The following is a 46,768-nucleotide window of genomic DNA, read 5'->3' as shown; positions in this document are numbered from 1 at the left end:
GGGGAGACCGTTTCAGGTGGAGGATTCGCGTGCGTCGAGGAGTTCCTCCCAGTGGTCCTGGGCCCAGGCGCAGGCGGCGTTCATGGGTTCGAGCATGCTGCGGCCGAGGGGGGTCAGGGCGTACTCGACTCTCTGGGCGGGGCCGGGGGTGCGGGTGATGAGGCCGTCGCGGGTGAGGGTGCGGAGGGAACTGGTGAGGACCTTCGGGGTGATGCCGCGTAGGGGGATGCGGAGTTCGGAGAAGCGGCGGGGGCCGGATTCCAGGCAGCGGATGATCATGCCGGCCCATTTGTCGCCGAAGCGGATGGGGGTGAGGCCGGAGGGGCAGACCTCGTCGAACATGTCTGGGCTCAGAGGTTCGGGCACAGGGCAACGGTAGCCGGTATCCAGGTGGTAACCACCTGCTTGGTTACCCTCCCAGGCGAGTGGCCGGTGATCAGGGCCGGCTCTGAGCACGTGAGGGGTCCGGATGGGCGGGATCGTGGTCTTCGGGGCGGGTGGCAGGGCGGGGCGGGCGGCCGTCCGGGAGGCGCGGGGGCGGGGGCATCGGGTGACGGCCGTCGTGCGGGACCCCGGTAAGTACGGTGAGCTGGCGGGGGACGGGGTGCGGGTCGTCGCGGGGGACGTCACCGACGAGAACGACGTCGCGCGGGCCGCCGAGGGACACGACGCGGCGATCAGCGCCGTGTACGACCCGGGGGCGTCTGCCGACGTCTTCTTCGTGGGGGCGGCTCGGGCGCTGCTGGACGGCCTGACGGAGGCGGGGGTGGGGCGGCTGGTGGTGGTCGGGCTGGCCTCGGTGCTGGAGACGGCGGCCGGGGTGCCGCTCATGGACACGCCGGGGTACCCGCAGGAGTACCGGGCGTTCTACCTGGGGCACGCCGCCGGGAACGAGGTGTTGCGGCGGACCGCCACCGAGGTCGACTGGGTGGTGGTCAGCCCGGCGGGGGACTTCGACCACGGCGGCGGGCGCACCGGGCGGTATCGTACGGCTCCGGCCGAGGCGGGCAGCCGCGTCTCGTACGCCGACTTCGCGATCGCGCTGCTGGACGAGATCGACCGCCCCCGGCACCATCGCACGCATCTCGGCGTCGAGGAGGGGTGATGGACGAGGAGATCGTGGACAGTCCGGACGCGTGGGTGGCCGAGCACATCCGCCGGTTCGTCGAAACGGATGGACAGCCCCGGCCCGGCATGAACGATTTGCTGCTGACGACACGGGGCCGCAGGTCCGGCAAGCCGCGCCGTACCGCCCTGCTCTACGCCCGCGACGGCGACCGGTACATCGTCGCGGCGTCCAACTCGGGGGCGGACACGCATCCCGCCTGGTATCTCAACCTGGTCGCCGAACCCGCGGCCGTGGTGCAGGTCGGCACGGAGAAGTTCCCGGTGGTCACGCGGACCGCCACGGCGGCGGAGAAGCCCCGGCTGTGGCGGCTGATGGTCGCGATGACGCCGGAGTACCAGCGGTATCAGGAAGGGACCGGCCGGGACATCCCCGTAGTGATCATCGAACGGGCGGGCTGATCGCCGGGGCCGGCGGACGCAGGGATATCGAAGGCGACGACCACCGGCCGGCCGCATCGACCCGGAGCGGCGGTCTGCCGCGCCGGCTCCAGTGACGACCCCCGGCCGGCCGCACCCCCCTTGCGCTGGCTATCGATTATCGATAAGTTTCGATCGCTGTTCGATCGAAAGGGGAAACGATGGGGAAGCTGCCGGTGCTCGCGCTTCGCGTCGTGCTCGTGATGTTGCTCGCTGGTTCCGTGTTCGTGCAGACGGTGATGGTGCCGCTGCTGGCCTCGGATCTGGAAGGGCTCCGCCCGGAGTACGCGTACCTGCGCGCACCGTTCCTTCTGATCATGGTGCTGGGTGTCGTAACGGCCCAGGTCGTCCTGGTCTGTGTGTGGCGGCTGGTGACCATGGTCAGACGCGGGACGGTCTTCTCCCACGCCGCCTTCCGGTACGTGCACATCGTGGTCGGCGCCTTCGTGGCGGCCGCCCTCCTGGTGTTCGCGCTCGGGTTCGTTTTGGCGCCGGGCGAGGCGGTCGCCCCGGGCGTGGTCCTCCTGGTGGGCGGGGCCGGCGTGGCGATCCTAGGGGTCGCGCTCGTCGTGCTCGTGCTGCGCATGCTCCTCGCCCAGGCCGTCGCACGCGACGTCGAGGCGGCGCGGATGCGAGCCGAGCTGGAAGAGGTCATCTGATGCCGATCGCCGTCGACATCGACGTGATGCTGGCCAAGCGGAAGATGTCCGTGGGCGAGCTCGCCGAGCGCGTCGGCATCACTCCCGCCAACCTGGCCGTCCTCAAGAACGGCCGCGCCAAGGCGGTCCGCTTCACGACACTCGCCGCGCTCTGCGAGGCACTCGAATGCCAGCCGGGCGACCTGCTGCGCTGGGAGACCGAGAAGACCGTCAACGGGTGACGGCGGCAACTGGTGGCCGCTGAATGACACCGTGGTTCGCTCATCAACAGAACGCGGCACTTGTCTGCGCTATAACGTCCGTGTTATGACATGGGGAGAGGTGGAGCTGGAACCCGAGGTCGAGAAGTGGTTCGACTCGCTCGGTCAGGACGATCAGGAGACGACGATCTTCTACATCGATCTGCTGGCTGAGCGTGGCGTACTTCTCGGTGAGCCGTACACCCGGCAACTGTGTGGCAAGCTTCGGGAGCTCCGATTTCACCTCTCGCGTGACGCGGTTCGCATCACTTACTGGATCGCTCCGGGCAGGCGCGTCATCCTGCTGACGGTTTTCCGCAAGCAGCGGATGCGGGAGATCGCTGAGATCGAGCGTGCGGTGCGGGTCATGCGGCGATGTGTCGCCGAGGCGCACACGGTGGACGAGGAGTGATCGGTATGGGGGAGCGGACGTCGTGGGCGGACAAGAGGGCCGAGGTCATGGGCCGGCCCGGTGCCGGGGCCGCGTATGAGGCTGCGCGGCTCAGGTTCGAGCTCGGGGAGGCTGTCCGGCGGCGGCGGGAGGAACTTGGGCTGACGCAGGCGCAGTTGGCGGAGCGGGCGGGGCTTCAGCAGCCCGCTGTCGCCCGCTTCGAGGCCGGAGGGACCATGCCGACGATTCCGCTGTTGGAGCGGTTGGCTGAGGCGCTTGAAGTGCGGCTCAGTGTTGGGTTCCAGCCGCTTCGGGAGGCGGGGTAGTCACGGCAGGGTGAGGATCTCGCTGCCGGTGTCGGTGACGACGATGGTGTGTTCGAACTGGGCGGTGCGTTTGCGGTCGCGGGTGACGGCCGTCCAGCCGTCGGGCCACAGGTCGTACTCGATGGTGCCGAGGGTGAGCATGGGCTCGATGGTGAAGGTCATGCCGGGGACGAGGGTGACCGTGACGGACGGGTCGTCGTAGTGGGGGACGATCAGGCCTGAGTGGAAGCTCGTCGAGATGCCGTGGCCGGTGAAGTCGCGCACGACGCCGTAGCCGAAGCGTTTGGCGTAGGCGGAGATGACGCGGCCGACGATGTTGAGCTGGCGGCCGGGGGCCACGGCCTTGATGGCGCGCATCATGGCTTCGCGGGTGCGTTCGACCAGGAGGCGGGACTCCTCGTCGACCTCGCCGACCAGGTACGTGGCGTCGGTGTCGCCGTGGACGCCGCCGATGTAGGCGGTGATGTCGATGTTGACGATGTCGCCGTCGCGCAGCACGGTGTCGTCGGGGATGCCGTGGCAGATGACCTCGTTGATCGAGCTGCACAGGGACTTGGGGTAGCCGCGGTAGCCGAGGGTCGAGGGGTAGGCGTCGTGGTCGCAGAGGAACTCGTGGCCGATGCGGTCCAGCTCGTCGGTGGTGACGCCGGGGGCGACGTGCTTGCCGACCTCTTCCAGCGCCTGGGCGGCGATGCGGCCGGCCACGCGCATGCGCTCGATGGTCTCGGGCGTCTGGATGTCGGTGCCGCCCTTGCGGGGCTCCTTGCGGCCGACGTACTCCGGGCGCTCGATGTGGGCGGGGACCTTGCGTGGGGGCGAGAGCCGTCCGGGCCGGAGCAGAGTCGTCATGGCGCCAAGTCTAGTTCCGCTCCCACAGGGCAAGATGTGGCAGAGACCGAGCGTGGCGGACGTTCCGGGTGAGCCACCCGGTGAGGAGGGCGACATGTCCGGTGACCAGTGGTGGTTCTGCCTGAAGCACATGGCGGTGGAGCCGGAGAAGGGCTGCCCCAACAAGGACCGCCTCGGTCCGTACCCGACCCGCGAGCAGGCCGCCGCGGCCCTGGAGACGGCCGCCGCCCGCAACAAGTCGTGGCAGGAAGCCGACAAGAAGTGGGACGACGACTAGCACGTGTCCCGTGAGGTGAGCCGGGAACGTCCGGGCCGGGCCGCGCAGGAGCGAACCCGATCACGTCGGCGTTGTCCTGAAGTTCGCCGAACGTTCACGACAGAGGCTGCGGCGCACGCCTGGGCAGGGTAGTCGCCAAGCATGCGCTACCACGTGCTGGCATGCGACTTCGACGGAACGCTCGTCCGCAGAGGGATCCTGGCCGACGACACGCTCACGGCGCTGGAGCGGCTGTCCCGCGCCGGCGTGCGGCTGGTGCTGGTCACCGGGCGTGAGCTCGACGACCTGCTCGGGGTTTTCGAGCATCCGCGCCTGTTCGATCTGATCGTCGCCGAGAACGGCGCCGTGCTCTACGATCCTGGCCGGCGCATCCGGGAGAGCCTGGCCGAGCCGCCACCGCCGGAGCTGCTGGAGCGGCTGCGCGCCGAGGGCGTCTCCCCGCTCACCACCGGTCAGGTGATCGTCGCCACCAGGGAGCCGCAGGACCAGAAGGCGCTGGCCGTGATCCGCGACCTGGGGCTGGAACTCCAGGTGATCTACAACAAGGGCGCCGTGATGGTGCTGCCCGCGGGGGTGAACAAGGCGAGCGGCCTCGCCGTGGCGCTGGACCGGATGAAGGTCTCCCCGCACAACGTCGTCGCGGTCGGGGACGCGGAGAACGACCACGCCTTCCTGGCCGCCGCGGAGTGCGGGGCGGTGGTCGCCAACGGGCTGCCCGCCCTCAAGGACCGCGCCGACCTGCGCCTCACCAAGGAGGACGGCGCGGGCGTGGCGGAACTGGCCGAGATGCTGCTGTCCGGCGAGCTGGACACGCTCGACGTCGCGCGCGGGCACGTCCTGCTGGGTCATCGCGACAACGCCACCGAGGACGAAGGCGCGGACGAAGGCGGCCGTGAGGTGCGGCTGCCGTCGTACGGCACCGGGGTGATGGTGGCGGGCCCCTCAGGAAGCGGCAAGTCGACCACGACGACCGCGCTGCTGGAGCGGCTGATCGAGACGGGCCACCAGTGCGTGGTCATCGACCCCGAGGGCGACTACAGCGAGTTCCCCGGCATCACCGTGCTGGGGGACGCCGACCGGGTCCCCGGTGTGGACGAGGTGCTGCGGCTGCTGGAGGAGCCGCGACACAGCGTCGTGGTCAACCTCATCGGCATGCAGCTCCGGCACCGGCCGGCGTTCTTCACCGAGGTGTTCCCCCGCCTGGCGGGCCTGCGCACCCGCCTCGGGCACCCGCACTGGGTGGTGGTCGACGAGGCGCACCACCTGATGCCGGCCGAACTCCCGGAGATCGCGGTGAAGTCGGCGGCGGACGTGGGCTCGTTGCTCATGGTGACCGTCCATCCCGAGGCCGTGAGCCCGGCCGCGCTGCGCCTCGTGGACACCGTCATCGCCGTCGGCAAGGAGCCCTCCGCCGCACTGGAGGCGTTCGCCCGCGCGAGGAACCTCGACGAGCCGTCCGTCGCGGAGTCCGGGACGGGGGACCTGGTGATGTGGACGGCCGGCCGAGACCAGGCCGAGTCGCTGCGGCTGGTCCCGGCGCGTGCCGAACGCACCAGGCACCGGCGCAAGTACGCCGCGGGCACCATGTCCGAGGACGAGAGCTTCTACTTCACCGGCCCCGAACGGCGGCTGCGGCTGCGGGCCCGCAACCTGCACACCTTCGTCGAGCTGGCCGAGGGCGTCGACGACGACACCTGGTCGCACCACCTCGGGGCGGGGGACTACTCGCGGTGGATCAGGGAGTCCCTCGGCGACGCCGGCCTCGCCGGTGACGTGGCCGAGGTGGAGGAGGCCGGCCCCGACGACAGCAGGCAGCGGATCACCTCGTTGATCGAGGAGCGCTACACCCTGCCGGCCGAGCCCGCCAGCTATGACCCCGGCCACGACGAGGAGGACTGGCCGGAACAGGAACGCCCGGGTACCGGCGGATGACGGGAGCGGCCCTGACGGGCCTGCGGCGCGCCTAGGATGCGGTCATGGTCGCCGTGCTGGAATGTGTGGTTCTGGACTGTCCGAAGCCGCTGGAGCTCGCGGAGTTCTACCGGGCGCTGCTCGGTGGGGACGTCAACCGGACGGACCGGCGGTGGTCGCTGGACGACGACTGGGCGACGCTGCACCTGCCGTCCGGCAACGTCTTCGCGTTCCAGCGGGTGGAGGACTACCGGCCGCCGCGGTGGCCGGACCCGGCGCACCCGCAGCAGTTCCACCTGGACTTCGGTGTGCCTGATCTGGAGCGGGCGCACGAGGTGGCGCTGGCCGGCGGGGCGACGGTGCTGGAGGACTCCGAGGGCACGAGCTGGCGGGTGTACGCGGACCCGGCGGGGCACCCCTTCTGCCTGGTGTACCACCGGTGGTTGTCAGAGGGGCAGCAGACGGTCGGCCAGTGAGCGGGCCGTGGCCTCCAGGGCGGTGAGGTCGATGCCGGTGCGGCCCATGAAGACCAGGCCCTGCCGCACGGTGAGGAGCTCGCGGGCCAGGGCGCCGGGGTCGGCGGTGGCGGGGATGTCACCTTCCCGCTGGGCCCTCGCCACGTAGCCGGCGATCATTTCGGTGGCCTTCTCGTAGGTGCGTGCGGCTTCGGCTCGGACGTCGGGGTCGGCGGCGGCCAGCTCGCAGGTGGTGTTGAGCAACATGCAGCCGCGGCGTGCGGTCTCCGCGTCCGCCACGGGGGCCGTGAGGAGCAGGCGCAGCGCCTCCACGGCCCGGGGGGCGGAGTCCATGATGTCGCACAGGGCGGCGTGGTTCTCGTCGGCGTACGCGCGCAGGGCCGTCAGGAAGAGGCGGTGCTTGTCGCCGAAGGCCGCGTACAGGCTGCCCTTGCCGAGGCCGCTGACCCTCATGAGGTCCTCCAGGGACGTCGCGGCGTAGCCGGCGTCCCAGAAGTGGTCGCGTACGGCGCGCAGCACCTGCTTCTCGTCGAACGACCGCGGACGTGCCATGCGTTCAAGGATACCCGTTGTTGACCGTTCGGTCCATAACCATGCATAGTGGACCGTATGGTCAAGAACTCGGTACTCGACACGACACCGGACGCGGACCTGCGGGGCAAGCGCGTCCTCATCACCGGCGGCAGCAGGGGCATCGGCCTGGGCATCGCCCGGCGCCTGGTCGCGGGCGGCGCCGCGGTGGTCACCGCCGCACGCGCCCCGGGCGAGCCGCTGCCCGGCACCACGTTCGTCAAGGCGGACGTCCGCACCGCCGAGGGCGCGCGGGCCCTGGCCGAGGCGGCCGCGGCCGAGCTCGGCGGCATCGACATCCTCGTGAACAACGCCGGGGCGGCCCGGCCGTACCCCGGCGGTGCCCTGAGCATCGACGACGCGGAATGGCGCGACGCGCTCGACATCAACTACCTGGCCGCGGTACGGCTCGACGCCGCCGTGGCGCCGATCATGGCCGAGGCGGGCTCGGGCGTGATCGTGCACGTCTCCTCGATCGTCGCGCTGGCGCCGTTGCCGGCCGTCCTGCACTACGCGGCGGCCAAGGCCGCCCTCATCGCCTACAGCAAGGGCCTCGCGGCCGAGCTGGCGCCGAAGGGCGTGCGGGTGATCACCGTCAGCCCGGGGCAGGTCGCCAGCCCCGGCGCGGACGAGCTGAGGCGCGAACTGACCCGCGGCACGGACATCGACCCGTCCGCCCTGCAGGCCGGGATCCCGCTCGGCAGGATCGGCGACCCGGTGGACATCGCCGAGCTGGTCGCCTTCCTGGTGTCCGGCCGTGCCTCCTGGATCACCGGCACCAACATCGTGATCGACGGCGGCGAGCACCCGGCGCTGTGATCACTCCGGGACGCGGGGCCCGGTGATGCGCTCGGCCAGCCGGGCCAGGCGGTCGAGGAGCCGGGCCCGGGAACGTGACGTGTCGCCCGCGGCGGCGCTCACCAGGTGCTGGGCGGCGTCGAAGGTGAACACGCCGTCCTTCGGGGGCACGCTGAGGGCGTCGTGGGCGAGGTACTCCAGCTCGGGGTCCCCGCCGTCGAGGGCGATGATCGTGGCGCCGGTGCGGCGGGCGTCGTCCACACGTTCCAGCAGCGGCACCGGGGCCTTCTGCTCGGTGACGACGAAGACGGTCTCACCCCGGCCCGCGGCCTCGACCCGCTCCATGCCGACGGACAGGTGAGGCGGGGCGCCCGGGGGCGGGGACCAGCGGATCAAGGTGGGGGCGAGCTGGACCAAGCCGGACAGGCGGGCCTCGTCGTCGAGGTGGGCGGTGAGGTGCCAGGGCTCCTCGTCCGGGGAGCCGACCACCAGCAGTCCGCCCGGGGTACGGGTGGCGCGCAGGCAGAGGCCGAGCTCACGGGTGCGCTCGACCCAGCCGCTCGTGGAGAGCACATCGCGCAGGAAGGCCACCGACGCAGCGTCCATGGCCTCCATGGTGCATCAGCGTCCCCGCCGCCGTCCCGCGAAGCGCCGCTCGGCCGAAGTGATGTGGCGGAGTGTGGAACGGCGTGGCCGTGTGCGGGTCGGATGCCCCGGGATCCGTCGTGGCTGGCATCATCGGGAAGATCCGCAGGGAATGAGGAGACCATGGGCGACGATGTGGACGGGCTGACGATCGGCATCCTCGGGGGGACCGGCGATCAGGGCAAGGGGCTGGCCCGGCGGTTCGCGCTGGCCGGTCACCCGGTGCTGATCGGGTCGCGGAACGCGGGCCGGGCCGAGGAGGCCGCGGCGAGCCTCGGCGACCTGCCGGTGCGCGGCGCGGACAACGCGGCCGTGGCGTCCGAGGCGGACGTGGTGATCGTGGCGGTGCCGTGGGAGGGGCACCGCGCCACGCTGGAGTCGCTGCGGTCCGAGCTGGCCGGGAAGATCGTGGTGGACTGCGTCAACCCGCTGGGGTTCGACAAGCAGGGCGCCTACCCGCTGGCGGTCGAGGAGGGCAGCGCCGCCCAGCAGGCGGCGGCGGTCCTGCCGGACAGCCGCGTCGTGGCGGCGTTCCACCACGTGTCGGCCGTGCTGCTGCTCGACCCCGCCGTGGAGCGGGTGGACCTGGACGTCCTGGTGCTGGGGGACGACCGCGCGGCCACCGACCTGGTGCAGGCCCTCGCGAACCGCATCCCGGGGGCCCGCGGCGTGTACGGCGGGCGGCTGCGCAACGCGTACCAGATCGAGGCGCTGACCGCGAACCTGATCTCGATCAACCGGCGGTACAAGGCGCACGCGGGGATCCGGATCACCGACGTGTGAGCCCGGCGAGGTATGACAAAACTGACAAATGGTGTGCTGGACGTCATTCTTAGCCGCATGACCTCTTTGCACTTCGACAGCCGTGCCGTCCACCTCCCCGTCCCTCCGCTGGACGGCGCGCGGCCCATGGCGCCGCCGCTCTACCAGACCTCGGGGTTCGCGTTCGACGACCCGGCGGTGCTGGCGGACGGGCTGAGCCGGCCGGACGGGGCCTTCGTGTACGGGCGGCTCAGCAACCCGACGGTGCGGACGCTGGAGGAGGCCGTGGCCGGGCTGGAGGGCGGGGTGGCGGCGGTCGCGGCGTCGTCCGGCATGGGGGCGATCAGCTCGGTGCTGCTCGGGCTGCTCAAGCCCGGGGACCACCTGATCGCGCAACCCGCCCTGTACGGCGGCACGGCCGGGCTGATCGCGGACCTGGCGGAAAGGTTCCAGATCGCGGTCACCTACGTCGCCCAGGACGACCCGGAGGCGCTCCGGGCGGCGATACGGCCGCAGACACGGCTGCTGTACCTGGAGACCATCGCCAACCCGATGACGCAGGTGGCCGACATTCCCGGCATGTGCGCGGTGGCACGGGAGGCCGGGCTGGTCTCCGTGGTGGACAACACCTTCGCCTCGCCGGTGTTGTGCCGGCCGCTCGAGCACGGGGCGGACATCGTGCTGCACTCCACCACCAAGTACCTCGGCGGGCACAGCGACGTGCTCGGCGGCGTCGCGGTGTTCGCCGACGACACGCTGTACCGCACGGTGTGGTCGTACGCCATCGAGCTCGGCGCCACCCCGGACCCGTTCGGCGCGTGGCTGACGCTGCGCGGCATGCGCACCCTGTCGCTGCGCATGGTGCGCCACTGCGAGAACGCCCGCGTGCTCGCCACCCGCCTCGCCGGTCACCCCGCCGTCGCGGCCGTGCACTGGCCAGGACTGCCGAGCCACCCCTCGCACGAGCTGGCCGCCACGATGATGCCCGACTTCGGAGGCATGTTCGCGTTCGACCTGGCGGGCGGCCGGGAGGCCGGGGAGCGGTTCATGAGCGCCGTACGTCTGGCGCTGCTCGCCCCGTCCCTCGGCGGCCTGGAGACCCTCGTGATGCACCCGGCCACCACCTCGCACCGCATGTTGTCCCCCGAGGAGTTGGCCGAAGCGGGAATCGGGCAGGGAAGCGTGCGGGTGTCGACCGGCATTGAGCACGCCGAGGACCTGTGGGCCGACTTCGCGCAGGCGCTCGACAAGAGTTGACATCCGCCACGAAGTGTCAGGAAACTGCCAGGCCGGACGCGGGGAGACGAGGGAGCCGTACATGGTCGTGACACGCAGGGACGTCGAGCTGGCCGCCACCCGGATCGGCGCCCACGTGCGCCGCACCCCCGTCCTCCAGGACACCCCCGAGCTGGCGCTGAAGCTGGAGCTCCTCCAGCACGGCGGCTCGTTCAAGGCCCGCGGCGCCTTCAACCGCATGCTGGCGGCCGGCGACCTCCCCGAAGCCGGGGTGATCGCCGCCAGTGGCGGCAACCACGGCGTCGGCGTCGCCCACGCCGCCCGCGTACTGGGTGCCCGCGCCGAGATCTTCGTCCCGGAGATCTGCTCCCCGGTGAAGGTCGAGGGCCTGCGTGCCCTGGGCGCCCACGTCACCCAGACCGGCGCCATCTACGCCGAGGCCTACGAGGCGTCCGCCAAGCGCGCCGCCGAGACCGGCGCCCTGGAGATCCACGCCTACGAACAGCCCGACGTCATCGCCGGCCAGGGCACCCTGGGTCTGGAACTTCTCGACCAGACCACCGGATTCGACACCGTCCTGATCGCCGTCGGCGGCGGCGGCCTGGTCGCCGGCGTCACCGCCGCCCTGGACGGCGCCGCCAAGGTCGTCGCCGTCGAACCGGCCCTCATCCCCACCCTGCACGACGCCCTCGCCCACGGAGGCCCCGTCCAGGTCCCGGTGAGCGGCGTCGCCGCCGACGCGCTCGGCGCCAGCCGCATCGGCCGCGCCGCCTACGACACGGTCGCCGCCGCCGGCGTCCGCTCCCTCCTGGTGGAGGAGACCGCCATCATCGAGGCACGCGAACACCTGTGGCGCACGTACCGCATCGCCGCCGAGCACTCCGGCGCCACCGCTATGGCCGCACTCCTGTCCGGGGCGTACGTCCCGGACGCGGGCGAGCGGGTCGCGGTGGTCGTCTGCGGGGCCAACACCGATCCGTCGACGCTGGTGTGAGAAGGTCCGTGCCGGGCGGGCCGGCACGGACCTGGACGGGTCAGCGGTAGCTGTGTTCGGGGGTGGGGAAGGCGCCTGAGACCACCTCGTCGGCGAAGGCGCGGACGGCGTGGTCCATTTCGGTCGCCAGGTCGAAGTACTTCTTCACGAACTTCGCCGGGTGGGGGGTGAGGCCCATGAGGTCCTGCCACACCAGGACCTGGGCGTCACAGGCGGGGCCGGCGCCGATGCCGATGGTGGGGACGGACAGGGCGGCGGTCACCCGTTCCGCGAGGTCGGTGGGGACGCATTCCAGGACCACGGCGAAGGCGCCGGCGTGCTCCAGGGCCTTGGCGTCGGCCATCAGCTCGTCGCCGGACTGGCCGCGGCCCTGCACGCGGTAGCCGCCGAAGACGTTCACCGACTGCGGGGTGAGGCCGAGGTGGCCCATCACCGGGATGCCGGCGGAGACCAGCGCCTCGACCTGGGGGAGGACGCGTCGGCCGCCTTCCAGCTTGACGGCGTGGGCGCCGGCCTCCTTCATGAAGCGGGCCGCGGACTCCAGCGCCTGCTGCGGGGACGCCTGGTAGGAGCCGAACGGGAGGTCCGCGACGACCATGGCGCGGGAGGAGCCGCGGACCACGGCCGCGGTGAGCGGGATGAGGTCGTCCACGGACACCGGCAGTGTGGAGTCGTAGCCGTACACGACCATGGCGGCGGAGTCGCCGACCAGCATGACCGGTATGCCGGCCTCGTCGAACACCCGGGCGGTCATCGCGTCGTAGGCGGTGACCATGGGCCATCTCTCGCCTCGCTCCTTGGCGGCGGAGATGTCGCGGACGGTTACTCTTCGGCCTGCCTTACCGCCGTACAACATGGTCGGTGAGCTGGACATACGTGAAACAGAGGACATCGTAGATCCCTCCAGCCTCGTGGCGCCCTTGTGGCGTCCCCGGACGGTCAGCATCATCGCACGCGCGACCTTCCTGACAACACCGGGGAGAGCCCTTCCTCGTCCCCGCAGACCGGCCGGCCGTGCCCGGCCCTTCGATGCGCCTGCCCCCGTTCCACGCGCTCAGGCTTGACTTCCGGTGCGGTTCGCGCCGGGAGGCCGGTGGCCTGGCCGAATCACCAAGATCCCTAAAGGGGCGCTGAAGCCGCGCCGACGTGGGTGAGGGGGCCCGGAACCGGATGTCCCCGGCGACTTGGGACGATATTTCGATACGGGACGGTTGCGTATCGTTGATCCGCGGACTACGGTTGCATTGCGAAACTACCGCGTATCGAAACTTATGTACCAGCTCTAATGGGGGGCAAGCGAGTGGAAACGACGTCAGGGCACCCGCGCCGATGGCAAGTCCTCGGTGTGATGGTGTTCAGCCTGCTGGCGATCGTTCTGGACAACACGATCCTCAACGTGGCCCTCAAGGTCATCTCCGACCCTGTGGCCGGGCTCGGCGCCACGCAGAGCCAGCTCGAATGGGCCATCAACTCCTACACGCTGGTGTTCGCCGGCCTGCTGTTCACCTTCGGGGTGCTGGGTGACAGGTTCGGCCGCAAGCGGATGCTGCAGATCGGCATGATCCTTTTCGGCCTGGCGTCCCTGGCCAGCGCCTACGCGCAGGACCCGGCACAACTGATCGCCGCCCGCGCGGCGATGGGGCTCGGCGGGGCCGCCGTGATGCCCGCCACCCTGGCGATCATCTCCAACGTCTTCGCGCCCCAGGAGCGCGGCAAGGCCATCGGCATCTGGGCGGGCGGCGTCGGCCTGGCCGTGGCCATCGGCCCGATCACCGGCGGCATCCTGCTTGAGCACTTCTGGTGGGGATCGGTCTTCCTGGTCAACGTGCCGGTCGTCGTCATCAGCTCGGTGCTGATCGCGCTGATCGTGCCCGAGTCCCGCAACCCCGACAAGGCGCAGCTCGACCCGCTCGGCGTGCTGCTGTCGATCATCGGTCTCGTCGGCGTCGTGTACGGCATCATCAAGGGCGGCGAACTCGGCCGGGTCACCGACGTCGAGGTGTGGCTGCCGTTCCTCGCGGGCGCCGCGGTGCTCGGGCTGTTCATCCGGCACGAGAAGCGGACGGCGCACCCGGCGTTCGACGTGCGGGCCTTCGCCATCCCGCGGTTCTCGACGGCCGTCGCGAGCGTCGGCATCGTGTTCTTCTCGATGATGGGCGTGATGTTCTTCCTGGCGTTCTACCTGCAGATCGTCAAGGGGTACGGCCCGCTGCAGGCCGGCGCGCTGGTGTTGCCGTTCGCGGCGGCGCAGCTCATCTTCTCCCCGCTCAGCGCCGGCATGGTGCGGCGGTTCGGCGGCAAGCGGGTCGCGACGATCAGCATGATCCTGATCGCGGGGTCGTTGATCGGATACGCCTTCCTGCAGGTGGACACGCCGATCTGGATGTTCGAGGCCCTCGGCTTCGTGCAGGGCGCCGCGATGGCCAACATCGGCGCTCCCGCCACGGAGGCCGTCATGTCGTCGCTGCCCCGCGAGAAGGCCGGGGTGGGGTCGGCCATGACCAACACCGTGCGGCAGGTGTCGGGCGCGCTCGGCGTCGCGATCCTCGGCTCGGTGCTGTCGGCGGTCTACCGCGACAACATCGCCGGCTCGCTCGCCGTGCTGCCCGAGGACGCGCGGCACGTCGCCGGCGAGTCGATCACCGCGACCATGGGGGTCGCGCAGTCGCTCGGCCCGCAGGGCGCGGCTCTCGTGGAGCCCGCGAAGGAGGCGTTCATGAACGGCATGCACGTCGCCGCGATCGCCGCCGCCGTGGTGGCGCTCCTCGGGGCGGGCGTCGTGGCCAAGTGGCTTCCCGGTAAGGAAGCGGTCGCGGTGCCGGTGACGAGTCCGGAAAACAAGGAACCGGCAGTAGTGTGAACAAACCATGGTGACTGATCAGGTTGGGACGGCCCGCACCCCGGGCCGTCCCCGCAGCGAGAAGGCCGAGAAGGCGATCATCGAGGCGACCATCGACATGATCGCCGAGGGTGCCACGGTGTCGGAGGTCTCCATCGAGGCCATCGCCGCCAGGGCCGGCGTCGGCAAGACGACCATCTACCGCCGGTGGTCCGGCAAGGAGGACCTGGTCCTCGACGCCCTGGCCAGCCTCAAGGCGCCGCTCCCGGCCCTGGACGCCCCGACGGTACGTGAGAACGTCGTCCGCTACCTCGCGGCGATGCAGCACGAGTCGCACAACCGCCGCACCCGCTGCATCATGAACATCGCGATGAGCGAGTCCGAGCGTTTCCCCCACCTGGCGGAGCGTTTCCGCGAGATCGCCATCAAGCCCCGCCGCGAGGCCCTGCGATCGGTCCTCCAGCAAGGAGTGGCCTCCGGCGAACTCCGCCCCGACACCGACGTCGAAGTCGCCATGGCGTCCCTGACGGGCGCCATGCTGTTCTTCACCAAGTGGCGCGACAACGACGACCCCCTCCCCGCCGACCTGGCCGACCGCATCGCCGACCAGGTCCTCTCCGGCCTCCGCCCGTAGCGGGCGAGGGAGAGGCGCGCCCGGACGGCTGGGGGTGCCGGGCGAGGCCGGCTCGGGGAACGCCGGATCCCGACGTCCGTGAGAACGCCGGGCCCTGACGTCCGTGAGAACGCCGGGCCCTGACGTCCGTGAGAACGCCGGGCCTTGGCGGCCTGGGATCCTCCCGTCCTGGCGGCCCGGGAACGCCGCGTCCTGACGGGCCGGGAACGGCAGGCCCTGGCGGGCCGGGGTCCGGTGCGTCGGACCCCGGAGGTGGTGGGTCAGGTGGTGGGGGTCTCGCGCCAGCGGTTGGTTATGGGGAGGCGGCGGTCGCGGCCGAAGTTCTTCGGGGTGATCTTGGGGCCGGGGGGGTACTGGCGGCGCTTGTATTCGGCCAGGTCGACCAGGCGGATGACGCGGGCCACCAGTTCGGGGTCGTGGCCGGCGGTGATCAGGTCGGCCTTGCCCATGTCGTGTTCGACGTAGTCGGCGAGGAGGCGGTCCAGGACGTCGTACGGCGGGAGGGAGTCGGTGTCGCGCTGGCCGGGGCGTAGTTCGGCGCTCGGCTCCTTGGTGATGGAGTTCTCGGGGATGGGCGGGGCGGGGAAGTCGTGGAGGAGGTCCGAGCCACGGCCGGTCTGGGAGTTGCGCCAGCGGGACAGGGCCCAGACGGTGGTCTTCAGGACGTCCTTGATGGGGGCGTAGCCGCCGGCTGAGTCGCCGTAGAGGGTGGAGTAGCCGGTGGCCAGCTCGCTCTTGTTGCCGGTGGTGAGGACCAGGTGGCCGTGTTCGTTCGACAGGCCCATCAGGAGCATGCCGCGGACGCGGGCCTGGAGGTTCTCGGCGGCGAGGCCGTGGAGGTCGATCTCCTTCTCGAAGGCGTCCACGATGCCCTCGATGGGGACCAGGCGGGAGTTCACCCCCTGGCGGTCCACCAGGTCGCGGGCGTCGGAGATCGAGTGCTCGGAGGAGTGCAGGGACGGCATGAGGACCACGTGCACACGCTCGGGTCCGACGGCGTCGGAGGCGATGGTGGCGGTCAGGGCCGAGTCGATGCCGCCGGACAGGCCGAGGACGACCGAGCGGAAGCCGTTCTTGGTGAAGTAGTCGCGCACGCCGAGGACCAGGGCGGAGTAGACCTCCTCCAGGTCGTCCAGCCGGGGCGCCACGACCGGCGGCTCCGGCTCGTACGGCGGCAGCGGGGCGGCGGACAGCTCCAGCCGTTCCACGGTGATCATGGTGCCGTCGCCCGCGTCCACCGGGAACGACCCGGGCCGCGCGGCGGGGTCGGCGGCGGGCAGCTCAAGGTCGGTGACCAGCAGCTCCTCGCGGAACTGCGCCGCGCGGGCGATCAGCTCGCCGTCCGCGCCGACCACGATGGAGTCGCCGTCGAAGATCAGCTCGTCCTGCCCGCCGACCTGGTTGGCGTACGCGAGCGCGCACCCGGCCTCGCGGGCCCGGCTCGCGCACAGCGCCAGCCGCACGTCGTCCTTCTCCCGCTCGTACGGTGAGGCGTTCGGCACCACCAGCAGGCCCGCCCCCGCCTCGCCCACCGCGCGCACCGGGCCGCCGTCCTGCCAGAGGTCCTCGCAGACGGCGATCGCGACGTCCACTCCGTGGAGCCGGAAGATGGGCAGCCGGTCGCCGCGCACGAAGTAGCGGTACTCGTCGAACACGCCGTAGTTGGGCAGGTGGTGCTTGGCGGTGCGGACGACCACCCGGCCGCGGTGCAGCAGCGCCGCGGCGTCCAGCGGAGCACCCTTGGGCTGGCCCGCGCGGGGCGCCATGCCGGAGCGGTCGACATACCCCACCACCACCGGGAGGTCGCCGAGGCCCTCGGTGTGCAGCCGCGCCGCCACGGTCTCCAGCGCCGCGATCGAGGCGTCCACGAACGACGAGCGCAGCACGAGGTCCTCCACGGGGTAGCCCGTGAGGAACATCTCGGTGAAGACCACCAGGTGGGCGCCCTGGTCGGCGGCCCGGCGGGCCCAGTCGATCAGCGTGGCGGCGTTGGCGGTCAGGTCGCCGACCACCGGGTTGGTCTGAGCCAGAGCGATTCTCAGTTGAGGCACGGACTCCACTTTACGTGCGGGCGACCCGCACGCACCGGACCGGCCCGGGCCTGTGGAAAACCGGTAATCTGGACCCTCAAGTCCAGAAACCGGAGGTGGGGATGACCCGCGCGCTGACCCCGAAGGGCGCCGCGACCCGGCTCAGGATCATCGAGGGCGCCGCCGCCGAGATCCGCGAGAACGGGGTGGCGACCACCACGCTGGACGACGTCCGGGTGCGGACCGGCACGAGCAAGAGCCAGCTCTTCCACTACTTCCCCGAAGGCAAGGAGGAGCTGCTGCTCGCCGTGGCCCGTCACGAGGCCGAACGGGTGCTCACCGACCAGCAGCCGCACCTCGGCGCCCTCACCTCGTGGGACGCGTGGCGGGCCTGGCGCGACACCGTGGTGGAGCGCTACCGCCGCCAGGGACGCCACTGCCCGCTCAACGCGCTCATGTCGCAGCTCGGGCGCAGCACCCCCGGCGCGCAGGCGGTGGTCAACGGGCTCGTCGACCGGTGGCAGGCCGAGCTCGCCGCCGGGGTGCGGCACCTGCAGGCCGCCGGCGAGGTGGACCCCGGCCTGGACGCCGAGCGCACGGCGTCCTCGATCCTCGCCGGTGTGCAGGGCGGCGTCATGCTGCTGATGTCCACGGGCCGCGTCACCCACCTGGAGGCGGCCCTGGACACCGGCATCGAGCACCTGCGGCGCAGCCGCCCCGCTCCCGTGTCAGGTGACGGCGCGGTCCGGGGATGAGCCGGCGGCGGCGAGGTCGTCCGGGACGGTGACGCCGTCCACGTCCCCCAGGGTCTCCACGGGGTGCGCGGTCGCGGACCGGCGGCGGACGGCCGGGCCGAGGGCGAGCATCCCCGCCCCGCTGAGCACCCCGAGGGCACCCACCGACAACCACAGGGTGGCGGCGCTGTAGGACAGCAGCCAGGTGCCGATCAGCGGGGCCAGCATGCCGCCCCCCGACCAGGCGAAGCCGTACACCCCGCTGTACCGGCCGCGCAGGTGCGGCGGGGCCAGGGCCGCGACGATGGTGGCCGCCATGCCCGCGGTGGCGATCTCGCCGAGCGTCCAGACGACGACCGTGCCCGCGTAACCCGCCGCCGTCGAGACGAACGTGGTCAGCGCGTACCCCACCCCGACGACCGCCATGCCGATGGCCAGCATCCGGGTCGGGTCGCGACGCGCCAGCCAGTGGCTCACCAGCGGCTGCACGAGCACGATCAGCACGCCGTTCACCGCCATGGCGAGGCCGTACGCGGCGGTGGACAGGCCCTGGCCGGTGATGGCCAGCGGCAGGGTGGTGTACGCCTGCAGGTACACGAAGGTGAAGGCCAGCGAGATCGCGACGTACGCCATCATCAGCCGGTCCCGCAGCACGTCCCCGAAGCCGCCCGGCGCGTGCCCCCGCTCCGGCCGGGTCTCGGGGACCGCCCGCCACACCAGCACACCGAAGATCACCGAGGTGACGGCGTCGATCCAGAACAGCCACAGGAAGCCCGACTGCGCCAGCCACCCGCCCGCGACCATCGCCACCGCGAAGCCGAGGTTGATCGCCCAGAACAGCAGCCCGAACGCCCGCGACCGGTCGTGCGGCGGGATCAGGTCGGCCACCAGCGCCTGCGAGGCCGGGCGGTAGGCGTCCACGACCAGGCCGAGCACCGCCATCACCGCGAGGATGGCGGGCAGCGACGTGCTGTACCCGAGCAGGATCATCATGACCGCGGTCGCCACCATGCCGCCGGTGAGGGTGGCGCGCCGCCCCAGCCGGTCGGTGAGCCAGCCCGCGACGAGCTGCGACAACAGCGAGCCCACGCCGAACACCGCCATGACGAGGCCGGCGGTGGCCAGCGACATGCCGCGGGCCTGGGTCAGGTAGACCCCGATGAAGGGCTCGACCATCGTGCCGAGCCGGTTGACGAAGGTGCCGCCGAAGAGCACCCAGAATGCCTTGGGGAAACCGCCGGCCCTGGTCCGCAGGAACGAGGCCGCGGTGGTCACGCCACTCACCCGATCCACCCTGGCGACGTCACGGAGGGCCTGCCACTCCTTTAGGCTCGGCTAAAAGGTGGCTGGGGGATCCACAGGGGGCGCAGGTCATGGGCATCGAATGGCGGTTCGGGACGGACGACCTGGCGCGGATGCGGTTCGCGTTCTCGCCGCTGTGGGAACTGGTCGCCAGCCTGCGGGTGCTGAGGTCACCCGCGCGGCACTCGCTGCACCTGCCGTGGCTGCGCGCCGTACGCCCCAGGCTCGGCGGCGTGGACCTGTCCGAGGTGTTCGCCCTGGCGCCGACCCAGGGATACATGGCCGACTTCCTGACCCCGCCGCCGGACACCCCGCTGCCCGACTTCAGCGCCGAACTGGACCGTGTGCGGGCCACCGACCCCGCCCGCGCCGCCGAGGAGGCCGGGTGGGCGGTCACCCCCGACACCCAGGCCATCGCCCGGTTCCGGGCCGACCCCGAGGCCGGCGTCCAGCGCGTCGCCGACACGCTGGGGGCGTACTGGGAGATCGCGCTGGCCGAATACTGGCCCCGGGTCTACGCCCTGCTGGAGGCCGACGTGATGTGGCGCGCCCGCCGCTTCGCCACCGGCGGCGCCGCCGAGCTGTTCGCCGACCTGCACCCCTCGATCCGCTGGGAAGGCGACCGCCTGATCGCCGCCAAGACCTACTGCGACGCCGGCGACCTGGCCGGCGACGGCCTGCTCCTCGTCCCCAGCGCCTTCCGCTGGCCCGACATCGCCATCATGACCCTTCCCTACCGCCCCATGCTCGTCTACCCCGCCCGCGCCGTCGGCACCCTGTGGGACCAGGGCCCCACCCCCGAGCCGGGCGCCCTGGCCGCCCTGATCGGCACCACCCGCGCCCGCCTCCTCCTCACCCTCTCCCAGCCCGCCTCCACCACCTCCCTGGCCCGCCGCCTCTCCCTGACCCCCGGCGCCGTCTCCCAGCACCTCTCCGTCCTGTCCGGCAACGGCCTGGTGACCCGCCACCGCCAGGGAAGAGAAGTCCTCTACCACCGCACCCCCACCGCCGACTCCCTCATAACCGGCCCCTGACCCTCGGCGGTCTGGACGCTGTGCCGCCGTCGTGCGTGGTCGGTTCGGGCGGCAGGTCGCCGGGTCAGCACAGGAACGGGCGGGTGGTGGGGAGTGCGGTCAGTGTCCCGCGGTGGGGTGGTGGTTCTCGGTGTTCGGCTTGCCTGTCGCCTACGTCACTTCGTGCCGCCGCGCCGTGCCGATCGGTGTCTGCGCGAGCGATCTGCCCGCTCGCGTCGGTGCCCTGGGCGGCCGGGGCGGGAGCCGATGGCCCGGGCGCCGGCGCCTGGCCGTCCGGAACCGATGGGCCACCCGGCCCCGCCGACATCTGGTCCCGCGGGCCGGGCCGTGCTGGGTCGGGTGGGCCGGGCGACGTCAGGTCCCGTTGTGCCGGGTGTCGTGGCGCAGGCGACGTCAGGCCCCGTTGGGTCAGGTCTTGTGGCCCGGGCGACGTCAGGTCCCGCGGGGCGAGTCGTGCCGGGTCCGGGTGTGTCGGGTCTTGTGGCCCGGGCGATGTCAGGTCCCGCGGTCCGGGCCGGGTCAGGTCTTGTGGTGGGGGTGGTGTGAGGTCGCGTGAGGCGAGTGGTGGCCGGCCGCGTCGGCCGGGTGGCGGCTGGTGCCGGGGGCCGGGTGACGGTGAGGCCTGTGGGGTGGTGCGGGAGGTGAGGGCTCGGGTGGGGGGTGGGGGTGAGGCGACCGAGGGGCTGTACAGGCGGTGGGGGGTTCGTTGGATGGTGGTGGGGTGGAGGTGGATTCCTCCGCTGGTGAGATGGTGGCCGTACATGTCCGTGATGCGGACGGTGTACGGGCCGGGGCCGGCGCCTCTTGAGGCCACCCAGTAGTTGTCGGTGGCGCGGGGCAGGCGGCGCCATGTGGCGCCGTCGCGGATCTCCAGGGTTCGTAGCGGGTTGCCGTGGTCGACGACCTGGATCGCGAGCCAGTGAGGGGATGAGCCTGGTTTGAGGCGGAAACCAACCGGGCGGGCCATCTGGGGGTTGCGGGCGGTGTGGTACCGCACGCGGACCCGGGACGGGCCCGGGCCGGCGATGCGTTCGAAGGCCTCGCGGCTCATGTCGAGTTCCCCGAGGGCGCAGGTGCGGCACTCCTCGACCACCTGTACCCGGACCGTGCCGAGGGGGCCGGTGACGTCCAGGTGGCTGCCGCACGCGGCGGCGGCGGCGAACTCCGCGGAGGACACGGCGGCGACGGGGAGAAGGGGGACGGAGGGCAGGTCGCAGGTCGGGCGGGGTGGGGGAGCGGCCGTGGCGCAGGCGGCGTCGCGGCCGGTCTGGGCACCCAGGACGATCAAGGTGCAGGCTGCCGAGATCCAGGCCGTCCAGGCGGCTCGTCGCAGCGCTGAGCCGTGCCGCCGCTCCACGCTCATATGCTCCCCGCCCCCAGGGCATTGACGAACACACAACGAGATGATGGTGTCACATTACGTGACAGGGGGTGGTGTCCGTAATCCATCTGGCGAGGTTCGCCTTACGGCCGGTCACGAGGCCCCATATCCGAAATTCGGTCGGGTTCGGTGCCGCCCGGATGCCTCTAACAGCGAACCCGCGTAACGTGTGCGAAACACCAAGCGGGCAGACTGGGTGATGACCAGACATGTCTAGCGCCGACTCAGGACCAGGCTGCGCGCGGCGACGATGGTGTCCGAACACATGAGGCAGAAGGGGATGCCTTGGACCGCCAGCAGGAGTTCGTGCTCCGCACGCTCGAAGAGAGGGACATCCGGTTCATCCGGCTGTGGTTCACCGACGTGCTCGGTTTCCTGAAGTCAGTGGCGATCGCCCCGGCGGAGCTGGAGGGGGCCTTCGCGGAGGGCATCGGCTTCGACGGGTCGGCCATCGAGGGCTTCGCCCGGGTACACGAGTCCGACATGCTCGCCAAGCCCGATCCGTCGACGTTCCAGATCCTCCCGTGGCGCAGCGAGACGCCCGGTGCGGCGCGCATGTTCTGCGACATCCTCATGCCGGACGGGTCGCCGTCGCACGCGGATCCGCGGTGGGTGCTGAAGCGTACGCTCGCCAAGTGCGCCGACATGGGCTTCACCTTCTACACCCACCCCGAGGTGGAGTTCTTCCTGCTCAAGGAGCGGCCCGAGGCGGGCGCCAGGCCGGTGCCGAACGACTCCGGCGGCTACTTCGACCACACCCCGCACAGCTCCGGGCACGACTTCCGGCGCAACGCGATCATGATGCTGGAGTCGATGGGCATCTCGGTGGAGTTCAGCCACCACGAGGGCGCCCCCGGCCAGCAGGAGATCGACCTGCGGTACGCCGACGCGCTCACCACCGCGGACAACATCATGACGTTCCGGCTGGTCATGAAGGAGGTCGCGCTGGAGCACGGCATCTGGGCGTCCTTCATGCCGAAGCCGTTCGCTGAGCACCCCGGCTCGGGCATGCACACCCACATGTCGCTGTTCGAGGGTGACCGCAACGCCTTCTACGAGCCCGGCGCCGACTACCAGCTCTCCAAGATTGGCCGGTCGTTCATCGGGGGCCTGCTCAAGCACGCCGCCGAGATCACCGCCGTCTGCAACCAGTGGGTCAACTCCTACAAGCGCCTGTGGGCCGGCGCCGAGGCCACCGCGGGCCAGGGCGGCGAGGCCCCCGCGTACATCAGCTGGGGCCACAACAACCGGTCCGCGCTGGTCCGCGTCCCCATGTACAAGCCCCACAAGGGCAACTCGACCCGGGTGGAGTTCCGCTCCCTGGACTCCGCCTGCAACCCCTACCTCGCCTACGCGGTGATCCTCGCCGCCGGCCTGAAGGGCATCGAGGAGGGCTACGAGATGCCCCCCGGCGCCGAGGACGACGTCTGGGCCCTCACCAGCGCAGAACGCCGCGCCCTCGGCATCGAGCCGCTGCCCCAGAGCCTCGACGAGGCCATCACCACCATGGAACGCAGCGAGCTGGTCGCCGAGACCCTGGGCGAGCACGTCTTCGACTACTTCCTCAGGAACAAGCGCCACGAGTGGCACGAGTACCGCCGCCAGGTCACCGAGTTCGAGCTGGCCCGGTACCTGCCGGTGCTGTGACGGGTTGACACGGGAGGAGGACGGCCTGTGCGGGCCGTCCTCCTCCTGCGTCGCAGGGACGGTGCCCGGCGCCGTCGTGGGCTTGTACCGGTGCGGGTGCTCTTGCCGGCCTTCATGCCGCGGAGCGGGTTCCCGGCGTAGACCGCGTGTGACGGTCACCAGGGTGGCTCCGGGGTGTCACTCCGATGTTACGCCGGGGTGATGGGGCGGTCATGGCGGGCTGGTTTCCTGGGGACGGCGATGGCGGGCTAATATCTGACGCCGTCTCAGGCTTTGGGTGCAATGTCTGGCTTTGGAGCAGCGATGGGGGTGCTTCGACGGTGATGACGTCTGCTGGGGTGCGGAGTGTGTTGAGCGTGCCTGGGCGGTTCCGGGGGCCGGAGGGGATGGCGAACGGTGGGTGGATCGCCGGGGAGCTGGCCGGTGGGGTGGACTGCGGGGACGCGCTGGAGGTGACGTTGCGGCGGCCGGTGCCGCTGGACACCGAGCTGACGGTGGGGCATGTGGCCAACTCGATCTCGCTGACGCATGACGGGGTGTTGCTGGCGGAGGCCATTCCGGTGGTGGAGGAGCTGACGCCGCCGCCGTTCGTGCCGTTCAACGAGGCGGCGCGGGCCGAGGAAGGGTTCGTGGGGTTGCGGGGGGAGCATCCGGTGCCGGGGTGCTTCGTCTGCGGGCTGCGGGCCCCCGGGGACGGGTTGCGGATCTTTCCCGGGCCGGTCGAGGGGACGGATCTGGTCGCCGCGGGGTGGCGGGTCCCCGTGATCACTGCTGACGACGGGGCGGTGCCTGAGGCGCTGGTGTGGGCGGCGTTGGACTGCCCCAGCGGGTGGGCGCACACCGGGCCCGAGGGGCCCGGGTTGCTCGGCCGCATGACGGCGCGCGTGTACCGGCAGGTGTATCCCAACGGGACGTACTCGGTGGTGGGGCGGCCCGCCGGGCGGGACGGGCGCAAGCGTTTCGGGGCCAGTGCCGTCTACGAGATGGACGGCACGCTGGTCGCGGTGGCCAAGGCCACCTGGATCCTGCCGCGCTGACCTGGTCTCTCCACCTCGCGGGCCGCCCCGGTGCGGGATCAGATCGGGAGCCAGGGGCGGATCAGGGCGAGGGACCAGGAGGTGACGAGGGTCAGGGAGGCGGCGGTGAGGGCGGCTGAGGTGGTGAGGAGGGACCAGCGGAAGATCAGGTGGCCCAACGGGACGAGGGTGGTGGGGCGGGTGGCGGGGGTCCAGGGGGGACGTAGGTCGGTGAGGGTGAGCTCTTCGGTGCCCACGGTGGTGAGGGGGGTCGAGTTCAGGGGGAGGCCGGTGAGCCAGGCGAGGGTGGAGGCCACGGCGGGGAAGTCGGGGGGGAAGCCGGAGGACAGGTAGCGGACCTCGGCGGTGGTGCGGGCCAGGTCGCGGACCATGGTGCCGAGGCCGACGCCGTCGAACCAGGCGGGGAGGTTGTCGGCGTCCTGGCCTATCGCGGTCTTGCGGAGGAGGTCGGCTTTGCTCACCACCACGGCGACGCGTTTCTGGCGGCCGCCGTCGGTGCGGGCCGCCAGTTCGTTGCGGACTCGCTGGAAGGTGTCGAAGGGGTCCTCGGGGGACAGCACGACGCCGGCCTTCTCCAGGGTGCGGCGTTCGTCGTCGGTCAGTCCGTGCTGGACGAGGGGCAGCGCGAAGGGGTCCACCACGATGAGCATCGCCTCGCCGTGCGCGAGGTAGCTCATCGCCTCGACCTTGGTGGCGCCGGTGAAGCCCTCTCCTGAGGGGTCGAACAGGTAGAGGATGCGGTCGGCGGCGCGGGGGAGGGAGATGTCGACCATGGTGGCGGACGGGGCGGCGGTGGTGGTCTTGGACACCCGGCCGTGGCGCAGTTCCTCGCCGAGCCGGGCGAACTCCTGCTGGTCGCCCTCCACCACGAAACCGGCCCGCCCGCCCGCGGCCTTCACCGCGGCGTGCAGGGCGTTGATGGCGAGGACCATGAAGGTGGTCTTGCCGGCGTCGGGCCCGCCGATGAACGGCACCGGCTCGACGCGGGCGCGCCCGATGCGGTGCGGCAGGGCCCGGTGGCACTGGGGGCAGTACGCGCGCAGCCGGAACCGGCCGAGCACGATGGCGGTGGGCAGCCGGGTGCCGCACCGGCAGACGTGCCGCAGCGCGCCGTCCAGGTTGGGGCGCAGGGTGCGGTGCCGTTCGTCGCAGGTGGGGCAGGCGTACTCGGGCAGCGCGATCCGGGCGTAGCACCGCGGGTGCGGGCAGGTCTGCAGGATCCGCCGCACCAGCATGACGACCGACTCCACGCCCCGCAGCAGCGCCACCCCGGTGAGCCACAGCAGCGCCCCCACCGCGAACACGAGCACGTGCGCCGCGACCACCGCCAGGGCCGCCGCCGCCAGCGGCACCGCGGCCACCACCACCCCGGCGACGACCCCCAGCCACAGCGGCAGCAGGAAGAACCCCTGGACGCCGCCCGCCAGCCACCGCGTCACCCGCACCATGGCCCGCCACCCGGCGTGCGCGGCCTCGGGGGCGACGGTCCTCGGCACCCGCCACGCGTCCAGCGGCATCTGGAGGAAAAGGTAGTGCCGGTACACCGGGTCGCGTCCCGCCCCGGTACGCGCGGGCGCCACCTCCGACTCGCCCGCGTCCCGCCCGGGTCCCAGCATGCGGCCCGCCCGCGCGAAGTAGTAGCCGACCCCGGCCAGGGTGGTCACCACGACCGTGACGACCCCCACGATGGGGAAGCCGAACAGGAACCCGAAGAACATGCAGGCGGCCCAGACGACCGCCATGACCACGACGACGAGAGGCATTCAGCGTGCCCCCGTCCTGGGCACGGCGGGCTGCGCGCACGGCGGCGGGCGGCGCGGAGAAGGGCAGGAGGGGAGAGGCGGGGGCATCAGGGGGTGTCTCGTTTCCAGGGTGGGCCGCGCCGGCCACGGGACATCTCCCGCAGGGACGGGGCCAGGGCGTCCTCGCGGCGCAGGCGCGACTCCACGGCGTTCGCCAGGGACCAGCTCGTCAGGCGGGAACGGGCCCAGGAGTCCAGGGACGGCACGGTCACGCCGGCGTGGTGGAGGCGGACGGCCGTCTCGGCGAGGTCCGCCTGCTCGTCGCGGGGGAGCTTGCCGTCGAGCCAGACACGGGCCAGCGGCGGGCGCAGCGCCGGGGGCAGGGCGATCACGACGTCGGCGCGGAAACGGGGGCTGCGACCGGCCAGGGAGCGGGCGGCGACGGCGACGGCCTCCTGGACCAGGTCCTGGTGGGCCTCGGCGCCGAGGCCGTCCAGGCGGGTGAGCAGGACGGCGGCGGCGGGCGGGTCGGCGGCGTCCCGCACGGCCCCGGCGAGCAGGACCGTCTCGGCGTCGGCCGCCGGATAGCCGGGGACGTGGGCGCGGACGGCACGCGCGAGGCTCACCACCTCGGGGTCGGCCATGCCGTGCGCGAGGTACGCGCGGGCGGGCAGGTCGGACAGGCAGGGGGAGGAGCTGACCCCGGCGCCGAGGCGGTGCAGCAGGGCCGCGCACTCGGCGAGCTCCGGTGTGCCCTCCCAGACCTCTTCCAGCACCTTCTCCACCACCTCCCGGACGTCTTCTGGTACGTCCGGGACGCCGGTGACGTTCAGCGTGTCCCCGCTGTGCACGGGGGCGGTGGCGAGGCGCAGCAGGCGGGTGGTGGCGTCGACACGGGTGACGCTGGCACGCAGGGCGAGCCGGCGCAGCACGGCCGCGCCGGTACGGGGGGCGGCGGCCAGGTCGCGGTGCTCCAGGTGGTCGCACACCTGGTCGGTGAGCAGGCGGCGGCGCGTCCGGGGCGAGACGGCCTCCAGCCCGGTGAGCAGCCCGGCGACGACGGCTTCCCGCAGTGCGGGCGGGGTGCGGTCCAGGAGCCCCGCGAGGTCGCCGCCGGCGTGCGCGGCCCGCTGGGCGGCGCGTTCCACGTCGCCGGGGGGCACCGGCACGCCGATGGCGTCCACGGCGCGGAGCACGCCCGCCAGCGCCGGCACGTCGGCGGCGGACGCCAGGGCGCGGGCGGCCTCGGGAGCCAGCCTGCGGCGGGTCTCGGCGTGCGGCGGGTCGGGCAGGGGGAGCGCCGGGTCGTTCAGGGCCAGGACGGCGCAGCGGGCCGCGAACTCCTCAGCCACGTCGGCGGGGGCCGTGGTCCTGGCGGCGCGGGCCAGCTCGTACCCCATGCCGCCGCAGGTGGCGGCCAGTTCCCGCCACGCCCAGTCCGGCAGGCCGTGGAGGAGGGTGCGCGCGATGTCGGCCTGCTCGGCGGCGGTCACCGTGGCGTCGCCCCGGCAGAAGGCGAGCAGCGCGGCGGCGGTGTCCGGGCTGAACCCGTCCGCCGGGGTGGTCAACTCGCCGATGGCGTCGAGGCCCGCCATGTCCATGCGCCGCCAGCAGTCGGTCACCGTGTGGGCGAACCGCCCCGGGGCCGGGCCGGCGGGGTGATGGGGCGAGGCGAGGTGGACGACGGTGGCGTCGGTGTCGGAGGGGATCCAGACGTCCGGGGTGGTGCCCACGATGACGTACGGCGCGGTGGCGGGATCGGCGCTGTAGGTGAGGAACGTGAGGTGCGCCGCGACCGTCCAGGGCAGCGAGTAGGAGATCACCCCGATCCACCGCACGATCTCCTCGGCCCGCCCCGCGTCCGCCGCCACCAGCACCAGCCGCCCGTGCCCCCGGCTCAGCGCGCTTCCCACGATCTGCAGCAGCACCGCCAGCCGCGCGTACCCGTGCTCCCCGGCCGACGCCAGCCACTCACCCAGCGAGTCGGGGTCCAGCCGGTCCCCCGGCGTCAGGTCCCAGAGCTCGGGCAGCACCGACCCCGGCGGGGCGGGCACGTCGGCCCACAGCGCCGCCTGCCAGAACTCCACCGGCCGCAGCCCCGTCAGCTCATCCGCCGCCGCCACCAGCGCGTGCCCGAGGAAGTTGCCGTACCGCCCCGAGTAGTCCTGCCCGAGGTACACGCACCGGGTGAGCACCCGCATCCCCCCGGCGGAACCGTACGCCAGCGCGACCGGCAACCCCGCGATCTCCCGCTCGTCCGGCGCGAGCGGCGCCTCCGGCGGCGGCCGGTACGCGAGATGGCCCGCCACCGCCCCCATCACCCCCGCGGGCACCCCCGCCGACTCCGCGACGAACTGGAACCCGGCCTGCCCGGAGGGCCCGGACTCCGCCGACGTGTAGTGCAACTGCCAGGCCATCGCGTCACCTCCGGGTGCCTTTGAGCATGCCGAAGCGGTGGAGGAGCCACAGCAGGGGATCCTCCACCCGGTAGGGGCGGATGCCGCCGGGGCCGACGGTGCCGGAGTCGGGGACGGCGCCCAGGGCCGAGAGGCCGAAGAGGGCGAAGTCGGTGAAGTGCTGGCGGAGGTACCGGTCGACCATGCCGGCCTGCCAGTCGTCCAGGAGCGCGCGGACCTGTTCGTGGACGGCCTCGCGGTCGTCCAGGTCGAGGGTACCGCTCGGGACTCGGGCGCGGTGCAGGGCGGACTGCGCGTCCATGCTCTCGCGCAGGGCGTCGATCTTGCTGAGGGCCACGGCCACGGGCACGGTCAGGCGGCCGGAGCCGGAGCGGTCGCGCAGGAGCTCGGTGACGCGGCTGATGACGTTGATGGGGTCGCTGTCGGGGTCGCCGGCGTTGACACCGCCGCGGCTCTGCGCGGGGCCGCTCAGGGACGCCTTGGCGCCGGGCAGCTCCAGAGGGTCCAGCAGGAAGATCACGGCGTCGGCGGCGTTCAGGTAGCGCAGGTGGGTCTCGGTGGACTCGCGGCTGCGCAGGTCCTCACCGGCGGTGTCGAAGAACACCAGGGTCAGGGACATCGTGCGGTCGCGCAGGCGGCCGGGCACGGTGCGGGTGAGCAGGTAGACCAGCGGGTCGCGCGGGTCGGTGGCGGCGGGGCGGGTGGTGCTGAGCAGGCGCCGCTCGCCGTACAGGGGGCGGGCGAAGTCGCGTTTGTACCGCGCGATGGTGCGGTCGTCGCACGCCACCAGGGAGGCGTCCAGCTCGGCGCCCACCCGGTTGGTCAGCTCGTGCAGCAGCACGGCGATGTAGGTGCTCTTGCCGGAGCCCTTCGCGCCGACCAGCGCGACGATGCGCCCCGGGTTGGCGCAGTACTCGGCGGGCAGCCGGTTGTGGCACGCGGGGCACACCCGCCACCCGCTGGAGCGGCCGCACTCGGGGCAGTCCGCGCGCCGTCCCGGCCGCCGCACCGAGAACACCGGCGGCAGCGAGGCGGCGCTCTGCGAGCCGAGGTAGGCGGCCAGGGTCTCGTCCAACTGGGGTTCACACCCCGCGCCGAGCCCCGACCTGCCGAGGCAACGGAACGCGACGCGGTTGCGTTCCACTTTCGCGAAGCAGTACGGGCACGTGATCATGGGGGCCTCCCTCACCCCACCTTCATCCGCCGGACGGGCGGGTCGATCAACGCGACCTCGCCACCCTCCGCCGAGCCCTCACCCGCGAAGTCTTCCTCCATGGTGCCTGTGAAATCCTCCATGCCGTAGTCCTCGTCACCGGACGGAAGGCCACGCGGCCCCGGAGGCAGGGCGCCCTCGGCGAAACACCGCAGCCAGTACGGCTTCTCCTGCCGCGGTGCCGGCACGCTCAGCCGGGCCGGCACCTCGACGTCGGTCCAGTGGTCGAGCAGCACCCCGTCGTCGGCGGACTTCGGCTGCACGTGCCCGGCCTTCAGCACCAGCGCCAGCCGCCGCAGCCGCACCGGCCGGTCCGCGGTGACCTCCACCACCACCGTGCGCCGCCACGCGGGCCCCTCGCGGCTCAGGTCGTACCGCACGGGCACGCGACCGGCGAGCCGCACCCACGCGGGCGGCCCGCACAGCCGTTCGCCGCGCACCAGGGCCGTCGGCGCCACCTCGATGACGAGCGGCTCGGACTCCGGCGCCTCCAGCCGCACACCGCCTTGAGCGCGGTAAGCCGCCGAGCTCACCAGCATGTCCCGCCCCGCCCACCGCACCTCGACCTCCGGCACGTCCGGCGGCCAGTCGAACCCGACGTACACGGTGGCCCCCCTGCGCTGCGCGGACAACCCGGTCGGGGTGGCCAGGTTGACGTGCTCCAGGTGCCCCCCGACGGTGGCGAGGTCCCCGGCGATGGTGACGGCGAGCAGCACGCACTGCGCCCCCGGCCGGATCGCCTGCCCCTCGCGGGTCGGGATGGACGGCACGGCGCGGCTCGCGGCCCGCAGGTCGGCCAGCGGCACCGTGGCCCCGGCCGGCCACGGCGGCGCGGTGTCCAGCGCCACGAACTCCACCACGCCGGACGGCGGCTCGTCGTACCACGCCAGCAGCGTGCCGGGCGCCGACGGGTCGGGATGCAGCGTGAACCCGGCGATGGGCTTGGGCAGCCCGCGCGGGGTGACGGTGTGCCGCACGCCGGGCGTGAACACCTCGCCCTCCGGCCCGGGGTAGGCGGCGGCGATCACGTAGGTGTACGCCGTGCCGTTCACCACCCCGGCGTCGCGGAACCCGGTGTCGATGACCTGCACCGGCAGCCCGTCCCTGCTGACCACCACCCGCGACGCCTCGGCGGGCCGGGTCCAGCGGCCCCACACCACCCCGTCGCCCGCGGTCAGCCGCACGTCCCCGGGCTCGGGCCGCACCACGACGGGCGCGGCGATGGAGGCCGGCGCGGAGGCGTCCTCGCGGCGGGCGACCACCGAGTAGCTGATCGGCACGTTCACCGGCGGGTGGTCGTCCCGTGCGGCGGTGCGCTCGGTGCTGCTCAGTTGCGCGCCGTTGCGGAACACGTCGTACACCACGCGCCCCGCGCGGGACGGCGACGGCTGCCAGGTGAGCCCCACGCCGTCGCCCTGCGCCTCGGCGCGCACCGCCCGCGCGGGGTAGGGCGCGAGCCGGGCCAGCATGTCGGCGGCCCCGGGCAGGTCGGGCACCCGCTGCAGCGCGTCGCGCAGCGCGATCCACGCGTCGTCGGGGTCGATGGCGGCCATCGCCCGGTCCCGCAGCCGCACCGCGCCGGCCAGGCGCGCCCGCACCTCGGTGACCAGCTCGGCGGCCTCCCCGGTGAGCTCCTGCGGCCCGAGGGCGTCGGCGAGGTCGACCGCGGCGTGGATCTCGCCGGCGTCCACCAGCTCACGCAGCCGCGCCGCCGGGCCCGACGGCACGCCGCCGCCCTCGCCGCGCACCGCGAAGATCAGCCGCCGCGCGTCGCCGGGCGCGAGGTCCAGCTCGCCGGTCGCGTGCCGCAGCAGGGTGTCGTCGTAGGGGTGCTCGCGGACCCGCTCGCGCAGCCGCGCCACGACGTCGTACCGCACCAGCGTGGCCGGGTCGGGGGTGCCGCGCAGCGCCGCGAGCACGGTGTCGGCGCTGACCGTCCACGGCCCGCGGGGCCGGGCCGCCCACCGCGCCTCGGTGGCGGCGACCGCCTCGGCGAGCGGCGGCGCGCCGGGCACCGTCACCTCGTCGAGCACCTCCATGCCCGCGCAGTCGTCGCCGAACACGAACCGGCCGAGGTGCGGCAGCCCGAGGGCGTCCAGCGCCTCCCGCGCCTTGCCGTACCCCGCGTACGGGGCCGCCCGCGGCAGCGGGTCCGGCTCGCGGACCTCGATGGACCGCGCCGCCGCCAGCCGCAGCGCTTCCTCCTGCCCGACGCCGCAGGACCGCGCGATGGTGGACAGCAGCGCCGGCGACAACACGCGCAGCGGACCCGCGGCGTCGTCCAGGCGGCGCGCCGCGTCGTCCAGGCGCCGCCCCGCCCGCGCGTGCGAGTCGCGCAGCGCGGCCCGCAGCGGCGCGAGGTCGCCCTCGGCGGCGGCGGCGAACAGCGGCGCGAAGCGCGCGTGGTCGGCCTCCATGCGGTCGATCAGCCGCCGGTACTTCAGCATGCCGCGGGCCCGCCGCCAGCACTGGCGGGTCTGCTTCGCCGACTCCACGACGTCGCGCGCGGTCATCGACTCGGCGAGCTGGTAGCGCGCCGCGAGGTCCGCCGGCGGGACGCCGCCCGCCTCGCGCGCGGGCTCGAGCACCTCCCGGACGTACCGCTCCTCGTCGAAGGCCATGAGGTGGTGCTAGCTGACCTGGACCTTGGAGAGCGCGGCCCGCGACTCGGCGACGTCCTCCTCGGACATGCCGCCGATCTGCACACGCAGCTCCAGCTCCTCGCCGGTCTCGCGCTCCCGTGAGGTCACCTGGAGCAACCCGGCCGGGTCGAGCGCGAACGTCACCTCGATCGGCCACCCCGCGGGCTTGCCCGGCGGGATGCGCAGCACCCCCTCGGCGATCAGCCCGTTGTCCTCCAGCTCGCCGGACTCCACGCTGCCCGCCTGCTCCATCACCTCGACGTCCACCCCGGTCTGCCCGGAGTCCACGGTGTAGAAGTCGCGGGTGACGGCGGCGGGCAGCGCGTCGTTGGCGTGCACCAGGTGCTCGACGCTGCGCCGCCGGGTCTCCCGGTCGGTGACCACGATGCCGAAGCCCCGCGAGGCGACGGTCTTGATGGTGCGCGCCGCGATGCGCTCCTGCTGGTCCTGCGACAGGCCCGCCCGGGCGGCCATGTCCTCGGCGCGGTCCTGCTCCCCGGCGCGCAGCAGCCGCCGGTAGGTCTCCTCGAAGGCGTACAGCGCGGCACCCTTGGCGACCGCCAGGTCGGGGTCCTGCAGGCGCGGCTCCAGTTGGAGCTCCTTGTGCAGGGTCTCGGCGACCGCGGGCATCTTGGTGGACCCGCCGACCAGCACCAGGTGGTCGTAGGAGGTGACGCCCTTGGCGGCCGCGGTGTCGAGCGTGCGGCGGGTGATCTCGACGGTGCGGTCCAGCAGGTCGCGGGTGAGCTCGGCGAGGCCCTCACGGGTGACCTCGACGGTGGCGACCCGGCCCTCGTGCACCACGCGCACGACGTGCTGGGTGCGGACGGACAGCGTCTTCTTCAGGTCCTCGGCGTCACGGCGGAGCTGCTGCTCGGACTGCTTGTCCAGCAGTGGGCTGCCGGCGTCGGGGTGCTCCTGCTCGAACCGCTCGGCGAGGTGCTCCACCAGGCGGTCGTCCCAGTCGGCGCCGCCGAGCTCGTGGTCGCCGTCGGTGCAGATGACCTCGATGTCGCCGCCGCGCAGCGTGATCACGGTGGTGTCGAACGTGCCGCCGCCGAGGTCGTACACGAGGATCGTGTGGTCGCGGTCGGGGTTGAGCAGGCCGTAGGTGATGGCGGCGGCGATCGGCTCGGAGATGATGTCGATCACGTTGAGCCCGGCGATCTGCCCGGCCTTGCGGGTGGCGTCCCGCTCGGCGGCGCCGAAGTACGCGGGCACGGTGATGACGACGTCCTCGACGGGCTCGCCGGTGTCGGTGCGCGCGTCGTCGGCCAGCTTGCGCAGGATGAACGCCGAGATCTCCTCCGGGGTGTACGGCCGGCCGTGCCGCACGCGCGGGACGTCGTGCCCCATGTCGCGCTTGATGCGGCTCACCACGAGGTCGGGCTCCAGCACGGCGCTGTCCTTGGCGGTGGCCCCCACCACGACGTTGTCGGGGGACTCGAAGAACACCACCGAGGGCGTGGTGTCGGTGCCCTCCAGATTGCGCAGCACCGTCGGCCGCCCGACGTCGTCGACGTAGGCGATGCACGAGTAGGTCGTCCCCAGGTCGATACCGTAAACAGCCATCGCCTACTCGCTCCCTTTCTCCGCGTCGCCGTCCGGCCCGGCGCACGGGGTATCGTCATTATCGTCGTTTTGCGTTTCGCCGGGCGTGTTCTCGCTTTCCGCTTCCCCCGGTTCGCCGCCCGTTTCCTCCGTGGCGCGCCCGACGACGACCGCGGCCTTGCGCAGCACGCGCTCGCCCGCGGTGAACGCCTCCGACAGCACCTCGACCACCGTGCCGTCCGCGTCCGCCTCCACCACGACGGTCCGCACCGGGCGGTGCAGCGCCGCGTCGTAGGGGTCGCCCGGCCGCACCCCGGCCCGCTCGGCCCCGGCACGCCCGAGCACCTCGGCCACCTCGTCGGCGGTCGCGGCGAGCAGCGGCCCCGCCAGCTCTGCGGACGGCGGGTTCTCCCCCTGCCAGCGGGCGGCCTCGCGCGACACCGTGTCGTGCAGGCGGAACAGCCCCGCCCGCACGGGCGCCAGCGCCTCCTGCAGCAGCCCGTGCCGCAACTGCTGGTTCTCGCCGTGCAGCCGGTCGATGACCTGCTCCCGGTGGGCCGCCCGCTCGTGCTCGCGCCGCGTGGTCTCGGTGAGCGCCGTGACCTGGCGGCTGAGCTCCTCGATCCGGCGGGTCAGCTCCTTGGCCGTGTCGTGCGGCCCGACGCCGCCGGTCGCTGCGGCGTCGTCATCACGGCGGGAGGGGGGTGCGCCGCCGGACGGGGGGTCCTGCGGCTCTTCGCCGGAAGGGGGCATCTATCTCCTCGTTCGGAAAACCCGAATTCCTGTCGCCTGCAACTCTAGCCATCGAGGCGGCCGCCCGGAAGAGATGACGTTGTCGTTTATCGCGTGTTATGTCGGATTCGCCGGGCTGCCCTTTCGAACACATTGATGGACCGTGCTGAAGGAAAGATATCCGAGGTGACACCCCGTCCCGCCCGGTACCGCCCCCACATCCGTACCAGTGGTAACAAATCCTCATAAAGGGGAAAGGTGTGCCTTCCGAGGGAAGCGGCGCGCAATTCCCCACGGCATTTCGGGCCACCGCCCTGGCGGGCCACATCCCCGGCGGGCCACTCTGCGGCCGGCCACTCTGCGGCCGGCCACTCTGCGGCCGACCACTTCGCGGCGGGCCACCCCCGCGGGCCACCCCCGCGGGGCGGCGTGCCCCGGCTCCCGGGTGGGCTCATATATCGGACATACCGCATCATCTACCTATGCATCATCGTGTCGTGGTCGTGGAGCACGAGGCCGACGCGGGTCTCGGGTACTTCGAGGGATGGCTGGCCGGTGCGGGGGTGGACTGTGACGTGGTGCGGCCGTACCTCGGGGAGGACGTGCCGGCGGAGCCGGGGGACGGGCTGATCGTGCTCGGCGGGGCCGCGTCCGCGTGGGACGACGCGGGGTTCCCCTGGCAGCCGGCGACGCGCGAGCTGCTGCGGACGGCGGTGGAGGCGTCGGTGCCGGCACTCGGGATCTGCCTCGGGGCCCAGCTCATGACGCTGGCCTGCGGGGGCGTCGTGGAACGGGGGGAGCCGGGGCTGGAGGTGGGGCTGCGGACGGTCGCCACGCTGCCCGCCGCGGCGGACGATCCGCTGTTCGGGGTGCTGCCGCCGGTCGCGCGTGCCGTGCAGTACCACTCCGACGCCATGACCGTGCTCCCGCCGGGCGCCGTCCCCATGGCCACCGGCGACCCGTACCCCGCCCAGGGGTACCGCCTCGGCGACCGCGCCTGGGCCGTGCAGTTCCACCCCGAGGCCACCCCGGAGATCTTCACCTCCTGGCTGGCCGACCCGTCCCCGCTCACCGCCGCCGGGTACGACCCCGCCGCCCTCGACGCCGAGGTGCGCGCCGCGCGGGACGCCCTGCACGCCACGTGGCGGCCGTTCGCCGAGGCCTTCGCGGCCGTGGTGACCCGTGCCGAACCCCGGTCAGGGCCGCCCGCACCCCTGTCCATTCCCTGTGACCGCGCGATTACGGCGCGAAACCACTAACGACGAGTGCGTGAGGCAACGACTACGTTGAGCTTGTGAACGCCGAGTCCCGTATGCAGACGACGGCCGGGCGTCTCGCCCGGCTGGGGTTCGCCGACGGCGCGCACACCGAGCGTCTCCTGGACGGTCTCGGGCCCGAAGCCGTCGGTGACCTCGACCTGCTCGCCGATCTCCTGGGCGCCGCCGACCCCGACCTCGCGCTCACCTCCCTCAGCCGTCTCGCCGAGCGCGACCAGAGCGTGCTCGGCGCCATGCGCGCCGACCCCGGTCTGCGGCTGCGCCTCCTTTCGGTGTTCGGCCTGTCGGCGGCCCTCGGGGACCACGTCGTCCGGCATCCCGAGCACTGGCGGCTGCTGGAGGGGGAGAGAGCCAGGCAGCGGTCCCCGCACCGCGACCTGCGCGCCGAGCTGCTGGAGGCCGTGGGCGCCGACCCCGCGGACCTCGTCCCGTACGCCTCGGACGCCGGCACCGACGTCCTGTGCGCGCTGCGGGTCGCCTACCGCGGCCGGATGCTCCAGCTCGCCGCGCGCGACATCACCGGCCTCGCGATGCTCGGCGAGGTCACCTCCGAGTTGTCCGACCTCGCCTCCGCCACCTTGGAGGCCGCGCTGGCCGTCGCCAGGGCCGAGCTGCCCGAGAGCGCCGACGTGCGCCTCGCCGTGATCGGCATGGGCAAGTGCGGTGCCCGCGAGCTCAACTACATCAGCGACGTCGACGTGATCTTCGTCGCCGAGCCGCGGGACGGCGTGGACGAGACCAAGGCCCTCCAGATCGCCACCAAGCTCGCCCAGGGCATGATGCGGGCCTGCTCCGTCAGCACGCCCGAGGGCTCGCTGTGGGAGGTGGACGCCGGGCTGCGCCCCGAGGGCAAGGCCGGCCCGCTGGTGCGCACCCTCGCCAGCCACCTCACCTACTACCGCCGCTGGGCCAAGACCTGGGAGTTCCAGGCGCTGCTGAAGGCCCGGCCGGTCGCGGGCGACCTGGAGCTCGGCAGCGAGTACGTCAGCGCCCTGGACGACATGGTGTGGCAGGCCTCCACCCGCGAGAACTTCGTCGAGGACGTCCAGGCGATGCGCCGCCGCGTGGAGGCGCACGTCCGGGTCGGCGAGGTGGACCGGCAGATCAAGCTCGGCCCCGGCGGCCTGCGCGACATCGAGTTCGCCGTCCAGCTCCTCCAGCTCGTGCACGGCCGCGCCGACGGCCTGCTGCGCCGCCGGGCCACGCTGCCGGCCCTGGCGGCCCTGTCACGCGGCGGGTACGTGGCCAGGGAGGACGCCAAGACGCTCGCCGAGGCGTACACGTTCCTGCGCCGCGTGGAGCACATGCTGCAGCTCCACCGGCTGCGCCGTACCGCCGTCGTACCCGAGGACGTCACCGATCTGCGCCGCATCGGCCGCGGGCTCGGCATGCTCGCCGACCCGGTGGGGGAGTTCACCACCCGCTGGCGCAGGCACGCGATGGAGGCCAGGAGGTTGCACGAGAAGCTGTTCTACCGGCCGCTGCTGCAGGCCGTCGCCCGGCTGCCCGGAGAGGAGGCCCGCCTGTCCACGGCCGCCGCCTCCGCCCGCCTGTCGGCACTCGGGTTCGCCGACCCCGACGGGGCGCTGCGCCACATCGCCGCCCTCACCAGCGGCGTGTCGCGCCGAGCCGCGATCCAGCGCACCCTGCTGCCGGTCATGCTGGGCTGGTTCGCCGACACGCCCGACCCCGACGCCGGGCTGCTCGGGTTCCGCCAGGTCAGCGACAAGCTGGGCGCCACCCCGTGGTACCTGCGGCTGCTGCGCGACGAGACCGCCGTCGCCGACCGCATGGCGCGGCTGCTCGGCACCAGCCGCTACGTCACCGGCCTGCTGCTGCACGCCCCCGACGCCGTCGCCATGCTCGGCTCGGACGGCGAGCTCCAGGCACGTCCCAAGCAGGCCCTCGCCGCCGAGGCCGCGGCGGCCGTGCAGCGGCACGAGGCGGACGCCGAGACCGCGGTCGCCGCGGTGCGCACCCTGCGCCGCCGTGAGCTGTTCCGCACGGCGGTCGCCGGGCTGGTCGGGCGGATCGACATCGAGGAGATCGGGCAGGCGCTGTCGGAGCTCAACGACGTCACCCTGCAGGCCGCGCTGGACTCCGCGATCCACAAGGTCGCCCTGGAGCGGCGCGGCGTGATGCCCACGCGGTTCGCGGTGATCGCGATGGGGCGGCTCGGCGGGTACGAGTCGTCGTACGGCAGCGACGCCGACGTGATGTTCGTGCACTCGCCGCACGAGGGCGCCGACGAGAAGGAGGCGGCCGGCGCCGCGCACGCCGTCGCCAACGAGATGCGGCGGCTGCTGGCCATGCCCGCCGTCGATCCGCCGCTGCTCGTTGACCCCGACCTGCGGCCCGAGGGACGCCAGGGCCCGCTGGTGCGCACCCTGTCGTCGTACGCCGCCTACTACCGGCGGTGGTCCTCGCCGTGGGAGTCGCAGGCGCTGCTGCGGGCCCGGTTCTCCGCGGGCGACGAGCGGCTCGGCGAGGAGTTCATGGAGATGATCGAGCCGCTGCGGTACCCGCCGGACGGCATCTCCGACACCGCGGTGCGCGAGATCCGGCGGCTGAAGGCCCGCATGGAGGCCGAGCGGCTGCCCCGGGGCGCCGACCCGCTGATGCACACCAAGCTCGGCCGGGGCGGCCTGTCGGACGTCGAGTGGATGGCGCAGCTCCTCCAGCTCCGGCACGCCTGCGAGATCCCCGAGCTGCGCACCACCCGCACGCTGGAGGCCCTGCGCGCCGCCGTGGGGGCGGGGCTGCTGGCCTCCACCGACGAGGAGGTGGTGGCGGACGCCTGGCGGTTCGCCGCCCAGATCCGCGACGCCATCATGCTGGTGCGCGGCCGCGCCGGGGACAGCATCCCCGGCGACCTGCGTGAACGCATGCTCATCGCCCGGGCCCTCGGCTACCCGCCGGACGGCTCCGAGGACTTCGTGGACGACTACCTGCGCACCACCCGCCGCGCGCGGGTGGTGGTCGAAAGGGTCTTCTACGGCGGGTGACCCCAGAGGGACGTCCCGTGGGACCCCGGCTCCTGGAGCAGCGGATGACCACGACGTCCCCGCTGTTCGACCCCGGCTCCTCCAGAGGAGCACGTGACCACGGGTCCCGCCCTGGACCCCGCTCCGCCGGAGGGGCGGGTGGCCGGGTGCCGTGGCGGGCCGCCGGAGGGCGGCCTGTGGGGTGGGCCCCCGGCGGCCGGATCCGGGTCCGGCCGCCGGGCTCCCCGGAAGGAGCCGGGGCGGTTACCGTTGATGCGTCCTGTCCGGCGTCCCGGGGGAGCGGCCGTGCCGTTGTCGGAGTACCTTGCCCGTCTGCGTGCCCGGGTCGGCAGCGACCTGCTCATGCTGCCCTCGGTCACCGCGTGCGTGTTCGACGACGAGGGCCGCATGCTCGTCGCGCGCCACACCGAGATGGGCGACCTGTGGTGCCCGCCGGGCGGCATCGTCGAGCCCGACGAGGCGCCCGGCGACGCGCTGGTCCGCGAGCTGCGTGAGGAGCTCGGCCTCGGCGTGCGGCTGCGCGGGCTGATCGGCGCGTACGGCGGCCCGTCGTTCCGCACCACCTACCTCAACGGCGACGAGGTGGCGTACGTCATCACGGTGTACGGCTGCACCGTGGACGACGGCCCCGCCGAGCCGGACGGCGTGGAGATCGCCGAGGTGCGCTGGATCCACCCGCACGAGGCCGCCGCGCTGCCCATGCCGCCCTGGACGTCGGTGGTCGTCCCCGAGGGCTTCGCCTGGCGCGACGCGGCACTCCCGGCCCCCGAGCCGGTCACCTGACAACCGAACGGGGCCCGGCGACGTCTGTTGTGTGACCCTCGTCCCCTGTGGCAGGGTCCCTCTCCTGATGCCCCTACCGTCACGGGTGATCGCTTGTGAACTCGGTCTACGTCGACCTCGCCACCGGCCTGGTCATCGCGTTCCTGCTGTTCTCGCTGCTCCTCAGCGGGATCAACGAAGGGCTGGTGCGGATCCTCGGCATCCGCAGCAAGTTCCTGTGGGCCTACCTGCGGGACATGCTCGACGGCGCCGAGGGCAAGCGGTCCTGGATCCCGAGCACCGTCAGGGAGGTGTTCGCCCGCCTGCCGTTCGGCCGCAAGGACGCCCGGCCGAAGTTCGACCCGATGCCCCCGCCGATGCGCAGCACCGCCACCACCTGGTCGGGGCGGCTGTACGAGCGGCTGCGTGAGATCGACCACAACACCGCCGGGCGTACCAGCATCTCGTTCGTGCCGCCGGGCCGCTTCGCGGTCGCGATGATGGAGATGATCGCCGCCGAGGGCGGTGTGCCGGCCATGCTGGACAAACTCCGGCAGGACGGCAGCCCGCTGTACGGGCCGCTGAAGGGCGTCTGGGAGTCCGCCAAGGAGGACGCCGAGGCGTTCCGCGAGGGCGTCGAGGAGTGGTTCGACGGCGAGATGCAGCGCCTCACCGTGCTGTACCGCAAGTACGTGCGCTGGGTGATCGCGGCGCTCGGGCTGGCGCTGACGCTGTTCTTCAGCATGGACTCCCTGGAGTACGGCAAGGCCATCCTCAGCGACAACGCGGTGCGGGCCCAGGTGGCGGCCACCGCGGACGGGGGAGCGGCGGCGGTGCGGGGGCTGCGCGACAAGTGCCCGGAGCATCCGTCCGACCCGTACGCCTGCGTGACCGAGATCCTGGCCAGCCCGGCGTTCGTGAAGATCGTGGGGAACGCGCCGGTGTCGGTGGTCATCCCGGACAACGGCAACCCGCGGTGGATCTGGAACGGCGGCGAGTGGCTGAACCGCATCGTCTCGCCCGGCCACTGGCCCGGGTTCCTCGTCACGTTCTTCGCCCTGCTGTTCGGCGCCCCGTTCTGGTGGGACATCCTGCGCCGCCTCACCGGGATCAAGTTCCGGTCGACGGAGACCACGACCAGCTGAGCACCCTGTGTGACCGTATTCGGTGACATATCCCCACTCGACGGATCTCGTGGGAATGGCGGCGAATGCGAAACCCGGGGGAGTGCTTGGTCTGCATAGGACACGTTCCGGGTGGAACCCCCAGGTCGGCCGGGTAGGAGTGACGTATCGCATTCCTCGGTCGTGTTGGGGGGACCATGGGCCGCTTCGGGGGTCGTCATATCGGGGCGTTGTCACTCGGCGTGATCGCACTGGCCGGATGCGGGGGCGGCGAGGTCGCCACACGACCGGCCGCGGGTGCCGGGCCCGCCAAGGCCGTGCCGGCCCAGGAGGCACGCAAGGCGGCCGTCGCCACGGCCGCCAAGGTCAAGGCCAACGAGCTCGGCCAGATCCCGGTGCTGATGTACCACCGCATCGTCGCGAAACCGGCCCCCGGCAGCGACGACCGCAGCCCGGCGCAGTTCCGCGCCGAGCTGGAGCGGCTCGCCAAGGAGGGGTACGTCCCGATCACCGCCAGGGAGTACACCACCGGCCGCATCGCCATCCCCGCGGGCAAGCACCCCGTGGTGCTCACCTTCGACGACTCCTCACCGTCCCAGCTCACCCTGGACGGCTCAGGCGCGCCCAAGCCGGACACCGCCGTCGGCATCCTGATGGACGTCGCCCGCAAGAACCCCGGCTTCCGCCCCGTCGGTACGTTCTACGTCATCAAGGACATGTTCGGCACCTTCGGCCACGACGCCCAGGCCCAGGTCCTCGGCTGGCTCAAGGACAACGGCTTCGACGTCGGCAACCACACCCGCGACCACCTCAACCTGCGCGGCCGCGCCAAGGACCAGGTGGAGGGCCAGATCGTCGCCGGCCACAAACTGATCACCGACCTCATCAAGGACGCCCCCGCCACCATCGCCCTCCCGTACGGCAACCAGCCCACCACCAAGCAGTGGGCCCGCCAAGGCCAGGCCTCCGGCGTCCGCTACGACTACTCCGGCGTCTTCCTCGCCGGCTACACCCCCGCCGCGTCCCCGTTCAGCAAGGACTTCGACCCCCTGGGCATCCCGAGGATCCGCGCCATGGACAAGGTCGGCGACTGCGCCCGCTTCTGCTCCACCGCATGGCTCGACTGGCTGAAAGCCCACCCCGAGGACCGCTTCACCTCCGACGGCGACGTCCGCACCGTGGCGTTCCCCAAGTTCAAGAACCCGTACGTGGCCCCGCACTTCACCAAGTACACGCTCCCGTACTGACCGCCCTCAGTGCTGCCCGAGCGCCATCAGCACGAACAACCCGACGAAGTGCCCGAGCACCACGAACACGATCAGGAAGATGAACACGAACTTCGCCGGCCCGTGCTCGAAGTGCTTCCCTTCCTCCAGCGGCGGCAACTGCGCCCTCCGCTCAGCCAGCCGCTCCTCAAGAGGCTTGCGCCCGAACACCTCGCCACCACCTCTCCGCTCTCCGGTCGTGACCCGTCCCTGAACCGGAGGGCCTTCCACATCGTAGGCGACGGCCCTGCCGCCCCTCCGCGCGACCCTGAGGTACTCACGTCCGCAAGCTCACCGGCTTCGCCGCGGACAGCGACGCCGGCCGTGCCGCCATGATCCACGACGGCTCGGACTATCGCTTCTATCTCCAGAAGCCCTGCACGACCGCCGCGACGAACTGACGGCACCGGAAACGGCCCGGCATCGGAATCGATGCGGGCCGTCCGCTGTGGAGGGCTACGCGGAGGCCGGCTCGTCCATCGCCAGGTGCAGGCCGAGCTGTGAGTACAGCTCCAGTTGATCGAAGTACTCCCGGTGCGTGACGATCTTTTCGTCCTCGATGAACGAGGCGCAGGTGCCCCGCAGAGTGATGCGGCGGCCCGTCGCCTCCAGTTCCCGCCCGTCGGGCATCAGGAACGGTCCGGTGTGCGTGCCGGTCCCCGTCCATTCGACCACCAGGGGGTTGTCGGTGCTCGTGGCCTCGTACCACACCGTCAGGTGAAGGTCAGGAAAGCCCCTGAAGAATTGCTCAAAGATCCACACGATCTCCTCGCGTCCCTCTGCCAGTCCTACGGGAGAGACGAAGACCGCGTCTTCGGAGAAGCAATCGAGCATCCGGCGTACGTCGTGGTCGTTGATCGCGTCGGCCAGCCGGCGCTTGACCTCCCACTTGTCGACCATGGCTGTGACCCCTCCGTGGTCGGAAATCGATCCTTTCCAAACTACCCACGGGTAGGTCGGCTACGAACCACGAGGTCGTCGCGGATACGCCAGGGATGTCCGGTAATCTCCCGGCCAGGGCAAATCGTGCAGACAGAACGGATGCCCCGCGTCGAACACGATCACCTGCCGCACCATGTCCATGACACGCACACTGCGGGAGCGAGAGCCCGCTGGCAGATCGTTCCGGCCCGGCGCGGGGGGCTTCTGGGAACGGTGGCGAAGAGGCCGTTCACGCGAAAGCCCGGGGCGAGGTTCACAACCTCGTCCCGGGCTTTCCGTGATCGGTCACACGTCGTAGTAGAGCTCGAACTCGTGCGGGTGCGGGCGCAGGCGGATCGGGTCGATCTCGTTCTCGCGCTTGTAGCTGACCCAGGTCTCGATGAGGTCAGGCGTGAAGACGCCGCCTTCGAGGAGGAACTCGTGGTCGGCCTCCAGGGCGGCGAGGACCTCCGGCAGGGAGCCGGGGACCTGCGGGACCTGGCCGGCTTCCTCGGGCGGGAGCTCGTAGAGGTCCTTGTCGACCGGCTGCGGCGGCTCGATCTTGTTGCGGATGCCGTCGAGGCCGGCCATGAGCTGGGCGGAGAACGCGAAGTACGGGTTGCACGACGGGTCGGGCACCCGGAACTCGATGCGCTTGGCCTTGGGGTTGGATCCGGTGATCGGGATGCGGATGCAGGCGGAGCGGTTGCGCTGGGAGTAGACCAGGTTCACCGGGGCCTCGTAGCCGGGGACCAGGCGGTGGTAGGAGTTCACCGTCGGGTTGGTGAAGGCGAGGATGGCCGGGGCGTGCTTGAGCAGGCCGCCGATGTAGTACCGCGCCGTGTCCGACAGGCCCGCGTAGCCGACCTCGTCGTAGAACAGCGGCTCGCCGTCCTTCCACAGGGACTGGTGGCAGTGCATGCCCGAGCCGTTGTCACCGAAGATCGGCTTCGGCATGAAGGTGACCGTGCGGCCGGCCTTCACCGCGGTGTTCTTGATGATGTACTTGTACAGCATCAGGTTGTCCGCGGTCTTCAGCAGCGTGCCGAAGCGGAAGTCGATCTCGGCCTGGCCCGCGGTGCCCACCTCGTGGTGCTGCATCTCGGTCTCGATGCCGGCCTCGATCAGCTTGCGGACCATCTCCGAGCGCAGGTCGGTGAAGTGGTCCATCGGGGGGACCGGGAAGTAGCCGCCCTTGTAGCGCGGCTTGTACCCGAGGTTGCCGCCCTCCTGGGCCTTGCCCGTGTTCCAGGCGCCTTCGATCGAGTCGATGTGGTAGAAGCTCTCGCTCTGGCTGCTGGCGAAGCGCACATCGTCGAAGATGTAGAACTCGGCCTCGGGGCCGAAGTACACGGTGTCCGCGATGCCCGTGCCCTTGAGGTAGTCCTCGGCCTTGCGGGCGACGTTGCGCGGGTCGCGGCTGTACGCCTCGCCCGTCAGCGGGTCGTGGACGAAGAAGTTGATGATGAGGGTCTTATGGTCGCGGAACGGATCCAGCACGGCCGTCGACGGGTCGGGCAGCAGCAGCATGTCCGACTCGTGAATGGCCTGGAAACCACGGATCGACGAGCCGTCGAACATCAGACCGTCGGTGAATACGCTGGCGCCGAAGTTCTCCGTGGGAAAGGTGAAGTGGTGCGTCGTGCCCGGCAGGTCGGTAAACCTGACGTCGACGAACTGCACCCCTTCGTCCCTGATGAACTTCAGGACGTCGTCGGCGGAGCTGAACATCCAACCTCCCAGGGGCACGAACTTGCAGACTCGAACGTAGGCCTGTGCCGTTTCGGTCCCATGTCTCGTTTGTTTCGCACACGTTAACCAGACGGGGGGAGGGTTACAGGGCGGACCGATGCGCCTGAACGGTATCTTACCTGCATGAACAGGCAGCCGAGATGGACCCAGACCTGGCTCGGCGGCGTCCGCGCCGCGGGCGCCGATCTGGGTCGCCCAGGTGAACGACTCGGTCTCCCCGCCGAGGGCCCCGGCTCGGTCTCCGGCTTCGGCCGCCGCGTCGGCGCCGTCGTCGTCGACTGGCTCGTCTGCACCTGGGCCATCGGCCGCGGCATCTTCGGCGCCGACCCCGCGCGCTCCGCCTGGGTCGGCTTGGTGATCTTCGCCCTGGAGTACCTGATCCTGGCCGGCACCACCGGCATGACCCTGGGCATGCTCCTGTTCCGCATCAAGATCACCACCGTGGACGGCCACCGCACCCCGTTCCCGTCCCTCGTGCTCCGCACCCTCCTCCTCTGCCTGGCCCTCCCCGCCCTGATCTGGGACCGGGACAACCGGGGCCTCCACGACCGCGCCGCCCGCACGGTCGTGGTACGCACGTGACCGTCTCCGCGCCGCGCCGTCTCCGCGCCGTTCCTCGTGGGGTTGATCGGCGCCGCGACGGTGGGACGTGGTACGGCGACATCGGCGCCGTCATGCGGCGATCAGCCGGTAGGCCGCACGCAGGTGAAGATCACGGTGCCGGGGAAGTGGCGGCCCCGTAGCGGACTCCAGCCTCCCCAGGTACGGGTATGGGTGCCCGGCCACTCAGGTTCGGTGAGGGCGGTCAGGGTGAGGCCGGAGGCGACGATGGCGGCCACCCAGTCGCCCATCGTGCGGTGGTGCTCGACGTAGGTGGGGACGCCGTCCTCGTCCTCCTCTACGTACGGGGTGCGGTCGAAGTAGGAGCGGTCGGAGGTGAGGCCGTGCGCGCCTGGGTCGTCGGGGAAGGCCCAGCGGATCGGATGGCTCACGGAGAAGACGAAGCGGCCGCCGGGACGAAGCACCCGGCGGACCTCGGTGAGGACCTGACGGGCGTCGGCGACGAACGGCAGGGCGCCGAAGGCCGAGCAGGCCAGGTCGAAGGAAACGTCCGCGAAAGGGAGGTGACCCGCGTCGGCCTGCACCACCGGGACATGGCTCCCATGCGCGTCGTCGATGCGCTGGGAGTGCTGGAGCTGCCGGAACGACAGGTCGAACGCCGCGACCACCGCCCCCTGGGACGCCAGCCACCGCGCGCACTGCGCCGCCCCGGAGCCGATCTCCAGGACCCGCCGGCCCCGCACGTCCCCGAGCAGCCGCGCGTCCGCCTCGTCCAGCCCCTCCGGGCACCAGATGAACCCCGCGTCACGCAGGAAGGCGCCGTGCTCGGCCTGGTACTCGTCCGCCGCCGCGTCCCACCAGCCGCGGTTGGCCCGCACCGAGGGGGTGTCGGGCACGGCGTGCCGGGCGGGGCGGGACATCAGCGCATCTTGCCGCCGCGAGGCATGCGCATGCCCTTCGGCATCGGGCCCTTCGGCATGGGCACGGTCTGCGGCAGCGCCCGCAGGCGGTAGTTCACCTCGGACACCGCCTGCTTCTTGATCATGCGGGGGAGCTTCATGAGGTGACGCTGCAGCTTGTTCAGCGGCACCTGCCCCTCGCCGTCGCCGCACTGCACGTCGTACACCGGCACGTCGATCGCGACCCGCTGCACGCGCTTCTTCTCGGCCACCAGCATGCGCTGCACCCGCGAGGACGGCCCCTCGGACACCAGCACGATGCCGGGGAAGCCCACCACCCGGTGCACCACGTCCTGGTCGCGGGTGACCGCCACCGCGGGCGTCACCTGCCAGTTGCCGCGCATGCCCTGGAGCACCGCCGCCGCGGCGCCGGGCTGGCCCGCCAGCATCGAGTACTGCGCACGCTGGGCGAGCTGGGAGAACACCACCAGCCCGACCGTGATGGCGACCATGACCCCGAGAAGGATCAACTGCCAGACGTACCCGGTCACCAGACCGAGCACCACGAAGAGGACCACCGTACCGAGTG

The 46,768-nt window shown here is 72.1% G+C and carries 44 protein-coding genes (1 of these 44 running past the window's edge); 25 read left to right on the top strand and 19 right to left on the bottom strand.

The window, feature by feature from the left end; translation table 11 throughout:
- Window positions 1–12 precede the first annotated feature (12 nt).
- Window positions 13–366, bottom strand: coding sequence for a helix-turn-helix domain-containing protein (locus ABGB17_RS25875; protein ID WP_347633958.1), 354 nt, complete (start codon window positions 364–366; stop codon window positions 13–15).
- Between the two features lie 103 nt (window positions 367–469).
- Between ABGB17_RS25875 and ABGB17_RS25870 the strand changes: the two genes are divergently transcribed.
- From ABGB17_RS25870 to ABGB17_RS25845, 6 genes are all read left to right on the top strand, one after another.
- Window positions 470–1,105, top strand: a complete 636-nt coding sequence (locus tag ABGB17_RS25870) for an NAD(P)H-binding protein (protein WP_347633956.1) — start codon at window positions 470–472, stop codon at window positions 1,103–1,105.
- Window positions 1,105–1,527: a nitroreductase family deazaflavin-dependent oxidoreductase gene (locus ABGB17_RS25865; protein ID WP_347633954.1), complete on the top strand. Its 423-nt coding sequence runs from the start codon at window positions 1,105–1,107 to the stop codon at window positions 1,525–1,527. The genes ABGB17_RS25870 and ABGB17_RS25865 overlap by 1 nt, the downstream gene beginning before the upstream one ends.
- Window positions 1,528–1,706: 179 nt before the next feature.
- Window positions 1,707–2,204 (top strand): DUF2975 domain-containing protein, encoded by a 498-nt coding sequence (locus ABGB17_RS25860; RefSeq protein WP_347633952.1) that lies wholly within the window; start codon window positions 1,707–1,709, stop codon window positions 2,202–2,204.
- Window positions 2,204–2,425 (top strand): helix-turn-helix transcriptional regulator, encoded by a 222-nt coding sequence (locus tag ABGB17_RS25855; protein ID WP_347633950.1) that lies wholly within the window; start codon window positions 2,204–2,206, stop codon window positions 2,423–2,425. The genes ABGB17_RS25860 and ABGB17_RS25855 overlap by 1 nt, the downstream gene beginning before the upstream one ends.
- Window positions 2,426–2,510: 85 nt before the next feature.
- Complete coding sequence (locus ABGB17_RS25850) at window positions 2,511–2,855, top strand: type II toxin-antitoxin system RelE/ParE family toxin (protein ID WP_347633949.1); 345 nt, start codon at window positions 2,511–2,513, stop codon at window positions 2,853–2,855.
- Window positions 2,856–2,860: 5 nt separating this feature from the next.
- A complete protein-coding gene (locus ABGB17_RS25845; protein WP_347633947.1) occupies window positions 2,861–3,160 on the top strand; it encodes a helix-turn-helix transcriptional regulator in 300 nt (99 codons plus the stop codon).
- Here ABGB17_RS25845 and map read toward each other — a convergent pair whose 3' ends face one another.
- Window positions 3,161–4,009, bottom strand: coding sequence for a type I methionyl aminopeptidase (gene map, locus ABGB17_RS25840; protein ID WP_347633945.1), 849 nt, complete (start codon window positions 4,007–4,009; stop codon window positions 3,161–3,163).
- Window positions 4,010–4,103: 94 nt separating this feature from the next.
- Here map and ABGB17_RS25835 point away from each other — a divergent pair, with 94 nt between their 5' ends.
- The 3 genes from ABGB17_RS25835 (at window position 4,104) to ABGB17_RS25825 (ending at window position 6,673) form a co-directional block, all read left to right on the top strand.
- Window positions 4,104–4,286, top strand: coding sequence for a hypothetical protein (locus ABGB17_RS25835; protein ID WP_347633943.1), 183 nt, complete (start codon window positions 4,104–4,106; stop codon window positions 4,284–4,286).
- 141 nt (window positions 4,287–4,427) lie between these two features.
- Window positions 4,428–6,218: an HAD family hydrolase gene (locus ABGB17_RS25830; RefSeq protein ID WP_347633941.1), complete on the top strand. Its 1,791-nt coding sequence runs from the start codon at window positions 4,428–4,430 to the stop codon at window positions 6,216–6,218.
- Between the two features lie 44 nt (window positions 6,219–6,262).
- A complete protein-coding gene (locus tag ABGB17_RS25825; RefSeq protein WP_347633939.1) occupies window positions 6,263–6,673 on the top strand; it encodes a VOC family protein in 411 nt (136 codons plus the stop codon).
- On the opposite strand, the gene ABGB17_RS25820 is transcribed toward ABGB17_RS25825, so the two are convergent.
- The gene (locus ABGB17_RS25820; protein WP_347633937.1) at window positions 6,644–7,225 is read right to left on the bottom strand and encodes a TetR/AcrR family transcriptional regulator; all 582 of its coding nucleotides are present in this window, start codon (window positions 7,223–7,225) and stop codon (window positions 6,644–6,646) included. The genes ABGB17_RS25825 and ABGB17_RS25820 overlap by 30 nt on opposite strands.
- A gap of 57 nt (window positions 7,226–7,282) precedes the next feature.
- Between ABGB17_RS25820 and ABGB17_RS25815 the strand changes: the two genes are divergently transcribed.
- The gene (locus ABGB17_RS25815) at window positions 7,283–8,062 is read left to right on the top strand and encodes an oxidoreductase (protein WP_347633935.1); all 780 of its coding nucleotides are present in this window, start codon (window positions 7,283–7,285) and stop codon (window positions 8,060–8,062) included.
- Here the strand turns inward: ABGB17_RS25815 and ABGB17_RS25810 are convergent, their stop codons facing one another.
- Window positions 8,063–8,647: a hypothetical protein gene (locus tag ABGB17_RS25810; protein WP_347633933.1), complete on the bottom strand. Its 585-nt coding sequence runs from the start codon at window positions 8,645–8,647 to the stop codon at window positions 8,063–8,065.
- A 162-nt stretch (window positions 8,648–8,809) separates the two neighbouring features.
- On the opposite strand from ABGB17_RS25810, the gene npdG reads away from it, so the two are divergent.
- The 3 genes from npdG to ABGB17_RS25795 all read left to right on the top strand — a co-directional run bounded on the left by npdG (window position 8,810) and on the right by ABGB17_RS25795 (window position 11,678).
- Complete coding sequence (npdG, locus tag ABGB17_RS25805; protein ID WP_347633931.1) at window positions 8,810–9,469, top strand: NADPH-dependent F420 reductase; 660 nt, start codon at window positions 8,810–8,812, stop codon at window positions 9,467–9,469.
- Window positions 9,470–9,526: 57 nt separating this feature from the next.
- Window positions 9,527–10,705 (top strand): aminotransferase class I/II-fold pyridoxal phosphate-dependent enzyme, encoded by a 1,179-nt coding sequence (locus tag ABGB17_RS25800; protein WP_347633929.1) that lies wholly within the window; start codon window positions 9,527–9,529, stop codon window positions 10,703–10,705.
- A 61-nt stretch (window positions 10,706–10,766) separates the two neighbouring features.
- Window positions 10,767–11,678: a threonine/serine dehydratase gene (locus ABGB17_RS25795; RefSeq protein ID WP_347633927.1), complete on the top strand. Its 912-nt coding sequence runs from the start codon at window positions 10,767–10,769 to the stop codon at window positions 11,676–11,678.
- A 40-nt stretch (window positions 11,679–11,718) separates the two neighbouring features.
- On the opposite strand, the gene panB is transcribed toward ABGB17_RS25795, so the two are convergent.
- Complete coding sequence (panB, locus tag ABGB17_RS25790; protein WP_347633925.1) at window positions 11,719–12,552, bottom strand: 3-methyl-2-oxobutanoate hydroxymethyltransferase; 834 nt, start codon at window positions 12,550–12,552, stop codon at window positions 11,719–11,721.
- A gap of 474 nt (window positions 12,553–13,026) precedes the next feature.
- On the opposite strand from panB, the gene ABGB17_RS25785 reads away from it, so the two are divergent.
- Window positions 13,027–14,538: an MFS transporter gene (locus tag ABGB17_RS25785; protein WP_347633965.1), complete on the top strand. Its 1,512-nt coding sequence runs from the start codon at window positions 13,027–13,029 to the stop codon at window positions 14,536–14,538.
- Between the two features lie 7 nt (window positions 14,539–14,545).
- The gene (locus tag ABGB17_RS25780) at window positions 14,546–15,151 is read left to right on the top strand and encodes a TetR/AcrR family transcriptional regulator (protein ID WP_347633923.1); all 606 of its coding nucleotides are present in this window, start codon (window positions 14,546–14,548) and stop codon (window positions 15,149–15,151) included.
- Window positions 15,152–15,411: 260 nt separating this feature from the next.
- Here the strand turns inward: ABGB17_RS25780 and ABGB17_RS25775 are convergent, their stop codons facing one another.
- Window positions 15,412–17,202, bottom strand: coding sequence for an NAD+ synthase (locus tag ABGB17_RS25775; protein WP_347633921.1), 1,791 nt, complete (start codon window positions 17,200–17,202; stop codon window positions 15,412–15,414).
- A gap of 101 nt (window positions 17,203–17,303) precedes the next feature.
- Here ABGB17_RS25775 and ABGB17_RS25770 point away from each other — a divergent pair, with 101 nt between their 5' ends.
- On the top strand, window positions 17,304–17,936 hold the full coding sequence (locus ABGB17_RS25770; RefSeq protein WP_347633919.1) for a TetR/AcrR family transcriptional regulator: 633 nt from the start codon (window positions 17,304–17,306) through the stop codon (window positions 17,934–17,936).
- Here the strand turns inward: ABGB17_RS25770 and ABGB17_RS25765 are convergent.
- Window positions 17,910–19,199: an MFS transporter gene (locus tag ABGB17_RS25765; RefSeq protein ID WP_347633917.1), complete on the bottom strand. Its 1,290-nt coding sequence runs from the start codon at window positions 19,197–19,199 to the stop codon at window positions 17,910–17,912. The two genes, ABGB17_RS25770 and ABGB17_RS25765, sit on opposite strands and share 27 nt — an antisense overlap.
- A gap of 89 nt (window positions 19,200–19,288) precedes the next feature.
- Here ABGB17_RS25765 and ABGB17_RS25760 point away from each other — a divergent pair, with 89 nt between their 5' ends.
- On the top strand, window positions 19,289–20,251 hold the full coding sequence (locus ABGB17_RS25760; protein ID WP_347633915.1) for a DUF5937 family protein: 963 nt from the start codon (window positions 19,289–19,291) through the stop codon (window positions 20,249–20,251).
- 64 nt (window positions 20,252–20,315) lie between these two features.
- Here the strand turns inward: ABGB17_RS25760 and ABGB17_RS25755 are convergent, their stop codons facing one another.
- A complete protein-coding gene (locus ABGB17_RS25755) occupies window positions 20,316–21,614 on the bottom strand; it encodes an expansin EXLX1 family cellulose-binding protein (RefSeq protein WP_347633913.1) in 1,299 nt (432 codons plus the stop codon).
- Window positions 21,615–21,917: 303 nt separating this feature from the next.
- Here ABGB17_RS25755 and glnA (ABGB17_RS25750) point away from each other — a divergent pair, with 303 nt between their 5' ends.
- Both glnA (ABGB17_RS25750) and ABGB17_RS25745 read left to right on the top strand, forming a co-directional pair.
- Complete coding sequence (gene glnA, locus ABGB17_RS25750) at window positions 21,918–23,279, top strand: type I glutamate--ammonia ligase (protein ID WP_347633911.1); 1,362 nt, start codon at window positions 21,918–21,920, stop codon at window positions 23,277–23,279.
- 386 nt (window positions 23,280–23,665) lie between these two features.
- Entirely contained in the window at window positions 23,666–24,316 is a 651-nt protein-coding gene (locus ABGB17_RS25745) for a hypothetical protein (protein WP_347633909.1), read from the top strand.
- Window positions 24,317–24,354: 38 nt separating this feature from the next.
- Here ABGB17_RS25745 and ABGB17_RS25740 read toward each other — a convergent pair whose 3' ends face one another.
- From ABGB17_RS25740 to grpE, 6 genes are all read right to left on the bottom strand, one after another.
- Window positions 24,355–26,079: a hypothetical protein gene (locus ABGB17_RS25740; RefSeq protein ID WP_347633907.1), complete on the bottom strand. Its 1,725-nt coding sequence runs from the start codon at window positions 26,077–26,079 to the stop codon at window positions 24,355–24,357.
- 86 nt (window positions 26,080–26,165) lie between these two features.
- The gene (locus tag ABGB17_RS25735; protein WP_347633905.1) at window positions 26,166–28,475 is read right to left on the bottom strand and encodes a hypothetical protein; all 2,310 of its coding nucleotides are present in this window, start codon (window positions 28,473–28,475) and stop codon (window positions 26,166–26,168) included.
- 4 nt (window positions 28,476–28,479) lie between these two features.
- Window positions 28,480–29,649, bottom strand: a complete 1,170-nt coding sequence (locus ABGB17_RS25730; protein WP_347633903.1) for a hypothetical protein — start codon at window positions 29,647–29,649, stop codon at window positions 28,480–28,482.
- Between the two features lie 11 nt (window positions 29,650–29,660).
- Window positions 29,661–32,309: a hypothetical protein gene (locus ABGB17_RS25725; protein WP_347633901.1), complete on the bottom strand. Its 2,649-nt coding sequence runs from the start codon at window positions 32,307–32,309 to the stop codon at window positions 29,661–29,663.
- A 9-nt stretch (window positions 32,310–32,318) separates the two neighbouring features.
- Window positions 32,319–33,902: an Hsp70 family protein gene (locus tag ABGB17_RS25720; RefSeq protein WP_347633899.1), complete on the bottom strand. Its 1,584-nt coding sequence runs from the start codon at window positions 33,900–33,902 to the stop codon at window positions 32,319–32,321.
- Between the two features lie 3 nt (window positions 33,903–33,905).
- Window positions 33,906–34,634: a nucleotide exchange factor GrpE gene (gene grpE / locus ABGB17_RS25715; RefSeq protein ID WP_347633897.1), complete on the bottom strand. Its 729-nt coding sequence runs from the start codon at window positions 34,632–34,634 to the stop codon at window positions 33,906–33,908.
- A 461-nt stretch (window positions 34,635–35,095) separates the two neighbouring features.
- Between grpE and ABGB17_RS25710 the strand changes: the two genes are divergently transcribed.
- From ABGB17_RS25710 to ABGB17_RS25690, 5 genes are all read left to right on the top strand, one after another.
- Window positions 35,096–35,872, top strand: coding sequence for a type 1 glutamine amidotransferase (locus tag ABGB17_RS25710; RefSeq protein ID WP_347633895.1), 777 nt, complete (start codon window positions 35,096–35,098; stop codon window positions 35,870–35,872).
- Window positions 35,873–35,925: 53 nt separating this feature from the next.
- Complete coding sequence (locus tag ABGB17_RS25705) at window positions 35,926–38,895, top strand: bifunctional [glutamine synthetase] adenylyltransferase/[glutamine synthetase]-adenylyl-L-tyrosine phosphorylase (RefSeq protein ID WP_347633963.1); 2,970 nt, start codon at window positions 35,926–35,928, stop codon at window positions 38,893–38,895.
- A gap of 285 nt (window positions 38,896–39,180) precedes the next feature.
- Window positions 39,181–39,678 carry an NUDIX domain-containing protein gene (locus tag ABGB17_RS25700; protein WP_347633893.1) on the top strand — a complete coding sequence of 166 codons (498 nt, stop codon included), beginning with the start codon at window positions 39,181–39,183 and terminating at the stop codon, window positions 39,676–39,678.
- Window positions 39,679–39,773: 95 nt separating this feature from the next.
- A complete protein-coding gene (locus ABGB17_RS25695; RefSeq protein ID WP_347633891.1) occupies window positions 39,774–40,802 on the top strand; it encodes a hypothetical protein in 1,029 nt (342 codons plus the stop codon).
- A gap of 209 nt (window positions 40,803–41,011) precedes the next feature.
- Window positions 41,012–42,028, top strand: a complete 1,017-nt coding sequence (locus ABGB17_RS25690; RefSeq protein WP_347633889.1) for a polysaccharide deacetylase family protein — start codon at window positions 41,012–41,014, stop codon at window positions 42,026–42,028.
- A gap of 6 nt (window positions 42,029–42,034) precedes the next feature.
- Here ABGB17_RS25690 and ABGB17_RS25685 read toward each other — a convergent pair whose 3' ends face one another.
- The 3 genes from ABGB17_RS25685 to glnA (ABGB17_RS25675) all read right to left on the bottom strand — a co-directional run bounded on the left by ABGB17_RS25685 (window position 42,035) and on the right by glnA (ABGB17_RS25675) (window position 44,698).
- The gene (locus ABGB17_RS25685) at window positions 42,035–42,217 is read right to left on the bottom strand and encodes a hypothetical protein (RefSeq protein WP_347633887.1); all 183 of its coding nucleotides are present in this window, start codon (window positions 42,215–42,217) and stop codon (window positions 42,035–42,037) included.
- Window positions 42,218–42,502: 285 nt separating this feature from the next.
- On the bottom strand, window positions 42,503–42,946 hold the full coding sequence (locus ABGB17_RS25680) for an ester cyclase (protein ID WP_347633885.1): 444 nt from the start codon (window positions 42,944–42,946) through the stop codon (window positions 42,503–42,505).
- Window positions 42,947–43,273: 327 nt separating this feature from the next.
- Complete coding sequence (gene glnA, locus ABGB17_RS25675; protein WP_347633883.1) at window positions 43,274–44,698, bottom strand: type I glutamate--ammonia ligase; 1,425 nt, start codon at window positions 44,696–44,698, stop codon at window positions 43,274–43,276.
- Window positions 44,699–44,842: 144 nt separating this feature from the next.
- Between glnA (ABGB17_RS25675) and ABGB17_RS25670 the strand changes: the two genes are divergently transcribed.
- Complete coding sequence (locus ABGB17_RS25670) at window positions 44,843–45,301, top strand: RDD family protein (protein WP_347633881.1); 459 nt, start codon at window positions 44,843–44,845, stop codon at window positions 45,299–45,301.
- 101 nt (window positions 45,302–45,402) lie between these two features.
- Here ABGB17_RS25670 and ABGB17_RS25665 read toward each other — a convergent pair whose 3' ends face one another.
- Complete coding sequence (locus tag ABGB17_RS25665) at window positions 45,403–46,200, bottom strand: class I SAM-dependent methyltransferase (protein WP_347633879.1); 798 nt, start codon at window positions 46,198–46,200, stop codon at window positions 45,403–45,405.
- A protein-coding gene (locus ABGB17_RS25660) for a DUF4191 domain-containing protein (protein ID WP_347633877.1) crosses the window boundary here: on the bottom strand, window positions 46,200–46,768 show its 3' portion. It continues 115 nt past the right edge of the window; the window shows 569 of its 684 coding nt (coding positions 116–684); the start codon falls outside the window, past its right edge; it ends in the stop codon at window positions 46,200–46,202. Before ABGB17_RS25660 ends, ABGB17_RS25665 begins: the two co-directional genes overlap by 1 nt.

The sequence above is a fragment of the Sphaerisporangium sp. B11E5 genome (assembly GCF_039871875.1).
GTDB lineage: Bacteria > Actinomycetota > Actinomycetes > Streptosporangiales > Streptosporangiaceae > Sphaerisporangium.
This window is presented reverse-complemented; position numbering and strand designations above follow the sequence as displayed.

Excerpts from the sequence above, each read along its gene's own strand:
- ABGB17_RS25870 (WP_347633956.1), top strand. The coding sequence starts at position 470 with ATGGGCGGGATCGTGGTCTTCGGGGCGGGTGGCAGGGCGGGGCGGGCG.
- ABGB17_RS25865 (WP_347633954.1), top strand. The coding sequence starts at position 1,105 with ATGGACGAGGAGATCGTGGACAGTCCGGACGCGTGGGTGGCCGAGCAC.
- ABGB17_RS25860 (WP_347633952.1), top strand. The coding sequence starts at position 1,707 with ATGGGGAAGCTGCCGGTGCTCGCGCTTCGCGTCGTGCTCGTGATGTTG.
- ABGB17_RS25855 (WP_347633950.1), top strand. The coding sequence starts at position 2,204 with ATGCCGATCGCCGTCGACATCGACGTGATGCTGGCCAAGCGGAAGATG.
- ABGB17_RS25850 (WP_347633949.1), top strand. The coding sequence starts at position 2,511 with ATGACATGGGGAGAGGTGGAGCTGGAACCCGAGGTCGAGAAGTGGTTC.
- ABGB17_RS25845 (WP_347633947.1), top strand. The coding sequence starts at position 2,861 with ATGGGGGAGCGGACGTCGTGGGCGGACAAGAGGGCCGAGGTCATGGGC.
- map (WP_347633945.1), bottom strand. The coding sequence starts at position 4,009 with ATGACGACTCTGCTCCGGCCCGGACGGCTCTCGCCCCCACGCAAGGTC.
- ABGB17_RS25835 (WP_347633943.1), top strand. The coding sequence starts at position 4,104 with ATGTCCGGTGACCAGTGGTGGTTCTGCCTGAAGCACATGGCGGTGGAG.
- ABGB17_RS25830 (WP_347633941.1), top strand. The coding sequence starts at position 4,428 with ATGCGCTACCACGTGCTGGCATGCGACTTCGACGGAACGCTCGTCCGC.
- ABGB17_RS25825 (WP_347633939.1), top strand. The coding sequence starts at position 6,263 with ATGGTCGCCGTGCTGGAATGTGTGGTTCTGGACTGTCCGAAGCCGCTG.
- ABGB17_RS25820 (WP_347633937.1), bottom strand. The coding sequence starts at position 7,225 with ATGGCACGTCCGCGGTCGTTCGACGAGAAGCAGGTGCTGCGCGCCGTA.
- ABGB17_RS25815 (WP_347633935.1), top strand. The coding sequence starts at position 7,283 with ATGGTCAAGAACTCGGTACTCGACACGACACCGGACGCGGACCTGCGG.
- ABGB17_RS25810 (WP_347633933.1), bottom strand. The coding sequence starts at position 8,647 with ATGGACGCTGCGTCGGTGGCCTTCCTGCGCGATGTGCTCTCCACGAGC.
- npdG (WP_347633931.1), top strand. The coding sequence starts at position 8,810 with ATGGGCGACGATGTGGACGGGCTGACGATCGGCATCCTCGGGGGGACC.
- ABGB17_RS25800 (WP_347633929.1), top strand. The coding sequence starts at position 9,527 with ATGACCTCTTTGCACTTCGACAGCCGTGCCGTCCACCTCCCCGTCCCT.
- ABGB17_RS25795 (WP_347633927.1), top strand. The coding sequence starts at position 10,767 with ATGGTCGTGACACGCAGGGACGTCGAGCTGGCCGCCACCCGGATCGGC.
- panB (WP_347633925.1), bottom strand. The coding sequence starts at position 12,552 with ATGTCCAGCTCACCGACCATGTTGTACGGCGGTAAGGCAGGCCGAAGA.
- ABGB17_RS25785 (WP_347633965.1), top strand. The coding sequence starts at position 13,027 with ATGGTGTTCAGCCTGCTGGCGATCGTTCTGGACAACACGATCCTCAAC.
- ABGB17_RS25780 (WP_347633923.1), top strand. The coding sequence starts at position 14,546 with ATGGTGACTGATCAGGTTGGGACGGCCCGCACCCCGGGCCGTCCCCGC.
- ABGB17_RS25770 (WP_347633919.1), top strand. The coding sequence starts at position 17,304 with ATGACCCGCGCGCTGACCCCGAAGGGCGCCGCGACCCGGCTCAGGATC.
- ABGB17_RS25760 (WP_347633915.1), top strand. The coding sequence starts at position 19,289 with ATGGGCATCGAATGGCGGTTCGGGACGGACGACCTGGCGCGGATGCGG.
- ABGB17_RS25755 (WP_347633913.1), bottom strand. The coding sequence starts at position 21,614 with ATGAGCGTGGAGCGGCGGCACGGCTCAGCGCTGCGACGAGCCGCCTGG.
- ABGB17_RS25745 (WP_347633909.1), top strand. The coding sequence starts at position 23,666 with ATGGCGAACGGTGGGTGGATCGCCGGGGAGCTGGCCGGTGGGGTGGAC.
- ABGB17_RS25740 (WP_347633907.1), bottom strand. The coding sequence starts at position 26,079 with ATGCCTCTCGTCGTCGTGGTCATGGCGGTCGTCTGGGCCGCCTGCATG.
- ABGB17_RS25735 (WP_347633905.1), bottom strand. The coding sequence starts at position 28,475 with ATGGCCTGGCAGTTGCACTACACGTCGGCGGAGTCCGGGCCCTCCGGG.
- ABGB17_RS25730 (WP_347633903.1), bottom strand. The coding sequence starts at position 29,649 with ATGATCACGTGCCCGTACTGCTTCGCGAAAGTGGAACGCAACCGCGTC.
- ABGB17_RS25725 (WP_347633901.1), bottom strand. The coding sequence starts at position 32,309 with ATGGCCTTCGACGAGGAGCGGTACGTCCGGGAGGTGCTCGAGCCCGCG.
- ABGB17_RS25720 (WP_347633899.1), bottom strand. The coding sequence starts at position 33,902 with ATGGCTGTTTACGGTATCGACCTGGGGACGACCTACTCGTGCATCGCC.
- grpE (WP_347633897.1), bottom strand. The coding sequence starts at position 34,634 with ATGCCCCCTTCCGGCGAAGAGCCGCAGGACCCCCCGTCCGGCGGCGCA.
- ABGB17_RS25710 (WP_347633895.1), top strand. The coding sequence starts at position 35,096 with ATGCATCATCGTGTCGTGGTCGTGGAGCACGAGGCCGACGCGGGTCTC.
- ABGB17_RS25705 (WP_347633963.1), top strand. The coding sequence starts at position 35,926 with ATGCAGACGACGGCCGGGCGTCTCGCCCGGCTGGGGTTCGCCGACGGC.
- ABGB17_RS25680 (WP_347633885.1), bottom strand. The coding sequence starts at position 42,946 with ATGGTCGACAAGTGGGAGGTCAAGCGCCGGCTGGCCGACGCGATCAAC.
- glnA (WP_347633883.1), bottom strand. The coding sequence starts at position 44,698 with ATGTTCAGCTCCGCCGACGACGTCCTGAAGTTCATCAGGGACGAAGGG.
- ABGB17_RS25670 (WP_347633881.1), top strand. The coding sequence starts at position 44,843 with ATGAACAGGCAGCCGAGATGGACCCAGACCTGGCTCGGCGGCGTCCGC.
- ABGB17_RS25665 (WP_347633879.1), bottom strand. The coding sequence starts at position 46,200 with ATGTCCCGCCCCGCCCGGCACGCCGTGCCCGACACCCCCTCGGTGCGG.